Consider the following 55,014-nt stretch of genomic DNA (forward strand, 5'->3'; position numbering starts at 1 on the left):
CCGCGGGGTCGAGACCATCGACCGCATCGCCGCCGGCGACGAGGACGCGATCCCGGTGCTGACCGATCTGTGCAACACGATGAAATGGGGCAGCCTGTGCGCGCTGGGGGGCTTTGTCCCCTATCCGGTGCTGTCGGCGCTGGAACATTTCCCCGATGATTTCACCGGACCGCGCGTCCGGGTGGAGGCTGCGGAATGAAGGACTTTGTCATCCCCCCCGCTGACTGGACCCGCGACATGGGCACGCCCGAATCGCGGTCCGACATCGCGGTCACGCTGACCATCGACGGCATGGCCGTTACCGTTCCGGCCGGCACCAGCGTCATGCGCGCCGCGGCCGAGGCGGGCGTCACAGTGCCCAAGCTGTGCGCCACGGACAACATGGCGGCCTTCGGCTCGTGCCGCCTGTGCGTCGTCGCCATCGACGGGATGCGCGGCACGCCCGCGTCCTGCACCACCCCGGTCGCCGAGGGCATGGTCGTCCACACCCAGACCGACGAGATCGCCCGCATCCGCCGCGGGGTGATGGAGCTTTACATCTCGGACCACCCGCTCGACTGCCTGACCTGCGCGGCCAACGGCGATTGCGAGTTGCAGGACATGGCCGGCGCGGTCGGCCTGCGCGAGGTGCGGTTCGAGCCGGGCAAGAACCACTTCCAGCGGCGCGAGAACGGCGAGACGAACCCGGAATGGCGGGCCAAGGACCAGTCGAACCCGTATTTCACCTTTGATCCGGCGAAGTGCATCGTCTGTTCGCGCTGCGTGCGCGCCTGCGAAGAGGTGCAGGGCACATTCGCGCTGACCATCGAGGGGCGAGGATTTGACAGCCGGGTCAGCGCGGGCATCGCCTCTGACAGCTTCCTGTCGTCGGATTGCGTCAGCTGCGGGGCCTGCGTGCAGGCCTGCCCGACCGCCACGCTGATCGAGAACAGCGTGATCGAGATCGGCACGCCCGAGCGGATCGTGAAGACCACCTGCGCCTATTGCGGGGTCGGCTGTTCCTTTGACGCCCACATGCGCGGCGAGACGGTCGTGAAGATGGTGCCCAGCAAGGACGGCAAGGCCAACCGGGGCCACAGCTGCGTCAAGGGCCGCTTTGCCTGGGGCTATGCGACGCACGCCGAACGCATCCTGCACCCGATGGTGCGCGACCATTTCACCGACCCGTGGCGCGTGGTCAGCTGGGACGAGGCGATCGGCTTTGCCGCCCGCCGCCTGCGCGAGACGCAGGAAAAGCACGGGCGCGATTCGGTCGGCGTCATCACCTCGTCGCGCTGCACCAACGAAGAGACCTATCTGGTCCAGAAGCTGGCGCGGGCGGTGTTCGGCAACAACAACACCGACACCTGCGCCCGCGTGTGCCATTCGCCGACGGGCTATGGGCTGAAGACGACGTTCGGCACGTCGGCCGGCACCCATGATTTCGATTCCGTCGAGGAAACCGACCTTGCGCTGGTCATCGGCGCGAACCCGACCGAGGGGCACCCGGTCTTTGGCTCTCGCCTGCGGCGTCGGCTGCGGGAAGGGGCGGGGCTGATCGTGATCGACCCGCGCCACATCGACCTGCTGGACACGGCGCACCGCAACGACGCGCTGCACCTGCCGCTGCTGCCCGGGACCAACGTTGCCGTGCTGACCGCGATGGCGCATGTGATCGCGGCCGAGGGGCTTTATGACGAGGCGTTCATCCGCAAACGCTGCGACTGGGACGAGTTCCTGGCCTATCGCGAGTTCCTGCTGGACCCGCGCCATTCCCCCGAGGCGGTGGAGCGCGCGAGCCAGGTTCCGGCCGACCTGATCCGGCGGGCGGCGCGCGCCTATGCGGGCGCGCCGCGGGCCAGCATCTATTACGGGCTGGGCGTGACGGAACATTCGCAAGGGTCCACGACCGTCATGGCCATCGCCAACCTTGCGATGATGACCGGCAACATCGGCAAGCCCGGGACAGGCGTGAACCCGCTGCGCGGGCAGAACAACGTGCAGGGGTCGTGCGACATGGGGTCGTTCCCGCATGAATACCCCGGCTATCGTCACGTCACCGACCCCGAGACGCGCGCGATCTATGAACGCGCCTGGGGCGTGCCGCTGTCGGACGAACCCGGCCTGCGCATCCCCAACATGTTCGATGCGGCGACCGCTGGCACCTTCCGCGGCCTTTACTGCCAGGGCGAGGACGTGCTGCAGTCCGATCCCGACACCAGCCACGTGCAGAAGGCGCTGGCCAGCCTGGACATTCTGATCGTCCACGATCTGTTCCTGAACGAGACCTCGAACTATGCCCATGTCTTCCTGCCGGGGTCGTCGTTCCTGGAAAAGGACGGCACCTTCACCAACGCCGAACGCCGCATCAACATGGTGCGCCGCGCGATGGCGCCCCTGAACGGGCACGAGGACTGGCAGATCACCGTGATGCTGGCCAATGCCATGGGCGCGGGATGGGACTATGGCCACCCGTCGCAGATCATGGACGAGATCGCGATGACCACGCCCAGCTTTGCCGGCGTCAGCTATGACCTGCTGGACCGCGAAGGATCGGTCCAGTGGCCCTGCAACGAAAAAGCGCCGCTGGGCACGCCGGTCATGCACATCGACGGCTTCGTCCGCGGCAAGGGCAAGTTCGTGCATACGGAATATGTCGCCACTGACGAGCGCAGCGGCCCGCGTTTCCCGCTGCTGCTGACGACGGGCCGGACCCTGACGCAATACAACGTCGGCGCGCAGACCCGGCGGACCGACAACACCGTCTGGCACGCCGAGGATCTGCTGGAAATCCATCCCTCGGACGCGGAAAACCGGGGCATCGCCTCCGGCGATTACGTCCGCGTCGCCAGCCGGGCGGGCGACACGACGCTGCGCGCGCGGGTGACGGACCGGGTGGCGCCCGGGGTGGTCTATACGACCTTCCACCACCCCAACACGCAGGCCAACGTGGTCACCACCGACAATTCCGACTGGGCGACCAACTGCCCCGAGTTCAAGGTGACGGCGGTGCAGGTCAGCCCGTCGAACGGCCCGTCGGAATGGCAGGAACAGTATCGCGCCCATGCCGAGCTGTCGCGCCGCATCATGCCCGCTGCGGAATGAGGCTGCGGTGACGGCTGCGGCACGCACCGGCATCGCGCCGGCGGGGCAGGGCGATGGCCGTCCCGTCAGGCGCTGGCGCGATGGCGCGTGGCACGATGGACCCGTGCCCTCCAGCCCCGAGGAATCGGCCGTCGCCATCGTCATCGACGGCACCTCGCAGGCGGTGCTGATGGCGACCCCGCACGAGCTGGACGACTTTGCGCTGGGGTTCGCCCTGACCGAGGGGCTGATCGGCGGACCCGGCGACGTGACCGGCTGCGAGATCGTGGCGGTCCCCGCCGGTCCCCTGGGCCTGCCCGCGCACGAGGCGCGGCTGTGGCTGCGCCCCGGCCTTGCCGCGGGTCTGGCGGAACGGCGGCGCAGCATGGTCGGTCCGGTGGGCTGTGGGCTGTGTGGGGTGGACAGCATCGCCGCCGCCTTGCCCGCCATCCAGCGCGTCGATGCGCCGCTGCGCCTGCGGGCCGCCGAAGTCCTTGCCGCGATGGCCGCGCTGTCGGCGGGGCAGCGCCGCTGGCGCGACACGCCCGCGATCCACGCCGCCGCGCTGTGGACGCCCCATGCGGCGCTGGTGCGCGAGGATGTGGGCCGCCACAACGCGCTGGACAAGCTGGCCGGGGCCGCGGCGCGGGCGGGGCTGGACGCGCGCGGGGCCTGCGTCGCCATGACCTCGCGCCTGTCGGTGGACCTGGTGCAGAAGACCGCGCGCATGGGCGCGCCGGTGCTGGTCGGCGCGGGCGTGCCCACGCGGCTGGCCGTCGCCTGGGCCGAGGCGGCCGGCCTCACCCTGATCGGCCGCGCGCGCGGCGACGGCTTTGACATCTTCACCCACCCCGACCGCATCCAGGACTGACCGATGGCCGACAAGCTGATCCGCATGGCGACCCAGATCGCCGATTTCTTCCGCAGCCAGCCGGATGTCGTCCCGGAACAGGCGGTCGCGGGGCACATCAACGATTTCTGGACCTATCGGATGCGGATGGATTTCCTGGACCAGCTGCGCGCCGGGGCCGAGGCCGACCCGATCGTGCGCGCCACCGCCCCCTTTATCCGCCTGCCGGACGAGCCGTCCGAAGGGGTCAAGCCGGTCGATCCGCTGTCGCATCAGGAATGACGCGGAACCTCTGACGCGGCCGCGACTTTTGTCCCTGCCGCACCCGTCGCGGTCGTGATAGCGTGCCGCCATGACACCGATGCCCACCCGCCAGCAGATCCTTGAATGGATCGCAGACAATCCCGACGCGACCGCCAAGCGCGACATCGCCAAGGCCTTCGACATCAAGGGCAGCGCCCGGATCGAGCTGAAGCGCCTGCTGAAAGAGCTTGAGGACGGGGGGCTGCTGGAGCGCCGCCGGCGCAGCTATCGCGATGCCGAAAAGCTGCCGCCGGTCACCGTGGTCGAGATCCTGCCCCCCGACGCGCAGGGCGACCTGTTCGCCCGGCCGCTGGAATGGCAGGGCACGGCGCCGATGCCGCGCATCCTGTTTTCCCCGCTCAAGGCCGATCCGGCGGTCGCGCCGGGCGAACGGGTGCTGGTGCGCCTGATCCCGACCGAGGGCGAGGACCACCAGTATCAGGCGCGGCTGATGCGGCGCATCGGCACCGTCACCCACCGCGTCGTCGGCATCTTCCGCAAGGAAACCGAGGGCGGGCGCATCATGCCCATCGACAAGGGCCAGGACCGGGAATGGCGGGTGCGGGCCGACGCCACGCAAGGCGCGCAGGACGGCGAACTGGTCGAGGCGGAACAACTCGGCTCGCGCGCGCGGATCGGCTTGCCGCAGGCCCGCATCATCGAGCGTTTGGGCGATCCCTCGGCCCCGCGCGCGGTCAGCCTGATCGCCATCCACCAGCACGGCATTCCCGACGATTTCCCCGACGCCGTCATGGCCGAGGCCGACGCCCAGCAACCCGCGACGATGGCCGGGCGCGAGGATCTGCGGACCCTGCCGCTGGTCACCATCGACCCGGCGGATGCCCGCGACCACGACGACGCCGTGGCCGCCATGCCCGACGACGATCCCCGCAACCCGGACGGCATGGTTATCTGGGTCGCCATCGCCGATGTCGCCGCCTATGTCCGGCCGGGCAGCGCGCTGGACCGCGAGGCGCGGCTGCGCGGCAACTCCACCTATTTCCCCGACCGGGTGGTGCCGATGCTGCCCGACGTGCTGTCGGGCGACCTGTGTTCGCTGCATCAGGGCGTGGACCGCCCGGTGATCGCCGTCAGGATGCGGCTGGACGCGCAGGGCGACAAGATCGGCCATGATTTCCATCGCGGGATGATGAACAGCCTCGCCTCGCTGAGTTATGAGCAAGCGCAGGCGGCCGCCGACGGCAGCCCCGATGCGGACGCCGCGCCGCTGATCGACGACGTGATCCGCCCGCTGTTCGCCGCCTATGAGCTGTTGAAGAAAGCCCGCGCGCGCCGCCAGCCGCTGGAACTGGACCTGCCGGAACGCAAGATCGAGCTGACGCCGGACGGGCGCGTCAAGTCGGTGGCGTTCCGCGAGCGGTTTGACGCCCACCGGCTGATCGAGGAGTTCATGGTGCTGGCCAACGTGGCGGCGGCCGAGGAGCTGACCCGCCTGCGCCGCCCGCTGCTGTTCCGCGTCCACGAGGAACCCAGCCCCGAAAAGCTGAACGCGCTGCGCGACGTGGCCGAGGCGTCGGGGTTTTCGCTGGCCAAGGGGCAGGTGCTGCAGACCAGCCAGCTGAACCGGCTGCTGGCGCAGGCGCAGGACACCGACTTTGACGAGTTGATCAACGTCAGCACCCTGCGGTCGATGACGCAGGCCTATTATCACGCGGAAAACTTGGGGCATTTCGGGCTTGCGCTGAAATCATACGCGCATTTCACCTCGCCTATCCGGCGCTATTCCGACCTGATCGTGCATCGGGCGCTGATTTCGGGGCACGGCTGGGGGGGCAAGAAGGGCGACGGCCTGTCCGCGCACGACATCGAGACGCTTGAGGATACCGCCGTCCACATCAGCGAGACCGAGCGGCGCAGCATGGCGGCAGAGCGCGACACGACGGACCGTTACCTCGCGGCGTTTCTGGCCGACCGGGTCGGCAGCGAGTTCGCGGGGCGCGTCAGCGGCGTCCAGCGGTTCGGGGCGTTCGTCAAGCTGGACGAGACGGGCGCGGACGGGCTGATCCCGATCCGCGACATCGGGCAGGAATATTTCCACTTTGACCGCGACGCCCAGACGCTTGTCGGCGCCGATACCGGGCTGGAGATCGGCATCGGCCAGCGCGTGCTGGTGCGGCTGGCCGAGGCGGTGCCCACGACCGGCGGGCTGATGCTGCAACTGCTTGAGGTCGAGGGGAAATCCATCGCGCGCGGACCGTCCCAGCGGCGCGGCAAGCCGCCCCGGCGCCGCGACGCGCAATCGGCCAAGGCGGGCGAAGCCAAGGCCCGCAAGCTGCGCCGCATCCGCAAGTAAGGCGTCCCCGATACGGCAAACGCCCCGAGGCAACCGCGGGGCGTTCGTCATCGGAATGGCGGGCGGTTCAGATCGCGGCGGCCCTGACGTCCGCGTCCACCTTGCTTTCGTATTGGGTGAAGTTCTTGCGGAACATCCCGCGCAGCTTTTCGGCCTGCGCGTCATACGCCTTGCCATCGGCCCAGGTCTGGCGCGGGTCCAGCAGCCTGTCCTCGACGCCCGGAACGCTGACCGGCACCTCAAAGCCGAAGTTGGGGTCGGTGCGGAACGCGGCGTCGTTCAGCGACCCGTCCAGCGCCGCGGTCAGCAGGGCGCGGGTGGCCTTGATCGGCATCCGCTTGCCGGTGCCGAAGGCGCCGCCGGTCCAGCCGGTGTTGACCAGCCAGCAGACCGCGCCGGTCGCGGCGATGCGTTCCTGCAGCAGCTTGCCATAAACCTCGGGGCGGCGCGGCATGAACGGCGCGCCGAAGCAGGTCGAGAAGGTCGGCGACGGCTCGATCACGCCATCCTCGGTCCCCGGCGTCTTGGAGGTGAAGCCCGACAGGAAATGATACATCGCCTGCGCCGGCGTCAGCCGCGAGATCGGCGGCATGACGCCATAGGCGTCCGACGTCAGCATGATGATGTTGCGCGGGTGCCCGCCCACCGAGGAGGGCGAGGCGTTGCTGATCGCGTCCAGCGGATAGGCGCAGCGCATGTTTTCCGTGATCGAGCTGTCGTTGAAGTCCAGCTCCAGCGTGTCGGGATCAAAGACCATGTTCTCGACCACGGTGCCGAACCGGCTGGTGGTGGCGAAGATCTCGGGCTCGGCCTCGGCCGACAGGTTGATGGTCTTGGCATAGCATCCGCCTTCAAAGTTGAAGGTGCCGTTGTCCGACCAGCCGTGTTCGTCGTCGCCGATCAGCGTGCGCGACGGATCCTGCGACAGCGTCGTCTTGCCGGTGCCCGACAGGCCGAAGAAGATCGCGGCGTCGTCGGGGTTGCCGATCGCGTGGTTGGCCGAACAGTGCATCGGCATCACGCCCTTGCCGGGCAGGATATAGTTCAGCAGCGTGAACACGGCTTTCTTGTTCTCGCCCGCGTATTGCGTGTTGCCGATCAGGATCAGCTTGCGGTCAAAGTTCAGCGCGATCACCGTTTCGGTCCGCGTCCCGTGACGCGCCGGATCGGCCTTGAAGCCGGGGCAGTTGATGATCGTGAAATCGGGGGTGAAGCCCGCCAGCTCGTCCGCCGCCGGGCGGCGCAGCAGGTGGCGGATGAACAGCCCATGCCACGCCAGTTCAGTGACGACCCGCACATCCAGCCGGTGTTCGGAGTCCGCGCCGCCATACAGATCCTGGACGAAGTATTCCTTGCCCTTCATGTGGGCCAGCATGTCCCGATACAGCGTGTCGAAATGCTCGGGCGTCATGGGCGGGTTGTTTTCCCACCAGACGGAGTCCTCGACGTCGGGCGTGCGGACGACGAACTTGTCCTTGGGCGACCGCCCGGTCTTGGCGCCGGTTTCGACCAGAAACGCGCCGCCCTGGCCCAGATGGCCTTCGCCGCGACGGATTGCCGCCTCGATCAGCGCCGGTTCAAGCTGGTTATAGTGGACCGTGCCGACCCCCTCGATCCCCTGATCTTCAAGTTTGCAGTTGGGGTTGACGCGGGCGTTGGTCATGTCGGGTCTGCTCCTGAAAGGCGGTCTGCGGGCGCTGTCGCTGGCGACCTATATCATGGCAGAAAGATGAAGAAAGGCGGGGCGCATCGGGGTTAGCGCAACCACCCCGGGTTAGCGTTATCATCAATCGATGGTGCGGGGGGCGGGGACGATGACAGGGACCAGCGACACGGTTCATGGCAGCGCGGTGGCGCTGGACGGGCAGGGGTTGCTGATCCTGGGGCCGGCGGGGGTGGGCAAATCGGCGCTGGCGCTGGCGCTGATGGCGCTGGGCGCGGGGCTGGTGGCCGATGACCGGGTGCGGCTGACCCGGCGCGCGGGCGCGCTGGTCGCGTCCTGTCCGCCGGCGCTGTCCGGCCTGATCGAGGCGCGCGGCATAGGCATCCTGCGCGCCGATCCCGCCGGCGACACCGCCCTCGCGCTGGTGGTCGATCTTGGCCGCGCCGAGGATGCGCGCCTGCCACCCGAACGGCGCATAACCCTTCACGAAGTCGAGCTTTCCCTTGTATTGGGCCCGATGGGACCGCATCTTGGTGCTGCGCTGCGGCAAATGCTGATCGGCGGCCGTTTCGCCTGAAACGCATGGCGCGGGCGGGATGGCGGGGGCGCCATGATGGGCAGGCTGATGGGCGATACAAGCAGGATCAGGCAGGACACGCACGCGGGAATGATGGTCGATCCCGGCCCCGCGCCGCGCGCCGCCGACGTCCAGCGGATCGTGCTGGTGACGGGGCCGTCAGGCGCCGGGCGGTCCACCGCCATCAACGTGCTTGAGGATCTGGGATTCGAGGCGATCGACAACCTGCCCCTGTCGCTGATCCCGCGCCTGCTGGCCGGCGAGCCGCGGCCGGTGCCGCTGGCGCTGGGGCTGGACGTCCGCAACCGCGATTTTGCCGTCGCGCGCGTGATCGAGCTGATCGAGCGGTTGACCCGCGACCCGGCCTTTGCCCCCGAGGTGCTGTATCTGGACTGCGCCACCGACGCGCTGGTGCGCCGCTATGCCGAAACGCGCAGGCGCCATCCGCTGGCGACCGAGGGCACGCCCTCCGACGCGATCGGGGTCGAACGCGGACTGCTGGCCCCGATCCAGGCGCGGGCCGACGTGCTGGTGGACACCACCGACCTCAGCCCCCACGATCTGCGCGCCGAACTTGCGCGGGCGTTCGATACTCGGCCGGGCGGGGCGCTGTCGGTGTCGGTGCAAAGCTTCAGCTATAAACGCGGGGTGCCGCGGGGCCTGGACGTCATGTTCGACTGCCGCTTTCTGGCCAACCCGCATTGGGTCGCGCCGCTGAGGGCGCTGGACGGGCGCGACCCTGCCGTCCAGGCGCATGTGCGCGCCGACCCGCGCCACGACGAATTCTTCGCGCGCGTCCGCGACCTGCTGCTGTTCCTGCTGCCCGCGCAGGTGGCCGAGGGTAAGGCGCATCTGGCCATCGGCTTTGGCTGCACCGGCGGGCAACATCGTTCCGTCACTTTGGCCGAAGAAATGGCCGATGCCCTTGCTGTCGTGGGCTGGCAGGTGTCTAAACGTCACAGGGAACTGGAACGCCGACCGGACGCACCCCGCCCCGGCGATCCGCCGCAGGCCAGCGCCGACGGGGACGCGCGCGGGGATGCGCCAGCTTTCGCGAGTGGTGGGAAGACTTGATCGGGATTGTCATCGTTGCACATGGGGGGCTGGCGCGCGAATATCTCGCCGCGGTCGAGCATGTCGTCGGGCCGCAAAGCGGCATTCGTGCCGTGGCCATCGAAGAGGACCACGACCGCTGCGCCAAGCAGACGGAAATCTGCGACGCGGCCAACGCCGTGGACACGGGGCAGGGGGTCGTGCTGGTGACGGACCTGTTCGGCGGATCGCCCTCGAACCTGTCGCTGCCGGCCTGCATGCCGCGCCAGCGCCGCATCATCTATGGCGCCAACCTGCCGATGCTGGTCAAGTTGGCCAAGTCGCGCAACCTGGGCGTGGCCGAGGCGGCCGAGCTTGCCGCCGAGGCCGGGCGCAAATACATCGACTGCTATGCCCCCGCCGACCAGGATCTGCGCCGAGCCGTCTCATGACCCAGTCGATCACGCGCGAACTGCCCATCATCAATGAAAAGGGCCTGCACGCCCGCGCCTCGGCCAAGTTCGTCGAGACGGTCGAACAGTTCGACGCCCGCGCCTGGGTCGAAAAGGACGGCGAACGTGTGTCGGGCGATTCGATCATGGGGCTGCTGATGCTGACCGTGGCGCGCGGCAGTTCCATCACCGTCACGACCGAGGGGGCCGACGCCGCCGCGCTGGCCGATGCGCTGACCGCGCTGGTCGGCGATTATTTCGGCGAAGGCATGTAACGCGGTTGGCCCGAGACAGCTATCACCACGGCAACCTGAAACAGGCGCTGGTGGACGCGACGGTGCGTCTGGTCGAGGACAAGGGCCCGATGGCGTTCACCTTGGCCGAGGCCGCGCGCTTGGCGGGCGTCAGCGCCGCCGCGCCCTATCGCCATTTCGCCGGGCGCGACCAGCTGCTGGAGGAGGTGGCGCGGCAGGGCTATCAGGATTTCGCCGCGCGGCTGGAATCGGCGTTCGACGGCGGGCGGCCGACGGCGCTGTCGGCCTTTGTCCGCATGGGGCAGGCCTATCTGCAGTTCGCCCGCGAAAAGCCCGGCTTTTACATGGCGATGTTCGAGGCGGGGCTGTCCATCGCGGGCAACGCGGAACTGTCCGCCGCGTCCGAGCGCGCACAATCCGCGCTGGTCGAGGCCGCGCGCGCCCTGTTCGCCCGTCTGCCCGCGGACCGCCGCCCCCCGGCCACGATGGTCGCCAACCATATCTGGGCCATGTCGCATGGCGTGGTCGAACTGTTCGGCCGCGGCCGGCCCGGCGGGCGGTCGCCCGCGTCGGCCGACGAGATGCTGGAAAGCGGGGCGCTGATCTATCTGCGCGGGCTGGGCGTGATCCCCGACTGAAAAAATCTCGCGCCCCGGCATTGAAGCGTGACTGGCGATCTCCATCTGTGTTAATGTGATTAACATTCACATCAATACGGAGCCCCGCAGATGTACCCTGCCGTCTTTACCGCCACCCCCCGCGTCAACCCGCTGGTCCGCGCCCGCGACTGGCTGGACGAACGCGGCCGCCTTGCCTGGCTGGCCGCCATCGTCGCCGGTTTCGCCGTCTTCTGGCCCGTCGGACTGGCCATCCTTGGCTATATGATCTGGAGCAAGCGCATGTTCGCACGCTGTCACGCCACCCGCCCCGCGCAGTTCATCCGCGCAGCATCCACCGGCAACGTCGCCTTTGACGCTTACCGCGACGAAACGCTGAAGCGGCTGGAAGACGAGCACCGCGCCTTTGTCGACTTCCTCGCCAAGCTGCGCGAGGCCAAGGACAAAGCCGAGTTCGACCAGTTCATGGCCGAACGCCGCGACGCCTGATCCGGCGTCCGCGCGAGAGGTGGGGCCGGGCGACCGGCCCCGTTCTCAATAGGCGCGATCGGCATAGATGCGGGACAGATCGCCCGCCCATTCGCCGCGATACCGGTCCAGCAGCCGGTCGGCCGTGACCGCGCCCGCGGCAAGATGCGCGTCCAGCACGTCGAGATAGGGCGTCTCGTCCGCCATTCCGTCGCCCGCGCGCGCCCGCGCCGCCAGCCCGGCGCGTGCGATCTCGACCGTGCGGGCCGCCATCTCGCGCAGGCGGATGCCGTTCGCCTCGCCGGCCAGCCCGTCGCGGCCGGCGGCGCGGCGCAGCCCCTCGCGGGTGTCGTCGTCCCAGCCGCGGATCAGGTCGGACGCCGCATCCAGCGCCCCCTGATCATAGGTCAGTCCGACCCACAGCGCGGGCAGGGCCGCCAGATGCGCCCGGTCGCCTGCGTCGGCGCCGCGCATCTCGATGTATTTCTTGACGCGCGCCTCGGGGAAGACGGTTGTCATGTGATCGGCCCAGTCCGACAGCGTCGGCACCTCGCCGGGCAGGGCGGGCAGGCGGCCGTTCAGGAAATCCCGGAACGACATCCCCAGCGCGTCGATATAGCGGCCGTCGCGATAGACGAAATACATGGGCACATCAAGGACATAATCTACCCACGCCTCGTATCCGAAGCCGTCCCTGAACACGAACGGCAGCATCCCCGTGCGCGCGGCGTCCAGGTTCTGCCAGATATGGGCGCGCCAGGATTTCATCCCGTTCGGCCGCCCGTCCAGGAACGGGGACGAGGCGAAAAGCGCCGTCGCCACCGGCTGCAGCGCCAGCGCCACGCGCAGCTTTTGGACCATGTCGGCCTCGGACCCGAAGTCCAGGTTCACCTGCACCGTGCAGGTCCGATACATCATCTGCTTGCCCAGCGTGCCGACGCGGTCCATGTAGTCGGTCATCAACCGATAGCGGCCCTTGGGCATCATCGGCATCTGGTCCTGCGACCAGATCGGCGCCGCGCCCACGCCCATGAACCCCGCGCCGATGCCCTGCGCGATCTCTGCCACCTCGGCCAGATGGGTGTCCAGCTCGGCCCGGGTCTGGTGGATCGTCTCGACCGGGGCGCCCGACAGTTCCAGCTGCCCGCCCGGTTCCAGGCTGACGTTCGCGCCGTCGCGGCTCAGCCCGATGATCGCGCCCGCTTCCTCGACCGGGGTCCAGCCGAAGCGGTCGCGCAACCCTTCCAGCATGGCGCGGATCGAGCGGGGACCGTCATAGGGCAGCGGCGCGAGATCGTCCCAGGTAAAGCCGAACTTCTCGTGCTCGGTCCCGATCCGCCACGCGTCGCGTGGCTTTTCCCCCGACGCGATATATTCGGCCAACTGCTCGCGCCGCTCGATCGGGCCGCCGCCCTGCTGGGGAATGGACATCGGGGCCTCTCGGGGTCGTTGCCGGTGACACGTGGCGCGGCGGCGCGGCATAGTCAAGCGCGCCGCCGCGCGACCGCAACGTTAGGCCAAGCCTGCGCGCGGCCGGGGCTTACGCCCCCGGTCCGATCGCGCCCCGCACGCCTCCGGTCTGGGCGCGGTCCAGCATCAGGTGGTCCAGGATCACGCAGGCCGCCATCGCCTCGGCCACCGGGACGGCGCGGATGCCGACGCAGGGGTCGTGGCGGCCCTTGGTGACCAACTCGACCTCGTCGCCCGCGGCGGTGATGGTGCGGCGCGGCGTCAGGATCGAGCTGGTGGGCTTGACCGAGAACCGCACCACGATGTCCTGTCCGGTCGAGATCCCGCCCAGGATGCCACCGGCGTGGTTTGACAGATAGACCGGCCCCCTTGGCCCCATGCGGATTTCGTCGGCGTTTTCTGTGCCGCGCAGGGCCGCGGCGGCCATGCCTTCGCCGATTTCGACGCCCTTGACGGCGTTGATCGACATCATCGCGGCGGCAAGGTCCGTGTCCAGCTTGGCATAGACCGGCGCGCCCAGGCCGGGTGGGCAGTCCTGGACCAGCACCTCGACCGCCGCGCCGACGCTGTCCTGGGCCTTGCGGATGGCGGTCAGATACTCGGTCCAGTCCGCCACCGCGGCTGCGTCCGGCAGGAAGAAATCGTTCTGGTCGATCTGCGCCGCATCAAAGCGGCTGCGGTCGATGCGCCGGTCGCCCATCTGCACCATATAGCCGGTGATCCGCAGGTCGGGCGCCAGCCTCGCCAGCACCGCCCGCGCCACGCCCCCCGCCGCGACCCGCGCCGCGGTTTCCCGCGCGCTGGACCGTCCGCCGCCCCGGTAATCGCGCAGCCCGTATTTCTGGTGATAGGTGATGTCCGCGTGACCCGGCCGGAACGCCTGCGCGATCTCGCCATAATCGCGGCTGCGCTGGTCGGTGTTCTCGATCATCAGCTGGATCGGGGTGCCGGTCGTGAGCCCGTCGAACACGCCCGACAGGATGCGCACCGCGTCCGGTTCCTGCCGCTGCGTGGTCATCTTCGACTGGCCGGGGCGGCGGCGGTCGAGGAAGGGCTGGATCGCGGATTCGTCCAGCGGGATGCCGGGCGGGCAGCCGTCCACGGTTGCGCCAAGCGCGGGGCCGTGGCTTTCGCCCCAGGTGGTGACGGTGAAGATGCGGCCGAAGCTGTTGACGCTCATGCTGAACCCCTTTGCTGCGGCATACGTGGGGGCGGCGCAGGGCGCAACGGGGCGCGCTTTCGGAACGTCGCCTCCGCTCCCTCGGGGCGGGATTTCCCTGGAAAGACCGTGCATATCCGATGCACGGGGGATGCACGATCCATGCACAATGGTGCGAACGTTGAGGGGCGTTAACCCCGTTCCGCCAGGCTGCGGCCAAGAGGCAGGGGGCGCGCATGGGCGAGACGAAGGCCGAGACGGCGAGACAGATCAACTCTCACGACATGGCCGACGCGATGCGGCGGCTGGAATGGGACCTGCACCAGAAGGTGCTGACCGAGGGACGCATCTCTGAGGCCTGGCACGAGATCGCGCGCGAGCGCGGCGAGGCCAAGCGTATCCGGGTGACCATCGCGCTGGAGGAGGGCGGGCTCCGCTTCTTCCGCGGCATGGGCGAGGGCTATGGCCCCCGCATGAACGCGGTGCGAGCCGCGCCTTCATGCACGCGCGGCTGGCGGGGTTGCTGCGCGGGGGCGAGACGATGGACTACCTGTCCCGCCGCGCGGAGCAGGGGCTGGATGGCCGCAAGCCGGGCTGGGGCGAGGCGCAGAGGGACTACGAAGACCTCGGCCCCGACGCCGCCCGGCTGATGAGCGACGAGCCAGGGGTGCCGCTGGGCGAGGAGAAGCGTTCGGCGTGGGCGGATACGATGGCGTGGTTGAGGAGGAGGTAGGGGAAAAGATTTACCCTGCCGTTGATGAAGGGGGCGTAAAACCCCGCTACTTTTGCCGGTTTATCTGATAGTGAGCTTTTGGATCTCGGGCAAATTGTCCAGGATAGAACTCTAGAATCCCTTTCCTAACGAGACGTTCAAGATCCTTTTTAGATGTAGCCCACGTTCTGCCGGTAAGTCGCTGCGCCTCAGAAACCTGTATCGACTGGTTGCGAAAGGCGTACGCTGCAATTTTCATTTCGTGCTCTTGCAGCAGCTTCCAAGCGTCTGCGCCGAAGTAGTGAGCCACGTCGCTATCGCTGGAGCGTTTGCGTGAGGCATGATCATTTGTCAGTGTTACACGAACAACTAGGCCATGAATCATTTCCTGCGAAAACTTCGGTTCCGGCAGATTTTGATCGATCATGCTTTGACGGATGCGCCTAGTGCCCTCTCTAGCCATTTGCACATAACCTAGATATCTGAGCGCATCCATCGTGTGATGGTTTCGAGATGCCCGTACATCGTAGATGGTGCGTTCACTAACTGGCGGAACAAATCCCCCAGGGCTTTCGATGATCATTCTGTTGGTAAATATCTTTATCGAAATATCTGTTCCAGAGAAAGAGTATGATCTGTGAACACACGCATTAACGAGGGCTTCAAACCAAGCCCAGCGTGGATATTCAGGGCTAGTTACAAACTTACCTTCTCGGTTTAGCCAAGTAACATCATGAAGCGTATCTTGAATTACCTTGTCTGCTTCGATAATTATCTTAACAATATTGCCCTCGATAAACCTGTCCCGGATTGGCGAGTAGGTCTCTCCCGTCCCTTCGGTCAGGGAGTCGAATCGCTGTACGCGGACTCGGCAACCGGGAATGGATCTTCCAGGGTCCTTAGCTGCAAGGAGGACAAGAGAGTTCAGGGGAGTATAGTTGCCTTGCGAGTCTTGGGTAAGTAACCGGCGGTCAATCAGGACCTCCTCGCGCGTCCATTCATGTCGACCTTCTCGTTCTTTGAAGTTCTCGTAAAAAAGGTTGATGATTTCTTCGTTAAAGTCTCCCGGATAATTATAAGGTGCGGCTTCGAGTTCGAAAGATAGCTCATTGCGAGTGGCTCGATAGTCCCGCTTTTCGTCCTCGCTCATCTTATGGATAGATGAGCCGTATCTGGTAAATGCGTCGCTCTTGTTGGTCTCCACCAGCTTTCCAATATATGGTATATATATGGCTGTGATGAAGTCCGGCTTGCCCGAAATTGAAACTGGGACGCGTTTAAACTCTGGTTTGGCTCCGGGGCAAAGCGTTCGAAAGAAGGTCTCCAAGCGATCTAGATGACCTTCATCAAGGTTTAGGCAGCCGGTTGGCTTTCCATCGTCAGCTACGCCGATGCACAAAACTCCGCCTTCGGGAGTGTTGGAAAACGCACTTAAGTATGTAGCAAGCGTGTCGAAGTTTACCTTGGGAGTCGACTTAAACTCGATCCTGCGGTCCTCTCTAAGTGATGGAAGTAGTTCCTCAGAGAAGCGCGTCCACAACTCGCGCGGCGACCAAAGCGCGTGCAAGCTATGGAGCGGATCGGGACTAAACAACGGTAGGTTCAGTTGAGATGGCATATCTTGTATGTCGACACTCTCTCGACCCTCTAGATGTTGATTCTACATATGGTAGCTCGACACCTGTCGACATACCATATGTTGATCATTGAGGCGGTTCTCACCCCTGCAACGTCCTCACCCCAACGTCCCCTTCCTCGCGTGACCTGATCGCTGCCACGGCGGCGATCGCTCCCGCCGCCGTCGTGAAATAGGGGATCTTGTCGTAAAGCGCGACCGAGCGGATGTCGCGGGAATCGGCGATGGCCTGCGCGCCTTCCGTCGTGTTCAGGACCATCGCGATGTCGCCGTTCTTCAAGCGGTCCACGATGTTCGGGCGGCCTTCGTAGACCTTGTTGACCAGCTCGGCCCGGACCTCGGCGCCGCGCAGGAAATCGGCCGTGCCGCGGGTGGCGATCAGGGTGAAGCCCATGGCGGCAAGGTCGCGCATGGCGGCGGCCATCTCGGGCGTCTTGTCGGCGTCCTTGACCGAGACGAAGACGCGGCCGCCGTCCGGCAGATGCGTGCCCGCACCCAGCTGCGCCTTGAGGAAGGCGCGCGCGAAGTTGCGGTCCCAGCCCATGACCTCGCCGGTCGAGCGCATTTCCGGCCCCAGCAGCGTGTCGACGCCGGGGAAGCGGGCGAAGGGCAGCACGGCCTCTTTGACGGAAAACCAGGGCGTGACCGGGTCGGCCAGCGTCAGCGGGTCGGCATAGGGCAGGGGCGTGTCGGGGCCGACGCCCGCCGGGTAGGCGGGGCGCAGGGGGAAGTTCGCCATCGGCTCGCCCGCCATCAGGCGCGCGGCGATCGAGGCGATGGCGCTGTCGGTGGCCTTGGCGACGAAGGGCACGGTGCGCGAGGCGCGGGGGTTGACCTCGAGCACGAAGATCTCGCCGTTCTTGATCGCGAACTGCACGTTCATCAGGCCAACGACGTTCAGCGCGCGGGCCATGGCGACGGTCTGGCGCTTGAGTTCGTCGATGGTGGCGGCGTCCAGCGTGTGGGGCGGGAGTGAGCAGGCCGAGTCGCCCGAATGGACGCCGGCTTCCTCGATATGCTCCATGATGCCCGCGACATGGACGGTCTTGCCGTCCGAGAGCGCGTCCACGTCGACCTCGATGGCGCCGGAGAGATAGCTGTCGAGCAGCACGGGGTTCTTGCCCGAGACCTGCACGGCGGTCGTGATGTAGCGGTTGAGGTGGTCGGTGTCGCGCACGATCTCCATCGCGCGGCCGCCGAGGACGTAGGAGGGGCGGATCACCAGCGGGAAGCCCACGCGCTGCGCGATCTCGCGCGCCTCGTCGGCCGAATGGGCGATGCCGTTGACGGGCTGCTTGAGGCCGAGGTCGTTGAGCAGCTTCTGGAAGCGCTCGCGGTCCTCGGCCAGGTCGATGGCGTCGGGGGTGGTGCCGAGGATCGGGATGCCCTCGTCCTTCAGCGCCTGCGCCAGCTTCAAGGGCGTCTGGCCGCCGAACTGGACGATGACGCCGTGAAGGGTGCCGTTTTCCTGCTCGACCCGCAGGATTTCCAGCACATGTTCCAAGGTCAGCGGCTCGAAATACAGGCGGTCCGAGGTGTCGTAGTCGGTGCTGACGGTCTCGGGGTTGCAGTTGACCATGATGGTCTCGAACCCTGCCTCGGTCAGGGCGAAGCAGGCGTGGCAGCAGCAATAGTCGAACTCGATCCCCTGGCCGATGCGGTTGGGGCCGCCGCCGAGGATGACGACCTTCCGGCGATCAGACGGGCGCGCCTCGTCCTCGACCTCGCCCATCGCGGGGGTCTCGTAGGTCGAGTACATGTAGGGGGTCTGGGCCTCGAACTCGGCCGCGCAGGTGTCGATGCGCTTGAAGACGGGCAGGATGCCCGCGCCGCGGCGGGCGCGGCGGATGGCGGTCTCGGTCTGGCCGGTGAGATGCGCGAGGCGGGCGTCGGTGAAGCCCATCATCTTGACGCGGCGCAGCCCGGCCGCGTCCGAGGGCAGGCCGTGGTGGCGGATCTCGGCCTCGGCGTCCACGATCTCGCGGATGCGGGCGAGGAACCAGGGGTCGAAGCTGGTGACGCGCTGGATGTCGTCGTTGCTGAGCCCGGCGCGCATGGATTCGGCGATCACGCGGATGCGGTCGGGGGTCTGGCGCGACAGGGCCTTGATGAAGGCGGGCTTGCCTTCCTCGGCGGCGCCCTCGATGACGATCTCGTCGAGCCCGGTCAGGCCGTTCTCCATCGAGGCCAGCGCCTTTTGCAGCGATTCGTGGAAGGTGCGGCCGATGGCCATGACCTCGCCCACCGACTTCATGGCGGTCGTCAGGTCGGGCTTGGCGCCGGGGAATTTTTCAAAGGCGAAGCGCGGCATTTTCGTGACCACATAGTCGATGGACGGCTCGAACGACGCCGGCGTGACCTTGGTGATGTCGTTGTCCAGCTCATCCAGCGTATAGCCGACGGCGAGCTTGGCCGCGATCTTGGCGATGGGGAAGCCGGTGGCCTTGGAGGCCAGCGCCGAGGAGCGCGAGACGCGCGGGTTCATCTCGATCACGACCATGCGGCCGTCGGCGGGGTTCACGGCCCACTGGACGTTCGAGCCGCCGGTTTCGACGCCGATCTCGCGCAGCACCGCGATCGAGCCGTTCCTCATGCGCTGGTATTCGCGGTCGGTCAGCGTCAGCGCCGGGGCGACGGTGATCGAATCGCCGGTGTGGACGCCCATCGGGTCCACGTTCTCGATGGCGCACACGATGATGGCGTTGTCCGCGCGGTCGCGGACCACCTCCATCTCGAACTCCTTCCAGCCCAGCAGGCTTTCGTCGACCAGCACCTGCGCCACGGGCGAGGCGTCGAGGCCGGAACGCACGATGGCCTCGTAGTCGTCGCGGTTATAGGCGACGCCGCCGCCGGTGCCGCCCAGCGTGAAGGCGGGGCGGATGATGGCGGGCAGGCCGATGTCGTCCAGCGCCTCGACCGCCTGGGCGACACCCGCGCTGATGTCGCGGCGGCCGTCGGGGCGTTTGGGGGCCGTGATGATCGTGGCGCGGGGGTTTTCCAGCCCGATGCGGTCCATCGCCTCGCGGAACAGCTTGCGGTCCTCGGCCATCTCGATGGCGGCACGCTGCGCGCCGATCAGCTCGACGCCGTATTTCTCCAGCACGCCCATGTCGGCCAGCGCTAAGGCCGTGTTCAGCGCGGTCTGCCCGCCCATGGTGGGCAGCAGCGCGTCAGGGCGCTCGGCCGCGATGATCTTTTCCACGATCTCGGGGGTGATCGGCTCGATATAGGTGGCGTCCGCCATGCCGGGGTCGGTCATGATCGTGGCGGGGTTCGAGTTCACCAGGATGACGCGATAGCCCTCCTCGCGCAGGGCCTTGCAGGCCTGGGCGCCGGAATAGTCGAACTCGCAGGCCTGGCCGATGACGATGGGCCCCGCGCCGATGATCATGATCGAGGAAATATCGGTTCTTTTCGGCATGGCGGCCCCCTCGGACGATCATCGGTGCAAATCGCCCGGGGTTATACGCGGCGCGGCCCGGGGTGCAAGGCCGGGCAGCAGTGCCGGGGCGTGTCGCGGGCGCCCTTTCGGCAGGCCCCGCGGCGCGTGCGGTCGCACCCGCGGGCGGCATGGCGCGGGTCACGCCCCGGCGGCGGCTCAGCTGCTGCGTTCGCGCAGCGCCGTCACCTCGGATTCCAGCGTCGTCGCGCCACCCGGCAGGGTCAGCCGCGTGCCCTGTGCGGTCAGCTCGGCCCCGGTGACGGGGGCGAACACGCCCACGTTGCCGGTCGCGATCACCTCACCCTTGAGCGCGCTTTCCAGGCGAAAGCTGTATCGCCCCGATGGCAGCGCGGTGCCGTCGGCGCGCCGGCCCGCCCAGTCCACCTCGCCGCTGCCGGTGCCGATATCCTCGCGCAGGATCTCTTTGCCTGACGCGTCCAGCGTGACCAGCGTGACCTGGTCGGCGCCGCGCGCGGGGTCGATCTGCATGGTCAGCGGCTCGCCCTTGAACGCCACGGGGGCGGTGGTGCGCACCTCCTTGCCGATCCAGTGCGCCAGCGTTCCCAGCCCGCCCAGGCCCGCCCCGGCCATCCGGCCCAGCAGGTCGTTGGTGCGGACCTGCTGCTCGACGCCCGAGAAGGTGGCCAGTTGCACCGCGAAATCCGACCCCTCCATCGGGTTCAGCGGATCCTGGTTCTTGATCTGCGTGGTCAGCATCTTGAGAAACGTCTGGAAGTCGCCGCCCACCTGCCCGGCGGCCGGCGCGGCCGATGGGTCGGGCTGATCGGCACTGCCGAGCGGCGGCATGTTGTCCTGCGCGGCCCGGACGCGGTCCGGGGACGCGTTCAGCGCCATGCGGGCGGGGGCGGTCGGATTGGCAAAAGGCGGCGTCATGCTGTCTAGACCCTGATGTCGATGCGGCTGTGAAGGCTGGCGGCCGGACGCTGGTCCGCCGGCGGGTTGATCTGTTCGGCCCCGTCGCCCTGCCGGCCGGTGCCGGCGTGGCGACCGTCGCCGCCGCGCTGGCCGCCGGATGCGCCGTCGTGCCCGCCGGATGTGCCCGCGCCCGCCGTGCCCGCGCCGGCCGCGCCATCGGCGGGCCATCCCACCGGTGCGGCCTGCGCCTGGCGTCCGGGGCCGTCGCTGCGCTGAAAGCTCAGCTGCGCGTCCGGCATGCCGCTTTCGCGCAGGTCGCGCAGCAGCATGTCGCCGTGGCGTCGCATCAGTTCCAGCGTTTCCGGCCGTTCCGCAAGCAGGCTCAGCCGCGCCGGGTTGTCGTCGGCCCCGATGACCACGGTCAGCCGGCCCAGTTCGACGGGCGCAAGCGTGATCTCGACCACGCCGCCCGTGCTGCGCACCACCGCGTCGGCCACCTGGCGGTGCAGCGACACCGGGGGCGACCGCGCCGGGCCGGATGCCGTGGGCAGCGGATCGGCTTGCAGGGCCGGCTGCGGCGCGGGCTGCGCAGGGAACTGGGCGACCGCCGGCCCCGAGGATTCGCTGCGGGTTGCGGTGTCGGCGGGCAGACGGCTGGCGAGGGACGCCGCAGTCGGCGGCGCCTCATGCCCCGTCGGCGTCGCTGCGTGCAAGACGGGGCCCGGTGCCGTGGCGGCCGGGGCGGGAACGGCCGCGGCGGTGCGATTGGGGGAGGGGTCAGTCGCGGCGTGACCGGTGGGGAAAGCGGTTGCGCCGCCCGGCGGGGCAGGGGCTTCAGGGCCGCCGCTTGACAGCTGCACAAACGGCGTCGGTCGCGGCTGGAACGTGACCGGATCGTCCGGCGTCCGAAACGGGGACGGGCCGGCCGCCGGAGGGTGGGGCAGGGCTGGCGCGGGCAGACCGACATCTGCCGGCCTGCGGTCCCGTAGCGCCGCGTGGTGCGTCGGGATTTCGGCGTCCGCGGGTGCCGGGGCAGCCAAGGCGTCACGTCGCGAATGGGGCTGCGCCGCCGAGGCAGGGACCGCTCGTTGCGCGCCGGGGTCCGGCGCGCCTGCGCTGATCGGATTGGTTTGCGCGATCCTTGCAGGCTGCGCCGGCGGGGGTGGGACGGGTGCGTCGACAAGTCCGGCATCGCCGGAACCACCGGGAAAGACGTCCGGCAACGAACCGCCGGAGGAATCGATCGGCGGGCCGTCGTCCGATGTGGCCGGGATCTGGTCCTCGTGCCTTGGGGTCAGGCCGCCCTCAACTGCAACAGCCATGAAGGGGTCCGCGACAACAGCGCCCTCGGTCGGAACACAGGCCGCGGAGGCGAGCGTCGCGACCGGCAACGAGCAGGCCCGGCCAGCTTTGTCTTCCCTGCCCGGTTCGGCCGTGCCGTCGGAGTCGGCGTCACCGGCCTGCGCGATCGACGGGGGATCACCGCCGCCCGCCGCCGCCTGCAGGACCAGCGCAAAGGCCGCGCCCCCGGTCGCGGGGACAGGCCGGGCGGCCGCACCCGCCGGGGGCATCGATCGCACTGAGATCATCGGAATCATGACACACCGGGAATCGCTGTTTCCTATCCTCTACCCTGCGAAAGTTACCAATTATTTACCGCCGGATGATAGTCGACGGAAATCCCAGCACGGAGGCATCATGCAGGTTGAATTCCGCGATATTTCCCCGGCCGCCCGCACGGCCGCCCCGGTCGAAAAGCTGGAAACGGCATTTCTGGCCGAAATGCTGAAACACGCCACGCCGCAGGGGCTGCCCGGACCTTTCGGCGGCGGGCCGGGCGAATCGCAGTTCGCCTCGTTCCGCACCGAACAGCTCGCGCAGTCGTTGGCAGGGGCGATGGACCTTGGGCTTGGCCGCAGGCTGGGGGGCCGCGATGCATGATCGCGACCAGCTGATCGCGCGCGCGGCCGAGGCGCTGCGCGACGGCCTGCCCGACAGCTGCGATGCCCTGCTGCAGGAATTCGCGGCCGCGGTGGCCCGCAGGCCGCTGACGGCTGCCGAACGACCCGCGTGCGAGCGGCAGCTTTCGCGGCTGCGCGCGCTGGCGGTGGCCGCGATGGCCGGGCTGGACCAGGCCCGCGCGGCACTGCGCGACATCGCGGCCGCAGGCGGCGGGCTGGATGTCTATGACCGCAGCGGCCGCCAGCGGGTGGCAACCGGCCTTGCCCGGCGAACGCAAAGATTTTGAGGAAAATGCGAATGAAACGGAATGCGACAGGGCCGCCCCGCTTCACTATTCATTAGGGGGTCGCTGGTAATCAGGGACTCGCATCCAAGATGCACGGGATGACAATCCCGCGGGTCAGAAGGCCGCAATCGTTGCAAACCCGGGGCGCACAACGCGCCTTTTACAGGAGGACGTCATGTCCAGCATTCTGACCAACAATGGCGCGATGGTCGCGCTGCAGACCCTGAAGGGGATCAACTCGGGCCTGGCCAAGACCCAGGACGAGATCTCGACCGGCAAGACGGTCGCGACGGCCAAGGACAACGCCGCCGTCTGGGCGATCTCGAAGGTGATGGAGGCCGATGTAAGCGGCTTCAAGGCGATCTCGTCCAGCCTGGCGACGGGCGGCGCCGCTGTCGGCATGGCGCGCGAGGGGGCGGAAAAGATCACCACGCTGCTGACCAAGATGCGCGACACCATCATCAACGCGCAAAGCGCGACCGCCGATCGCGGCAAGCTGCAGAACGACCTGGTGGACCTGAGGGCGCAGGTTTCGGGCACCGTCAAGGCGGCCCAGGTCAACGGCCTGAACCTGCTGGACGGATCGACCGCCTCGGTCAACTTCCTGTCGTCGATCGACCGTTCGGCGGCGGGGACCACCGCGTCCAACATCGCCGTCAGCGGCCAGAACCTGTCCATCGGCGGCTATGTGGCAAAGGCCGCGCTGACCGGCTCGGCCGGGGCCTCGACCGTCGGCGATGCCGCGGCGTTCAGCCTGAACGCGGGCGCGGCGGCCAGCAACCTGGTGATCGACAACACGGCCCCGCTGGTCGCCGGCGACAGCATCTCGGTCAAGATCGGCGACAAGGTCGCCAGCTACACCGTCTCGGCCGAGGATGCTGCCGCGACCACGCCCGCCGACATCGTCGCGGTCGGGCTGAAATCGGCGATCGAGAACCTGGGCATCGCCGGGCTGACGGTCAACTATGACCAGGGCACGGCCGGCACGCTGGCGCTGACCAACGCCGCCGGCGGGCCCGACCTGACGGTGGCCGCGCAGTTCAACAACGCGGGCGCGGGCGGTCTGGGCGCGCTGGCGGGGCTGAACATCTCGACCGCGGCGGGGGCGACCACCGCTCTCGGCCGGATCGAATCGATGCTGCAGACGTCGATCAACGCCGCCGCGTCGTTCGGCGCGGCCGGAAGCCGGATCGAGGCGCAGGGCGAGTTCCTGTCCAAGCTGACCGACTCGCTCAAGTCCGGCATCGGATCGCTGGTCGATGCCAACATGGAGGAGGCCTCTGCCCGTCTGCAGGCGCTGCAGACCCAGCAGCAGCTGGGCATCCAGTCGCTGTCGATCGCCAACAAGGCGCCGCAGAACATCCTCTCGCTGTTCCGCGGCTGATAACCTTGGGGCGCGCGCGCTTGCGACAGCCCGCGCGCGTCCCGTCCCCCCAGCCCAACCAGGAGCCGATCCTTGACCGCCCACCCGACAGGCTTTTCCACCCGCCGCTTTGGGACCGAACAGATCCGGACCCCGCGCGACATCGAATATGACGCGTTCGCGCGTGCGACGCGACAGCTGCAGCAGGCCGCGCAGGGCCACGGCTCGCTTGCGGCGGCCGCGCATCTCAACACGCAGCTGTGGCAGATCCTGGCGTCGGACCTGGCCGAGGCCGACAACGGTCTGCCCGACCCGCTGCGCGCTGGCCTGCTGTCGCTGGCCATCTTTTCCATCCGCCACGGTCAGGCGGTCATGGCGCGCGGCATCAGCCCCGACGCCCTGATCGACGTGAACCTGACCATCATGAAGGGCCTTCGGGGCGAGGTCGCGCCATGAGCGGCCTGATCCTCAAGCTTGCCCCCGGCGAGCGGGTGCTGGTCAACGGCGCGGTGATCGAGAATGGCGAACGCCGGGCCCGGCTGTCGATCAAGTCGCCCAACGCCAACATCCTGCGACTGAAGGAGGCAATCCATCCCGATGCCGTCGCGACCCCCGTTGCGCGGGTGTGTTATCTTGCGCAGTTGATCCTGTCCGAGGACGTCGGCGCGGCCGAGGGCCGGCGTGACCTGCTGCGCGGGATCGAGCAGTTGTCGCAGGTGTTCGACGACCGCGACAGCCGGATGGCGCTGGATGGGGCGACGACCGACGCGATCGCGGGCAACTATTATCAGGCGCTGCGCCACCTGCGCAGCCTGCTGCCGCGAGAGGCGCGGTTGTTCGCGCAGGCGACATGAGCTTTCAGCCGTTCGTCGGAACGGGCGGCTATGCCGGCTGGCGCCTGCTGAACCGGACGGCCGACCAGCAAAAGGCGATGATCGCCCGCGATCCGGCCGTCGCGCAGGCCGGCCGCCACTATCGCGAGACGATCGGCACCGTGCAGTCCGCCGAACAGCTTGTCGGTGATTTCCGGCTCCTCAAGACGACATTGACGGCGTTCGGGCTCGAGAACGACCTCAACAGCCGTTTCTTCATCCGAAAGGTGCTTGAATCGGATCTGGACGACCCCAAAAGCTTGGTTAACAGGCTCAGCGACAAGCGATACAGAGCGCTGGCCGAGGTGTTTCGCTTTGACGGCAGCACGCCGAAGACGACGACCGCCGGCTTTGCCGACGCCATCATCGCCCGCCATGTCGATGCGGAACTTGAACGGCGGGTCGGAACGGTGGACGGCAATCTGCGCCTGGCGATGAACGCCCGGCGCGAGTTGCCCCCCTTGGCCGCCTCCGGGTCCACGGATGCCACGAAGTGGTACACGATCCTGGGCTCGACCCCGCTGCGCAAGGTTGTCGAGGGGGCGTTCAACCTGGGCAGCAGCTTCGCCAAGCTGCCTCTGGACCGCCAGCTTCTGGAGCTTCAGGGCAGGAGTGAGCGGCTGCTCGGCTCCGCGTCGCCCGGCGTCCTTGCCGATCCTGCAAAGGTGGAAAAGCTGATCCAAAGGTTTCTGCTGACGGCCGGGAACGTCACGCCTTCGCAGTCATCCTATAGCGCGGCGCTGACGTTGCTGACGAGTTGAGGGCAACACAATCGAAGGATACCGCGCGTGGCAACGGAACACTGAATGGCAGGGCTGGTCGACGGGACGAGACCGACCGGCGCGGTCCGCCCGCCCCATGCGACCGTCACTTTCCTGCGTGTTCGCGATTCCAGCGCAGCGAGGACAGGAAGGACAGCCCGATCACGCCCGCGCCGAACAGGCCGGTGACCGCCTCGGGGATGTGCCACATGGTCTGGGCGAACATCACCACGGACAGGATGAGGATCGACCAGAAGGCGCCGTGCTCGAGATAGCGGAACTCGGCCAGGGTGCCCTTTTCCACCAGCATCACCGTCATCGAACGCACATACATCGCGCCGATGCCCAGGCCGATCGCGATCAGGAACAGGTTCTGCGTCAGGGCAAAGGCCCCGATCACACCGTCAAAGCTGAAGGATGCGTCCAGCACCTCGAGATACAGGAACGCGCCGAAGCCGCCTTGCGCCGCCGCGCCACCAACCCCCGAGCCGCCCCAATGATCCAGCACCTGCCCCAGCGCATCCACCGCAAGATAGGTGACGATCCCCCACAGGGCGGCGAACATGAAGCGGGCTTTCTCGGCCTCGGGCAGCAGAATGGTGAAACTCAGCACGACGACCAGGACAAAGCCGATCTCCATCCCGCGGACCGACCCGACCGCACGCAGGCTGCGCTCCAGCCCGCCGATCCAGTCGACCTCCTTGGACTGGTCGAAGAAATAGTTCAGCCCGACCAGCATCAGGAACGACCCGCCGAACGCCGCGATCGGAAGATGCGCAGCGCCGATCAGTTCGGCATAGCGCGCCGGCTGGGTCGCGGCCAGGCTGATCGCGTCAAGCGGCCCGATCCGCGCCGCGATGACGACGACCAGCAGTGGAAAGATGACCCGCATGCCGAATACGGCGATGACGATCCCCCAGGTCAGAAACCGCCGCTGCCACACAGGGGCCATCGTCTTCAGCTTGTTGGCGTTGACGATGGCGTTGTCGAACGACAGCGAGATTTCCAGCACCGCCAGCACCGCCGCGATCAGGAAGAACGACGCCGCCCCGCCGGCCGTGCCCGTGAACTGGAACCCCAGCGCCGCTGCGGCCAGCAGCCCGACTGCGGTCACGACAAGCGGCCATGTCATGTATGAAAGGGTGCTTTTCACTGGTCATGCGCCTCGGGCAACCTGCGCCTTTGGCGTGATAGGCGGCCGCGCCCGTCGCGGCAAGGCGCGGCCTTGGCGCGGGGCAGAAACGTGCCCGCACCCCTGCGAACGCAGGGCACGGCCGGGCATCGGTCGCGGGCCAGAGCGGCACTGCGTGACCGCCCACAGGTTTCAGACGTCCAGCCCCGCCTCCTCGACGAAGCGGGCGTTCTCGCTGATGAACTGAAAGCGCAACTCGGGCTTTTTGCCCATCAGGCGCTCGACCAGGTCGCCGGTTTCGCCGCCGTCCTCGTCGTCGATGCTGACGCGGATCAGCTTGCGGGTGGCGGGGTTCATCGTGGTGTCCTTCAGATCCTTGGCGTCCATCTCGCCCAGGCCCTTGAACCGCTGCACGTCGATCTTGCCCTTGCCGCCAAGGCCCCGCGCCATCCACGCCTCTTTCTCGGCGTCGTCGGCGACATAGACCCGCGCCGCGCCCTGGGTCAGGCGGTAAAGCGGCGGGCAGGCCAGATACAGATGGCCCTTGTCGATCAGCGGCCGCATCTGGGTGAAGAAGAACGTCATCAGCAGCGACGCGATATGGGCGCCGTCCACGTCGGCGTCGGTCATGATGATGATCTTGTCGTAACGCAGATCGTCCACGTTGAACCGCGAGCCGAGGCCCACTCCCAGGGCCTGCGACAGGTCGGCGATCTCCTGGTTCTGGGTCAGCTTGGACGAGGCCGCGCCCAGCACGTTCAGGATCTTGCCGCGGATCGGCATGATCGCCTGCGTCGCGCGGTCGCGGGCCGACTTGGCCGAACCGCCCGCGCTGTCGCCTTCGACGATGAACAGCTCGGTCCCGTCGCGGTTGCTGGCGGAACAATCCACCAGCTTGCCGGGCAGGCGCAGCTTTTTCGTGGCCGACTTGCGGGCGGTTTCCTTTTCCTGGCGCCGGCGCAGCCGCTCTTCGGCGCGCAGGACCAGAAAGTCCAGGATCGCGCCCGCAGATTTGGTGTCGGCCGCCAGCCAGTTGTCGAAATGGTCGCGCACCGCGCCCTCGACCAGGCGCGCGGCCTCGGTCGTGGCCAAGCGGTCCTTGGTCTGGCCGACGAACTCGGGTTCGCTGATGAAGCAGGACACCAGCGCGCAGCCCCCGGTCAGCAGATCGTCGCGGGTGATGTTCTCGGCCTTGCGGTTCCTGGTCAGCTCGCCATAGCCGCGCACGCCCTTCAGGATCGCGGACCAGAAGCCTGACTCATGCGTGCCGCCCTCGGGCGTGGGCACGGTGTTGCAATAGGACTGGATGAAACCGTCGCGCGACGGCGTCCAGTTGATCGCCCAGTCGACCTTGCCCGGCACGCCGAAGCGTTCGCGGAACTCGACCGATCCGGCAAAGGGGCGGTCGGCATAGGTGGACGCCGTGCCCAGTTGCTCGCCCAGGTAATCGGCCAGCCCGCCGGGGAAATGGAACACCGCCTCGCGCGGGGTCTCGCCGTCGTCGATCTCGGACCGCCAGCGGATTTCCACGCCGGAGTGCAGATAGGCCTTGGACTTCGCCATCCGCATCATGCGCGCGGGCTTCAGCCGGTGATGGCCGAAGATCTGCTCGTCGGGGTGAAAGGTGACGGTCGTGCCGCGCCGGTTCGGGGCCGGGCCGACCTTTTCCACCGGACCCTGCGGGATGCCGCGGGAAAACCGCTGCCGCCACAGCTCGCGGTTGCGCGCCACCTCGACCACCATCACGTCGGACAGCGCGTTGACCACCGACGCGCCGACCCCGTGCAGTCCGCCCGAGGTCTGATAGGCCCCTTCGGTGAACTTGCCGCCCGCGTGCAGCGTGCACAGGATCACCTCCAGCGCGGATTTGCCGGGGAACTTGGGGTGCGGGTCGATGGGGATGCCGCGGCCGTTGTCGCGCACGGTGACGCTGCCGTCGGCCAGCAGCTCGACCTCGATCCGGCTGGCGTGACCCGCGACCGCCTCGTCCATCGAGTTGTCGAGGATTTCCGCCACCAGATGATGCAGCGCCCGTTCGTCGGTGCCGCCGATATACATGCCGGGGCGCTTGCGGACCGGCTCCAGCCCCTCCAGCACCTCGATCGAGGCGGCGGAATAGCTTTCGGCGGTGCGGTCGGCACCCGAGAGAAGATCGTCGGACATGGGTTGCTTTCGGTTCTGCGGTCAGCGCGGGTTATTCCACGCCGCGCCCCTGCGGGGCAAGGGCAGGGCCGCGCGGCTATTCCGGTTCGGCCAGCCGCGCCTGCCACATCCGCTGGAACGCGGGCCGGGCGTGGCAGTCGGCCAGCCACGCCTGCACGGCGGGAAACTGTTCCATCAGCGCGCCATACCCTTGGGCATAGCGGACGACCTCGGCCAGGTTCAGGTCGGCCACCGTGAAGCGCCCGCCAACCGGGTGGCCGTGGGCGGCCAGATGATCGTCGATCACCTTCATCGGGCGCACCAGCCGTTCGGCGGCGCCGGCGACCAGCGCGGCATCCTCGCCCGACTGCGCCTGCCCGCGCCCGTGCAGGACCATCAGCGTCAGCGCGTCAGGCTCGACCGCGGTCGCGCCATAGAACGACCACTGCATCATCAGCGCGTCCTCGGCCGCGTCGCGGGGCGCAAGATCGCCGCCGTGCTTGCGGGCAAGATACAGCGTGCAGGCCAGCGATTCCGACAGCACCAGCCCGTCATCCTCGATCACCGGGATGCCGCCTGCGGGCGACAGGGCCAGAAACGACGGCGAGGCCGTGTTCAGGGCCGCGTCCGGCGCGTCGGGAAAGGGCAGGCGATAGGCCTGGATCACCGGCACCTGCCGGAACGGCAGGTCCAGTTCGTGGCACAGCCAGATGATGCGCGAGGCGCGCGAACGGGCTACGCCGTGGATGGTCAGCATGATGGGCTCCGGTCAGGGTGGCGACAGGGAAGGCCGGATCGTGGCCGCGCGCAACGCAAAAAGCGGCGCGGGCGCGGGGTTCAGCCTGTTGCATGCGGGTCATGGTGCGCGCCCTGCTTGCGGGCGCGCGCTTTCCTTCGCGCCACGCTGCGCCTAAACCCGGGCAACCCGGCGGATGACCCGCCCCATCCGAAAGCCAGCACCCGCATGTCCGCAGCCCCCCGCATCCTGACCACCACCGGCGAACTGGCCGAGTTCTGCGCCCTGGCCAAGGCGCAACCCTATGTGACGCTGGACACGGAATTCCTGCGCGAGCGGACGTATTATTCCAAGCTGTGCCTGATCCAGATGGCGCTGCCGCCCGCGTCCGGCCCCAAGGCCCAGGGCGGACCGGCGGTGCTGGTCGATCCGCTGGCCGACGGGCTGTCGCTGGAGCCGCTGTATGACCTGTTCCGCCACACCGCGACGGTCAAGGTGTTCCACGCCGCGCGGCAGGATCTGGAGATCTTCTTTCACGACGCGGGCGTCTTTCCCGATCCGCTGTTCGACACCCAGGTCGCGGCGATGGTCTGCGGCTTTGGCGAGCAGGCGGGATACGAGACGCTGGTCAAGAAGATCGCGCGCCAGCCGCTGGACAAGTCGTCGCGGTTCACCGACTGGTCGCGCCGCCCGCTGACGCCCGCGCAGGCCGAATACGCGCTGGCCGACGTGACCCATCTGCGCGCCATCTATGAACATCTGTCGGCGCAGCTGCAAAAGACCGGGCGCGAGGCGTGGGTGGCCGAAGAGGCCGCCGTGCTGATCGACCCCGAAACCTATATCACCCGCCCGCATGAGGCGTGGGAGCGGATTCGCACCCGCTCGGGCTCGCCCCGGTTTCTGGCGGTCGTGCGCGAGCTGGCGCAGTTCCGCGAGATCTATGCCCAGACCCGCGACGTGCCGCGGTCGCGGGTGTTCAAGGACGACGCGCTGATCGAACTGGCGTCGGCCAAGCCCCTGACCGAGGAGGATCTGGGCAAGTCGCGGCTTTTGCTGCGCGAGGCGCGGCGGGGCGACATCGCGCAGGGCATCCTGACGGCGGTCAGGGCGGGGGTCGAGGCGACCGACCTGCCCAAGCCCGCGCCGGACGAACCGGGCAAGCCCGGCAACGCCGCGCTGTCGCAGTTGCTGCGGGTGCTGCTGCAGGCCAAGGCGGACGCGGCGGACGTGGCGCCGCGGCTGATCGCGTCGTCGGCCGATCTGGACGCGCTGGCGGCGGGCGGGCGCGACATGGCGGCGCTGACGGGATGGCGCGCGCAGGTGTTCGGCGACGACGCGCTGCGGCTGGTGCAGGGGCGCATCGCGCTGTCCGCGGTTGGGGGCGCGATCAGGGTCGTGCCGGTGGACTGAGGTGTCGGGGTTTCTGCTCGCCACCCCGCGCACGCTGATCCGCAGCGTCGAGGCGGCCGACCTTGCGCCGCTTTACGACATCGCCACCGACGCGCAGGTTGCGCCGATGCTGCTGCTGTTTCATGCGGGTATGGACCGGCAGGATTTTGCGCGCATCTTCCCCCTGGGTGCCGCGCGCCCGCCGTTCCGCGCGGTGGTCGAGGCGGGCGGACGGACCATCGGTTCGATCGGGGTCTCGGCCGGGGCGCGTCCCTCGATCGTCTATTTCCTTGCCCCCGCCTGCGCAGGGCAGGGTTTGGCCAGCGAGATCGTTCCGCCGTTCGTCGCCACTCTCGGCCGGGATTTCGGCCTGCATGCGTTGCGCGCCGAGGTGTTCGACGACAACCCGGCATCGCTGCGCGTGCTGGAAAAGGCGGGTTTCATCCGCACTGGCCGGACCATGCTGCGGTCCGCCGGGCGCGCGCAGTCCGCGCCGGGCTGGGTGCTGGAACGCGACGCGGGCTGACGGTCGCCGCGCCGTCAGCTGCGCCGTCAGCCGCCCCGGTCGCCCCGCCGGTCCCCGCCCGTGCCGTGATCGTCGGCCTGCTGGTCGCGCACCTGCTCGGCCACGGGGGTGACGAAACGCTGGATCAGCCACAGCACGACGATCGCCATCAGGGTGACCAGCCCCGCGAGCTTGACGTCGCCCACGCCGCAGCACAGGCCGATGGCCCCGCACAACCACATGGATGCGCCGGTCGTGACGCCCCGCACGCTGGCGCCGGTGATGACGATCGACCCGGCAGCCAGGAAGGCCACGCCCGATGTCACGGCCTCGATCAGGCGCAGCGGGTCGGTCTGGATCTCGGTGCCGGGGGCTGCTTGAAAGCTGGTCAGCTCCATCGCGACGATGGCAAAGGCGGCGGCCGCCAGCGAGATGAGCATATGCGTCCGCAGCCCCGCGGCGCGCGAGTTGACCTCGCGTTCCCAGCCGATGACGCCGCCCAGAAGGATCGCAGTCAACAGCCGCAGCACGGCGGTGGCCATCGATACCGAGTTCATCGGATTGGTGAAATCCTGCCAGATGTCCATGCGGTCCCCTGTCGTTCAGCGGACGGGCGGCTGCCCGTGCGGCGCGCGCGCCGCCTTTTCCGCCAGACCGGAAGTGCCGTCGCGCCGGTCCAGTTCCGCGACCACCTGCGCCAGCGTCACGTCGCGCGCGGCCAGCATGACCAGCAGGTGATAAAGCACGTCGGCGGCCTCGGCGGTCAGCCGGGCGCGGTCGCCCCTGACGGCCTCGATGATCGCCTCGACCGCCTCTTCGCCGAACTTTTCGGCGCATTTCTCGGGGCCTTTGGACAGCAGATGCGCGGTCCAGCTGGACGAAGGGTCCGCGCCGCGGCGCGATTCGATGGTCGCGGCCAGCCGCGACAGGGCGCCAAGATCGGCCGTGGGGACCGGGTCGGTCATGTCAGGCGCACCGGGATGCCGGCGGCGGCCATATGGGCCTTGGCCTGGGCGACGGTGAAGGTGCCGAAGTGAAAGATCGACGCGGCCAGCACGGCGCTGGCGTGGCCGTCGCGCACGCCCTCGACCAGATGATCCAGCGTGCCGACGCCGCCGGACGCGATGACGGGAATGTCCACCGCGTCCGCCACGGCGCGGGTCAGCGGGATGTTGAAGCCCGCGCGCGTGCCGTCGCGGTCCATGCTGGTCAGCAGGATCTCTCCGGCGCCCATGTCGGCGACGGTGCGGGCGAACTCGACCGCGTCGATGCCGGTCGGCTTGCGGCCGCCGTGGGTGAAGATTTCCCATCGGCCGGGCGCGACGGTCTTGGCGTCGATGGCGACGACGATGCACTGGCTGCCGAAGCGGTCGGCGGCCTCGGCCACCACATCGGGATCGGCCACGGCGGCCGAGTTGAACGAGACCTTGTCCGCCCCCGCCAGCAGCAGCGCGCGCACGTCGCGGTGCGACCGCACGCCGCCGCCGACCGTCAGCGGGATAAAGCACTGCTCGGCCGCGCGGGTCACCAGGTCATACATGGTGCCGCGGTTTTCATGCGTGGCGTGGATGTCGAGGAAACACAGCTCGTCCGCGCCCGCCGCGTCATAGGCCGCGGCGGCGGCCACGGGGTCGCCCGCATCCACCAGATCGACGAAGTTGACGCCCTTGACGACGCGCCCGTCGGCCACGTCAAGGCAGGGAATGATGCGGGTCTTGAGCATGGCGGGGTGATAGCGCGGCCGCTGCCGGGGGGAAAGGGGCTTCGCCCCTCGCCGCCGATGGCGGCTCACCCCAGAGTATTTTCGCCAAGAAGAAGCCCCCAGTGGGAGCTACCAGCGCAGGACGACGCTGCCCCAGGTCAGGCCGCCGCCGATCGCCTCGGTCACGATGACGTCGCCGCGCCGGAACTTGCCTTGCCCGTCGGCGACCGACAGCGCCAGCGGGATCGACGCGGCCGAGGTGTTGCCGTGGTCGGCCACGGTCAGCACGACCTTGTCCATCGGCAGCTGCAGCTTGTTCGCGGTGGCGCTGATGATACGCAGGTTGGCCTGGTGGGGCACCAGCCAGTCCACGTCGGCGGGGGCCAGCCCCGCCTTGTCCAGAACCCGGTGCGCGGTCTGGGCCAGCTTTTCGACGGCATGGCGGAACACAAGGTTGCCCTGCATCCGCAGGAACCCCCCGGTGCCGGTCGAGCCGACGCCGCCGTCCACATACAGGATGTCGCGCAGCGTGCCGTCGCTGTTCAGGTCGGTCGCCAGCACGCCGCGGTCGCCGCTGGTGCCGGTGCCCTCGGCCGCCTCGACGATGACGGCGCCGGCGCCGTCGCCGAACAGCACGCAGGTGCCGCGGTCGGTCCAGTCCATGATCCGGCTGAACGTCTCGGCACCGATGACCAGCACCCGCCCGGCCTGTTCCGACCGGATCAGCCCGTCGGCGTTCGCCAGCGCGAACACGAACCCCGCGCAGACCGCCTGCACGTCGAAGGCAAAGCCGCGCGTCATGCCAAGCCCCGCCTGCACCATCGTCGCCACCGACGGAAAGGTCAGGTCGGGGGTCGAGGTCGCGACCACGATCGCGTCGATGTCGCCGGCGCTCAGCCCGGCGCGGTCCAGCGCCGCCTGACCCGCCTTGATCGCCAGATGGCTGGTGCGTTCGTCAGCGGCCGCGAAATGCCGCCGCTCGATCCCGGTGCGGTTGCGGATCCATTCGTCGCTGGTGTCCAGCGTCTGTTCGAAGTGGCTGTTCTCGACGATGCGTTCGGGCAGGTAATGTCCGGTGGACCGGATGACGGAACGGCGGATCACGGCGTCTGCTCCTCGGCCGGGGCGGGCGGGGCGGCGGCGGCCTGCACGACGGCCTGCGCCACCCGCGCGGCCAGGCGGTCGTGGAACCCCGATTGCGCCAGCTGGAACGCCAGCTTGATCGCGGCGGACACGCCCGTCGCGTCGGCCGAGCCGTGCGATTTCACCACCGTGCCGTTCAGGCCCAGGAACACGCCGCCGTTCACCCGGCGGGGGTCAATGCGCTTTTGCAGGCGCTTCAGCGAGGTCATGGCCAGCACGGCCGCAAACTTGGACATGATGGAATTGGCGAACGCGTCCTTGAAAAAGTCGCCCACCAGCTTGGCCGTGCCCTCGCCGGTCTTCAACGCCACATTGCCGGTGAAGCCGTCCGTCACGATCACGTCCACGCGCGCGCCGGGCAGGTCGCTGCCCTCGACGAAGCCGGCGTATTCGAACCCCCCCTCGGGGGCGGCGGCGGCGATCAGCTCGTTGGCCTGCTTCAGCTCGGCGCGGCCCTTGTGTTCCTCGGTGCCGACGTTCAGCAGGCCGATGCGCGGGCGGGCAAGCCCCAGCCCGTTCCGGGCATAGGACGCGCCCATCATCGCGTATTGCAGCAGGTCCGGGGCGTCGGCCTTGATGTCGGCGCCCACGTCCAGCATCACGTTGAACCCCTGCGGGTTGCGCGACGGCCACAGGATGGCGATGGCGGGGCGGTTCACGCCGGGCAGCTTGCGCAGCCGGATCACCGACAGCGCCATCAGCGCCCCGGTGTTGCCGCAGCTGACCGCGACCGTCGCCTCGCCGGCGCGGACGGATTCGATCGCCGACCACATCGAGGTGTCCTGCGCGCTGCGGATCACCTGCGCGGGCTTGTCGTTCATCGTGACCACGCCTTGGGCGTGGCGGATGTCGCAGCGTTCGGCCAGTCCCTTGCGCTTGCCGATCAGGCGGCGCAGCTCGGGTTCGGGGCCGTGGACGATAAAGCGGATCGCATCGTTCTTTTCGGCGCTTTCGGCGATGCCCGCGATGACGGTCGCCGGCCCCCGGTCGCCGCCCATCGCGTCAACCGAGATCACGACGCTGCCGCCGGAACGGCGCGTGTCGGCAGGTTCGAATGCCGAGGACATGGGCGCGCCCGATCCGACGATCAGGCCGCGTCGTCGTCCAGGTCGATCCCGGCCGTCTGGGCCACGACTTCGCGGTCGGCGTAATGGCCGCAGGACGGGCAGACGTGGTGCGGGCGCTTCAGCTCGCCGCAGTTGGTGCATTCGTTCGGGTTGCCCGCGACCAGCGCATCATGCGAACGGCGCATGTTGCGGCGGGACCGGGTCACTCGGTTCTGGGGGACGGCCATGTGTCAACCTTCGGTGGCGGGGGCGCGGCGACAGGTCCGGCCCATAGTGTTTCGGATCGAACCGCGCCAATACGCCATCGCGCCGCGGCCTGCAAGGTCAAAGGGCCGGCGCGCGGCGTGCGCGGTCCCGGTGAACGCCCGTGTTAGCCGCGCGGCCGCCGCGCCGCAACCGGCCACGCGGCAGGTGGCGATGGGCGGGACGCTATTCGGTGTCGCGCCGCGCCAGCAGGTCGCCCAGCCCGGCAAACGGCTTGCGCGTGTCCTCGGCCTCAGGCTCTGGTGCCGCGCCGTCGTCCAGGCTGGCGTCGGGCGCGCGGGGGTAAAGCGGCAGGGCCAGCGACAGCGCCTCGACCAGCACGGCGCCAAGGTCGATGGCCTGACCCAGCGGCTCGGTCTCGTCGTCGGGCATCTCGATCTCTTCGCCGGTCGGATCGGTCGCATGGGGGGACCAGGCGCGGCGCACCTCTTCGTCCAGCGCGGTCGCGACGGGGGCCAGCGTCACCACGCAGGGCTGCACCACGCGGGCGGTCAGCCGCGCGGTCAGCGCCCAGCTGTCGGCGCCCGCGGCCTCGATCCGGCCGGTCATGCGGGCGGCGGGCAGATCGGTCAGGTCCAGCGCCTCGGCGATCCGGGCGCGGGCGTCGGCGTCGGGGGCCAGGTCGAATTGGTTGGCCTGCCGCGGGTTCAGCTGCGTGACCCGCAACCGGTGCGCATAGGGACCGCCGCCCGCCGCGTCGTCGGGCCGGCGGTCGCCGCGTGTCGGGTTGAAAGCTGTCATGGCGGGCCTTTCCGGCGGGTCGTGCCGCCAAGCGTCTGACATTCTTGAGCGTCAGCCCCGAGTTTGCTAAGCCGCGCTGACGGCGTCAACAACCGCGGCGGGGGAAGCCCCGTTCCGCAGGCCGGCGACACACGGCAGACCGCGCCCGCCGGGCGCCAAAGGGGCAAGGATCAACGCGCAGATGACCACCACGCGGCGGCAGATGATCCTTGCGGCCTTGGCGCTGCCGATGCTGGGCGTCGCGGGATGCACGCGCATGTATCGCAACCACGGCTATGTTCCCGTCGATGACGAGCTTGCGGCCGTCGTCGTGGGCCAGACCACCCGCGACGAACTGGAAAGCCTGATCGGCCGTCCCGGCTCGCAGGGGGTGCTGACCGGGTCCAGCTGGTATTACGTCGGGTCGCGCTGGGAACATTACGGCATGCGTCCCCCGCGCGAGATCGACCGGCAGGTCGTGGCCATCAGCTTTGCCGAATCGGGTGTGGTGACCAACGTCGAACGCTTTGGCCTGGAAAGCGGCCGCGTCGTCGTGCTGTCGCGGCGCGTCACCGACACCGGGGTCTCCGGCGTCGGCGTGATCCGCCAGATTTTCCGCAACGTCGGCAACGTCAACGCCGGGCAGTTGCTCGACTAGGCCGCGGGCTCCGCCTGCCCCTCGGGGACAAAGCGCAGCGCCACGCCGTTGATGCAGTAACGCAGGCCCGTCGGCGGCGGGCCGTCGGGGAACACGTGGCCAAGATGCGCGTCGCAACGGTGGCAGCGGACCTCGGTGCGGACCATGCCGTGGGTGACGTCGCGGTGTTCGTCGATCTTGCCGCCCGCGCGGGAAAAGCTGGGCCAGCCGCAGTGGCTCTCGAACTTCTGGTCGCCATCGAACAGCCGCGCCCCGCAGCAGACGCAGGCGTAATGCCCCGCGCCGCCGGGAAAGCCCGGGTGCGAGAATGGCCGTTCGGTGCCCGCGGTGCGGGTCACGCGATAGGCTTCCGGGTCCAGCATGGCGCGCCATTCGGCATCGGTGCGCGTGATCTTGTCGGTCATGTCGATTTCCTGTTGCCGCCTTGTCACAATCTAGGGCTAACCGGGCCGGGAACAAGCGCCGCGCCCCCTTCGTTCCCGGGGGTGACCGTTCGGGATGGCAAGCGATGCTGAACCTGCGCAAGGGACGCTACGGCGTCCGTCTGGCAGCGTCACACGACGATCTGCGCGCGGCGCAGCGATTGCGCTGGCGGTGCTTTGTGGGTCGGCGCGCGGGCGCCGACGACCCGGCGGCGCTGGACGCCGACGACCACGACGCGATCTGCCGGCATGTGCTGATCGAGGATCTGCGGTCCGGCGCACTGGTCGCGTGTTTCCGCATCCTGCCCTTGGCGAGGGGGGCCGAGATCGGGCGCAGCTATGCCGCCCGGCACTATGATTTGTCGCGGCTCGCGCGCTTTGACGGCCCGATGGTCGAGGTTGGGCGCTTCTGCATCCACCCCGCCCACGGCGATCCCGACATCCTGCGCCTCGCCTGGGGGGCGCTTGCCGCGCATGTGGATGCTCATGGCGTGCAGATGCTGTTCGGCTGCTCGTCATTCGCCGGCATCGACACGGCCCTGCACGCCGACGCCTTCGCCATGCTGCGCGACCGGCACCTTGCGCCGAACCGCTGGCTGCCCCGTGTCAAGGCGCCCGACGTGTTCCGCTTTGCCCGGCTGCTGCGCCGCCGTCCCGACGCGCGCGCCGCGATGGCCGCGATGCCGCCCTTGCTGCGGACCTATCTGCTGATGGGCGGCTGGGTCAGCGATCACGCGGTCGTGGACCGCCAGCTCGACACCCTGCATGTCTTCACCGGGCTCGAGATCCGGGCGATTCCGCCCGCCCGCGCGCGGCTGTTGCGCGCGCTGGCGGGCTGAACGCCGCGCGATTGCCAGCGCCGCCCGTCCGGCTTAGACACGGCGCTTTGCAGCGCGGGGCAAACATGGCCGGATTTTCATTCACCGTCAGCGCCACGCAGGGCAGGGCGCGCACCGGCGTCATCGACACGCCCCGCGGCCAGATCCGCACGCCCGCCTTCATGCCCGTGGGCACCGCCGGCACGGTCAAGGCGATGCTGCCCGGATCGGTGCGCGCGACCGGGGCCGACATCCTGCTGGGCAACACCTATCACCTGATGCTGCGCCCCGGTGCCGAACGCATCGCAGGGCTGGGGGGGCTGCACCGTTTCATGAACTGGGACCCGCCGATCCTGACCGATTCCGGCGGGTTCCAGGTGATGAGCCTTGCGGATCTGCGCAAGCTGACCGAGGACGGCGTGACCTTCGCCAGCCACATCGACGGCTCGCGCCATTTCCTGTCGCCCGAAACCAGCATGCAGATCCAGCGCCTGCTGGGGTCGGACATCGTCATGGCCTTCGACGAATGTCCCGCGCTGCCCGCGACCGAGGACCGGCAGGCCGAGGCGATGCGCCTGTCCATGCGCTGGGCGCAGCGGTCGCGCGACGCCTTCGGCGACCGCCCCGGCCACGCGCTGTTCGGGATCATGCAGGGCGGGGTGATCCGGCACCTGCGCGAGGAATCGGCGGCCGCCCTGCGCGCCATCGGCTTCGATGGCTATGCCATCGGCGGGCTGGCGGTGGGCGAGGGGCAGGGCGCGATGTTCGGCGTCCTCGACTACGCGACGGACCTGCTGCCCGCGGACCAGCCGCGCTATCTGATGGGGGTAGGCAAGCCCGACGACGTCGTGGGGGCCGTCCAGCGCGGCGTGGACATGATGGACTGCGTGCTGCCCTCGCGCTCTGGCCGCACGGGGCAGGCGTGGACGCGGCGCGGGCCGGTGGCGATCAAGAACGCCCGCCACGCCGACGACCCGCGCCCGCTGGACGAAACCTGCACCTGCCCCGCCTGCACCGGCTATTCCCGCGCCTATCTGCACCATGTCTTCCGCGCCGGAGAGATGATTTCCGGCATGCTGCTGACCTGGCACAACCTGCACTATTTCCAGCAGATCATGCAGGGGATGCGCGATGCCATCGCCGCGGGGACGCTGGACGGCTGGGTGGCGGATTTCCACGCTGTCCGCGCGCAGGGCGACATCGATCCGGTCTAGCGCCGGTCGCGCCGCGCGCGGGGGCGATAGGTCGGCAGGCGCCAGCCCAGCACCATGCTGCCCAGCCGCAGCACCAGCACGACCACGGCGCAGGTCAGCACCGCCGTCGTGCGCCCGCCGCCCGCCCAGATCAGCGCGACCGCCGTCGCCGCCCCGCCAAAGGCCGCGGTGATATACAACTCGCCCTGCTTCAGGATCAGCGGCAGTTCGTTGCCGACGACGTCGCGCATCAGCCCGCCGAAGGTGCCGGTGACGACGCCCATGATGACCACGACCACCGGCGACACGCCCGCCGCCAGCGCCACGCCGACCCCCGCCGCGACGGCCACGGCCAGCGCAAAGGCGTCCAGCCACAACAGCCAGCGATACCGGTTCTCAAGGAGATGCGCGCCCCAGAACACGACCAGCGCGGCGGCGGCCGCCAGCAGGATCAGCGACGGCCGGTCCACCCAGAACACCGAAGGGCGGTTCAGGATCAGGTCGCGCAGCGTGCCGCCCCCGACCGCCGTCATCGCCGCCATGAAGACAAAGCCGACGGGGTCCAGCTGCAGCCGGCTGGCCACCAGCGCGCCGGTCAGCGCAAAGATCAGCGCCGACGAATAATCCAGCATCCACACGATCGCCGGCAGCCCGGCCCCCAAGACGATGCCGTCGGTCACTTGAACGGCGCCATGCCGGCGCGCGCCAGCTCGTCGGCGCGCTCGTTCTCGGGGTGGCCCGCGTGGCCCTTGATCCAGGCCCAGGTCACGTCATGACGGGTCCGCGCCGTGTCCAGCCGCTGCCACAGATCGGCGTTCTTGACCGGCTTGCGGTCCGAGGTCTTCCAGCCGTTCCGTTTCCAGTTGTGGATCCAGGCCGTCACGCCGTTCTTCACATAGATGCTGTCGGTCGTGATCGTGATCGTCGTCGGGCGGGTCAGCGCCTCCAGCGCGGCGATGGCGGCCATCAGTTCCATGCGGTTGTTGGTGGTCGCCGCCTCGCCGCCCGACAGCTCGCGTTCCTTGACGACGGCGGCGCCGTCCATCGCCCGCATCAGCACGCCCCAGCCACCGGGGCCGGGATTGCCGCTGCAGGCGCCATCGGTCCAGGCGAACAGGTCAGACATCGCACCCGCCTTCGCCCATGATCGGGGCCGTGGCGCGGACAACGGGACTGGAAGGATCGAACTCTTTCATCGTGGCCAAATATCCTCGGGGGGTCCGGGGGGCGAAGCGCCCCCGGCGTGCCGCGGCCTCAGCGCGCGACCGGCTCGCGCAGGACGCGCGGCACCTTGAACTCCACCCGCTCCTGCGCGGTCTCGACGACCTCGACGGTCAGGTCGTGGCGTTCGGCGAACGCGGCCACGACCTCGTCCACCAGCACCTCGGGGGCGCTGGCCCCGGCGGTGACGCCGACCGCGCGGATGCCGGACAGCGCGCGCCAGTCGATGTCGGCCGCGCGCATCACCAGCTGGGCGTGGGCGCAGCCGGCCGACCGCCCCACCTCGACCAGGCGGCGCGAGTTCGAGCTGTTGGGCGCCCCGATCACCAGCAGCGCGTCGATCACCGGCGCGATGGCCTTGACCGCCGCCTGCCGGTTCGTCGTGGCATAGCAGATGTCGTCCTTGGCGGGGCCGACGATGGCGGGAAACCGCGCCTGCAGGGCGGCGACCACCGCGGCCGTGTCATCGACTGACAGCGTGGTCTGCGTGATCCACGCCAGCCGCTGCGGGTCGCGGGGCGCGACGGCGGTCACATCGGCCACCGTCTCGACCAGGATCACCTCGCCGGGCGGCAGCTGGCCCATCGTGCCCAGCACCTCGGGGTGGCCGGCGTGGCCGATCATGACCATCTGCAGGCCCTCGGCGTGGTGACGCTCGGCCTCGACATGGACCTTGCTGACCAGCGGGCAGGTCGCGTCGACATAGATCATGTTGCGCCGCTCGGCCTCGGCGGGGACGGACTTGGGCACGCCGTGGGCCGAAAAGATCACCGGCCGGTCGGGGGGGCATTCGTCCAGCTCGTCCACGAAGACCGCGCCCTTGTCGCGCAGCCCGTCCACCACAAAGCGGTTGTGCACGATCTCGTGACGGACATAGACCGGCGCCCCCCATTTCTGCAGCGCCAGTTCCACGATCTTGACGGCTCGGTCCACGCCCGCGCAGAATCCGCGCGGCGCGGCCAGGTAAAGCGTCAGGGGCGGCTTCTCGATCATGTTGGCGGGGTTACCGCGACGCGGCGGCAAGGTCCAGCCGTCAGCGCCGCAGGGGGGCGCAGTCAGCCATAGCCCTCAGCCGTCCGCGGCGGGCGCCGGCTGCGGGTCGCGCGGCTCGCGCGGTTCGCGGGGCGGGCGGCCGATGATCTCGCGCAGCGCGTCCAGTTCGATGAAATTGTCGGCCTGCCGGCGCAGCTCGTCCGAGATCATCGGCGGCTGGCTGCGCAGCGTGGACACGACCGACACACGCACGCCCTGGCGCTGCAACGCCTCGACCAGCGGGCGGAAATCGCCGTCGCCGGAAAACAGCACCGCATGGTCCAGCCGCGGCGCAAGCTCCATCGCGTCGACGGCCAGCTCGATGTCCATGTTGCCCTTGACCCGGCGGCGGCCCATCGAGTCGGTGTATTCCCGCGCCGGCTTGGTCACCATCGTGAAGCCGTTATAGTTCAGCCAGTCCACCAGCGGGCGGATGGGCGAGTATTCCTCGCTTTCCAGCAGGGCGGTATAGTAATAGGCCCGGATCAGCTTGCCCCGGCGTTCGAATTCCTGCCGAAGCAGCTTGTAATCAATGTCAAACCCCAGCGTCTTGGCCGCGGCGTGCAGGTTGGACCCGTCGATGAACAGCGCCAACCGATCGTCCTTGTAGAACAAGTCAATGACCTCTTGCGAAAAATGCGTGCCGTGTCGGACAGCCTAGCCCTGCTGGCCCTTGGGGCAAACCTGTCCAGTTCGGCAGGTTCGCCCGCGGACGCGCTGCGGGCGGCGCTGGCGCGGATTTCCGCCCTGCGCGGGGTGCGGCTGGTCGCGGTCAGCCGGTTCTGGCGCACGCCCGCGCATCCGGCGGGTTCTGGCCCCGATTATGTCAACGCCTGCGCCGCCGCCCGCGTCGGCCCGCCCGCCGCGGCGCTGCTGGCGCAGCTGCACGGGATCGAGGCGGCGATGGGCCGCGAACGCACCACCCGCTGGGCGGCGCGGGGGATCGACATCGACCTGCTGGCGATGGACGACGCGGTCGCGCCCGACGCGGCCGTGCAGGACCGCTGGCGCGCGCTGCCGCCCGCCGAACAGGCGCGGGCGGTGCCGGGCCAGCTGATCCTGCCGCACCCGCGCATCCAGGACCGGGCCTTCGTCCTTGCGCCGCTGGCCGAGATCGCGCCGCGCTGGACCCATCCGCGCACCGGGCGGGACGCCGCCGCCATGCTGGCCGCGCTGGGTCCGGCGGCGCTGGCCGGGATGCACCCTTTGCCTTGACATTCGGGCACTGGCGCGCCAGTCATGCGTCCTTGCCCTGAAGGTCCGATTCGCAGAGGTGTTGCATGGCCCGCGTAACCGTCGAAGATTGCGTTGACAAGGTTCCGAACCGCTTCGACCTGGTGATGCTCGCCGCCCATCGCGCGCGCGAGATTGCGGCCGGCTCGCCCCTGACCGTGGACCGCGACGACGACAAGAACGCCGTCGTTGCCCTGCGCGAGATCGCCGACGAGACCCAGCCGGTGGACGATCTGCGCGAGCGCATGATCGAGACGACCCAGACCCAGATCGAGGTGGACGAGCCCGAAGAGGACGCGATGGCGCTGCTGCTGGGGGCCGAGGTCGATCGTCCCAAGCCCGCCGATGAGGAATCCGAGGAGCGGATGCTGCGCATGATGATGCAGGCGCAGGATCGCGGCTGAGGACCGGACGGGGCGGCAGTTGGACCGGATCGACGTCGATGATCTGATTGCCCTTGTCCGCAACTATAACCCGCGGACCAATGTCGATCTGATCCGGCAGGCCTTCGATTACGGCCTGCGGATGCACGACGGGCAGATGCGCCACTCGGGCGAGCCGTATTTCACCCATCCCGTCGCCGTCGCGGCGATCCTGACGGAAATGCGGCTGGACGACGCCACCATTGTCACCGCGCTGCTGCACGACACGGTCGAGGACACGCGGTCCACCTGGGCCGACCTCGACCGCCTGTTCGGGCGCGAGATCGCGGACCTGGTGGACGGCGTCACCAAGCTGACCAACCTGCAGCTGTCGGGCGCCCATTCCAAGCAGGCTGAAAACTTTCGCAAGCTGTTCATGGCCATGTCCCGCGACCTGCGGGTGATCCTGGTCAAGCTGGCCGACCGGCTGCACAACATGCGCACCATCAAGTCGATGCGCCCCGAAAAGCAGATCCAGAAGGCGCGCGAGACGATGGACATCTTCGCCCCCTTGGCCGGGCGGATGGGGATGCAGTGGATGCGCGAGGAGCTGGAAGACCTCGCCTTCAAGGTCATCAACCCCGAGGCGCGCAATTCCATCATCCGCCGCTTTGTCACGCTGCAGAAGGAAACCGGCGACGTGATCCCCCAGATCACCGCCGACATCCGCACCGAGCTTGAGAAAGAGGGGATCGAGGCCGCCGTCTTCGGTCGCGCCAAGAAACCGTTCAGCGTCTGGCGCAAGATGCAGGAAAAGCAGCTGGCCTTCAGCCGGCTTTCCGACATCTATGGCTTTCGCATCATCACCCGGTCCGAGGCCGAGTGCTATCGCGCCCTGTGGATCATCCACCGCCGCTGGCGGGCGGTGCCGGGGCGGTTCAAGGACTACATCAGCCAGCCCAAGTCGAACGGCTATCGCTCGATCCACACGACCGTGTCGGGTCGCGACGGCAAGCGGGTCGAGGTCCAGATCCGCACCCGCGCCATGCACGAGGTGGCCGAGGCCGGGGTGGCCGCACACTGGGCCTATCGCGACGGGGTCAGGACGCGGAACCCCTTTGCGGTCGATCCGGGCGAATGGATCGCCAGCCTGACCGAACGCTTTGGCGAAGAGGACCACGACGAGTTCCTCGAACACGTCAAGCTGGAGATGTATCAGGACCAGGTGTTCTGCTTCAGCCCCAAGGGCGACGTGATCCAGCTGCCGAAAGGGGCGACGCCGATCGACTTCGCCTATGCGATCCACACGCGGCTGGGCAACGGCTGCGTGGGCGCCAAGGTGGACGGCATCCGCGTGCCGCTGTGGACGCGGCTGAAGAACGGCCAGTTGGTCGAGATCATCGCCGCGTCGGGCCAGCGCCCGCAGGCGACCTGGCTGGGCATCGTCGTGACCGGCCGCGCCAAGGCCGCGATCCGCAAGTCGCTGCGCGAAGAGGATCGCTCGCGCTTTATCCGGCTTGGGTCGGAACTGGTGCGCGTCGCGTTCGAGCATCTGAACCGCAAGGTCACCGACAAGGCGCTGCGGACCGCCGCCAAGGCGCTGGCGCTGCCCGACGCCGACGAGATGCTGGCCCGCATCGGCAGCGCCGAGATGTCGGCCCGCGAGGTGACGGCGGTGCTGTATCCCGACCTGGTCCGCGCCGAGGACGAGGTGGACGCCCGCCGCGCCGTCGCGGGCCTCGAGGCGGATCAGGAATCCACCCGCGCGCCCTGCTGCAACCCGCTGCCGGGGGAGCGCATCGTCGGCATCACCTATCGCGGCAAGGGCGTGGTCATCCACGCCATCGACTGCCCCGTGCTTGAGGATTACGAGGATCAGCCCGGCCGCTGGGTCGATCTGCACTGGCGCGAGGGGCGCCACCCGGCGGTCTATTCCACGCTGCTGTCGCTGACGATCCGCCATGACGCGGGCGTCCTGGGGCGCATCTGCACGCTGATCGGGGCGCAGGGGGCGAATATCGCCAATCTCGAGTTCAGCGACCGCAAGCCGGATTTCTATCGCCTGACAGTCGAGGTCGAGCTGCGCGACCGCGAACATCTGCACGCGCTGCTCACCACGCTCGAGGCGGAAAGCGACGTGGCGCAGGTCGCCCGCATCCGCGACCCGGCCGCGCGCAATCGACTGTGATGCGCGGGCGGGTTGCGGCCCGCCGCACCGCCTGATTGACTGGGCGCGCAGCCGAGACGACAGCCGGGGGACCGCGGTGTTCAAGCGCAAGCCGCGCAGCTATTCCCAGATCGCCACCGAGATGGTCTATCCGCGCGGGGGATGGTCGCGCGCGGTGCAGTATCTGGTGCATCGCATCCGCCGGCTGCCCGACCAGCCGCACCGGATCGGGCGCGGCTTTGCGGCGGGGACGTTCGTCAGCTTTACGCCGCTGTTCGGCATCCACCTGCTGGGCGGCATGGCGCTGGCCTGGGCGATACGCGGCAACGTGCTGGCGGGGGTGCTGGGCACGCTGGTCGGCAACCCGGTGACGATCCCCTTCATCGCGGTGATGTCGGTCAGCCTCGGTCGCTGGATGCTGGGGATCGAGGGCAGCGCGGCCCCCCGCGCCATCCTGGACGAATTCGGCGCGGCCGGGTCGCAGCTGGCGCACAACATGCTGTCGCTGTTCGACGGGCGCGCCGCGGAATGGGACCGGCTGGCGCATTTCGCGCAGACGATCCTGTGGCCCTATTTCGTGGGCGGGTTGATCCCCGGCCTGATCGCGGCGGTGGTCGGGCATTACCTGACCGTGCCGCTGGTGCGCGCCTATCACAAGCGCCGCGCCGCGCGCATGGCCCGCCGCATCGCCGCGCTGCGCGCCCGCCCGCCCGCCGCCGCCACGCCGGAGGCAGGGCCGGACGACCCGCGCTAGACCCCCAGCCGGTCGCGCAACCCATACCACGACATGCCCGCGACCAGCAGCGGCCAACGCATCGCCGCGCCGCCGGGGAACGGGGCGGGGCGCAGGGCCGCCATCGCGTCGAAGCCGTCCGACTGCCCCTGCACAGCCTGCGCCATCAGCTTTCCCGCCAGTGTCGCCAGCGCAACCCCGTGGCCCGAATAGCCGCTGGCCGACAGGCAGTTCGGCGCGGGCCGCGCGAACAGCGGCATGCGGTTCATGGTGATCGCCAGCGTGCCGCCCCAGGCGTGGGTGATCGGCACGCCTTTCAGTTGCGGATAGACCCGTTCCAGCGGGCGGCGCACCTTGGCCGCGATGTCGCGCGGGAACCGATACCCGACGTTCTCGCCGCCGCCAAAGATCAGCCGCCCGTCCGGTGACAGGCGCCAATAGTTCACGACGAACCGCGTGTCGTGGACGGCGATGTTCTCGGCCAGGATGTCGCCCGCGCGCGCGCCCAGCGGCTCGGTCGCCACGACGAAGTTGTTGATCGGCATGACTCGCGCGGCGACCTGGGTGTCCAGCCCGCCCAGATAGCCGTTGGCCGCAAGGATGACCTGATCGCAGATGACGCGCCCGGTGCCGGTCTGCACGACGGTCTTGTCCCCCGCGCGCGCGCCGTGGGCGATGTGGTGGACGTGGCTGTCCTCGTGGATGACCGTCCCGGCGCCCGCGGCCAGCCGCGCCATGCCTAGGGCCAGCGCTAGCGGGTCCAGATGCCCCGCGCCGCGGTCGATGTCGCCGCCGCGATACAGCGGCGATTTCACCAGCGCGCGCAGCCCGTCACGGTCCAGTGGCGTGATGCGGTCATAGTTATAGTCGCGGGCCAGCCGCTCGGCGTTGGCGCGGGCATGGGCGACCTCGGCCGCCGTCCGTGCCGCATGGGCGATGCCGGGATGAAAGGCCACGCCCGCGGCGTCGGCCAGCGCGCGGGTCAAGGCCTTCGCGGCCTCGGCCATGTCCCACAGCCGCCGGGTGGCGTCGCGGCCCGCGATGCGCTCAAGCGCGTCCACCTCCAGCCGCTGGCCCGACCCGACCTGCCCGCCGTTGCGCCCCGACGCCCCGAAACCGACGCGATGCGCCTCAAGCAGGACGACCCGCCGCCCCGCCCGCGCCAGATGCAGCGCCGCCGACAGCCCGGTATAGCCGCCGCCCACCACGACCACATCCGCGCGCGCCTCGCCCCTCAGGGCCGCAAAGGGGGGCAAGACCGGGTTCTGCGCGGCATACAGGCTGGGCGGATACGCGCCCCGGCGGTCGTTGGAGAACAGCAGGTTCATCGGGCCTCGATCACGCGGCTGGGGGCGACGGACGGCACCGTTCCATCACCGTGGTCCAAATATCCCGGGATCGTCGTAGACGACGACGGGGCAGCGCCCCAATCCGGCTTACACGTTCAGCAACAGATGCTCACGCTCCCAAGGGCTGATCACCTGCAGGAACTCCTTGTATTCGTTGCGCTTGACCGCTTCATAGACGGCGACGAACTCGGCCCCCAGCACCTCGCCCATCGGTTCGGACTCGGCCATCTCGTCCAGCGCGTCGCCCAGGTTCAGCGGCAGCCCGTCCTCGGCCATATAGGCGTCGCCCAGGCATTCGGCGCGCGGGTTCTCGCCCTGGATCAGCCCCAGATAGCCGGTCGCCAGCGATGCTGCGAGGCCCAGATACGGGTTGCAGTCCATCCCCGCCAGCCGGTTTTCCACCCGCCGCCCGGCCGGGTCGGAAATCGGGACGCGCAGCCCGGTCGTGCGGTTGTCGCGGCCCCATTCCAGGTTGATGGGCGCGGCAAAGTCCGGGACATAGCGGCGATAGCTGTTCACATAGGGCGCCAGCAGCGCGACCGCCGCGGGCAGGTGCCGCTGCATCCCCGCGATGAAATGCAGGAACGCGGGCGTCTCGCGCCCCTCGGGGTCTGAAAAGATGTTGTCCCCGGTCTGGGTGGACACGACCGAATGGTGGATGTGCATGGCGCTGCCCGGCTCGCCCTCGATGGGCTTGGCCATGAAGGTCGCGAAACAGTCGTGGCGCAGCGCCGCCTCGCGGATCAGCCGCTTGAAATAGAAGATCTGGTCGGCCAGATGCACCGGGTCGCCGTGCGCCAGGTTGATTTCCACCTGACCCGCGCCGCCTTCCTGCAGGATGCCGTCGATCTCGAACCCCTGCGCCTCGGCAAAGTCATAGATGTCGTCGATGACCTTGCCGTATTCGTCCACCGCCGACAGCGAATAGGCCTGTTTCGCCGCCGCCCGCCGCCCCGACCGGCCCATCGGCGGCTGGATCGGCTGGTTCGGGTCGATGTTGCGGGCGACCAGGAAGAACTCCATTTCCGGCGCCACGATGGGCCGCCAGCCGCGCTCGGCGTAAAGCTCGACCACCCGCTTCAGCACGTTGCGGGGCGCGACGGGCACGGCGCGGCCCTGCTGGTCGCAGACGTCGTGGATGACCTGCAGCGTCACGTCGGCGGTCCAGGGCGCGGCCGTCGTCGTCTCATAGTCGGGGATCAGCACCATGTCGGGTTCGGTGAACGCGCCCGACGGGTTGTCGGCCCATTCCCCGGTGATGGTCTGCAGGAAGATGCTGTTGGGCAGGTAAAAGCTTTGCTGCCGCGCGAACTTGGACGCGGGCATCGCCTTGCCGCGGGCGACGCCTGCGATATCGGGGACGATGCACTCGATCTCGTCCAGGCGGCGCCCTTCGATATAGTGGCGGGCGGCGGCAGGGATGTTCGTCAGCCAGTCCGACATGGGAAACTTTCCGCCGGCACCGGGCCGGCTGTTGTGAATGACAGGTCAGGGTGCCGGAACGATGCCGGCCAGCGGGTGGCCCTGTCCGTCCAGGGCCGCGATCACGCCCGCGCGGTCGCCGGGAGGGCGGTTCTGGCTGGCCTTCCACTTGCCCCGCATCGACGCGACGGGCAGTTCCAGACCCACGATGCCGCGCAGCTGGGCGGCGACAAAGGCGGCGGGCGCGTCGGTCACGGCCCAGGGCCGGGCGGCCCCGGCCTCGTGCGCGTCGGTCAGGGCGGATACCTGCGCCAGCAGCCAGTCGGCGTCGTCGATGACGCGGGGCGCGCCGCGCGCCTGCACCGTCAGATAGTTCCACGTCGGCACGACCCGGCCGTGTTCGGCCTTGGACGCATACCAGCCCGGCGAGACATAGGCCTGCGGCCCTTGGAACACCGCCAGCACCGGCGCGCCCGCCCGCAGGTCGTCAAGCTGCGGGTTGGCGCGGGCCAGATGGGCGCGCAGCACCTGCGCGGCCGGATCGAGCTGCATGGGGATCAGGTTCGCGGTCAGCCCGCCCGGCCCGTGGGTGATCAGCGTGGCCAGCGGGTGCGCGGCGATCAGCGCCGCCATGACGGCGGGCCGATCCTCGGCGAACGCGGGCGGGACATACATCAGGCGGCCCCCCGCCGATCCTTCCGTTGCTGCGCGGCCTTGAAGAACGCCTCGATCCGGTCGACCACGGGGCCGGCGTCGGCCTGCCCGCGCCGGGCGCGGGCGCGGTCGATCAGCGGCCCGGGCACCGATCCGGCGCGATGTTCCATCAGCCCGTCGATGACGTCGTCGCCGAACTCGGGGTGGGCCTGCACGGTGAACGCCCGGTCGCCATAGACCAGCGCCGCATTCTCGCAGAACGCATTGCTGCCCAGCGGCTCGGCCCCCGGCGGCAGGGCGGTGACCTGATCCTGATGCCAGGCGTTCAGCGTCACCACCTGGTCGCCGAAATCGTAATCCTGCGGCCCCACGGCCCAGCCGCCCGGATGCTTGTCCACGCGCCCGCCCAGGGCCTGCGCGATGATCTGGTGGCCAAAGCAGATGCCGACCAGCGGCACGCCCGCGTCATGGGCGGTGCGGATAAAGCCTTCCAGCGGCGGGATGAAGGTGTGATCCTCATACGCGCCGTGGCGCGACCCGGTGATCAGCCACCCGTCCGCGTCGTGGACGGTGGCAGGAAACTGCATCGCTTCGACGTGATAGCTGTCGAAGTCAAAGCCCCGCCCGGCCAGCAGCCGCACGAACATGTCGTCATAATCGCCGACCTCGCCGCGGATGACCTCGGGCGACTGGCCGCATTTCAGGATGCCGATCCGCATCGAAGACTCGCTGGTTTGTTCGGCGACACGTTAGGCGCGGGGCAGGGGGCGCCGCAAGGGGGGCGTCTGCGCCAAAGGGCCGGGTGGCTGTCGGCGCGTCCGCCGTGATAGCGTGCCGCCGAACGAACAGGAGAGATGCCCATGCCCGGACTGCGCCCCGACGTCGATCCCGACGGTCTGCTGGAGTTTTCGGTGGTGTTCACCGACCGCAGCCTGAACCACATGTCGCAGCGGTTCCAGCAGGTGATGCGCGACATCTCGGCCACCGCGACCGAGGTCTATGGCGCGGCGGCCGTGGCGCTGGTGCCCGGCGGCGGCACCTGCGCGATGGAATCGGTGGCGCGGCAGTTCGGGCGCGACGCCCATGCGCTGATCGTGCGCAACGGCTGGTTTTCCTATCGCTGGACGCAGATATTCGAGGCCGGCGGCTTCGCCCGCGACACCACGGTCGTGATGGCGCGCCCGGCCGGGAACGATCCCCGCCCCGCCTATGCCCCTCCGCCCATCGAGGAGGTGACGGCCCGCATCCGCGAGACCCGCCCCGACGCGGTGTTCGCGCCCCATGTCGAGACCTCGGCCGGGCTGATCCTGCCCGACGACTATATCGCGGCGCTGGCCGATGCCGCGCACGAGGTCGGCGCGCTGATGGTGCTGGACTGCATCGCCTCGGGCGCGATCTGGGTGGACATGGCCGCGACCGGCGTCGACGTGCTGATCTCGGCCCCGCAAAAGGGGTGGAGCGCGTCGCCCTCGGCCGGGATGGTGATGCTGTCGGACCGCGCGGTCCAGCGGCTTGACGCGACGGTCAGCGACAGCTTTGCGCTGGACCTGAAGAAATGGCGGTCGATCATGGCGGCCTATGAGGGCGGCGGGCACGCCTATCACGCGACGCTGCCGACCGACGCGCTGGTCGGGCTGCGCGACGCGATGGCCGAGACGCGCGACATGGGGCTGGACGCCGCGCGCGACGCGCAGCAGCGGCTGGGCCGCGCCGTCCGGGACGAGCTGGCGCGGCGCGGCATCCGGTCCGTCGCCGCGGACGGGTTCGGCGCGCCGGGCGTGGTGGTCAGCTATACAGACGACCCCGACATCCAGAACGGCCGCAAGTTCGCCGCCCAAGGCATGCAGATCGCCGCGGGCGTGCCCCTGCAGGTCGGCGAGGGCGCGGATTTCCGCACCTTCCGGCTGGGGTTGTTCGGGCTGGACAAGCTGCGCGACGTGGACGCCACGATGGCCCGCCTGACGGCGGTGCTGGACCGCGTGCTGTAAACCGGCGCCGGGCGCGCCGCTGCGGGGCGCCCGGCATCCCCGGCTCAGACCGTGTCCAGATACAGCTCGACCGTCTCCTCGTCCGACAGCTCGGCCATATAGTGCAGCTCCTGCCGCTTGGTCATCACCAGGTTCCCGATCAGGTGATCGGGAAAGATGCGGCGGATCTGGGGGCTTGTCTCGAACGCGTCGATGGCCGCGCCCCAGTCGGTGGGCAGCTGCGCCAGCCCTTGGTCATAGGCGTTGCCGGTGATCGGGGGTGGGCAGTCGGCCCGATCCTCGATCCCGTTCAGCGCCGCGCCCAGGATGGCGGCGACCGTCAGATAGGGGTTCACGTCGCCGCCCGGCGTGCGGTGTTCGATCCGCCGCGCCTTGGGGCCGGACGAGGGGATGCGGATCGCCGAGGTGCGGTTCTCATACGCCCAGCCGATCCCCGTCGGCGCGTGGGCGTTCGGCACCAGCCGGTCATAGCTGTTCTCGTGCGGCGCAAACAGCAGCGTCGAACCCGGCATCGCCTCCAGGCAGCCCGCGACCGCGTGGCGCAGCACATCCGACCCGGCGTTCGTTCCGTCGTCGAAAATGTTCCGGCCGCGCGCGTCCAGCACCGAGAAATGCATGTGCATCCCCGATCCGTTGAACAGCTCATAGGGCTTGGCCATGAACGACCCGGCAAAGCCGAAGCGGCGCGCCAGCCCCTTGACCAGCTGCTTGAACAGCCAGGCGTCGTCCGCCGCCTTCAGCGGGTCGGGCTGGTGCATCATGTTGATCTCGAACTGCCCCGGCGCGGCCTCGGAAATGGCGGTGTCGGCGGGGATGTCCATCGCCTCGCACGCTTCGTAAAGCGCGGTGAAAAAGCGGTCGAACGCGTCCAGCGCGCGCAGGGACAGGGTTTCCGCCCCGGTGCGGCGCTTGCCCGACCGGGGGCTGCGCGGCACCCGCAGGTCGCTGCCGGAATCGTCGATCAGGAAGAACTCAAGCTCGGTCGCCACCACGGCGGTCAGCCCGGCCGCCTTGTAGCGTTCGACCACCCGCGCCAGCGCCTGCCGGGGATCGCCGTCATAGGGGCGTCCGTCGGGGTGGAACATCCAGATCGGCAGCAGGCCGGACGGCGCATCAAGCCAGGGCATCGGCATGAAGCCGCGTTCCGTCGGCATCAGCAGCGCGTCGGGGTCGCCCGCCTTGAACACAAGGGGGCTGTTCTCGACGTCCTCGCCCCAGATGTCCATGTTCAGGACGGAATACGGGAACTTGGTTCCCTCGGTCAAAAGCTTGTCGGCAAAGCGGGCCGGGATGCGTTTGCCGCGCGCGACGCCGTTCAGATCGGCGGCCGCCACGCGGATCGTCTTTACCTCGGGATGTTCCCTCAGCCAGTCCATGTGTCACCTGATGATGTTCGGCCGATAGCGCAGCCGCTGGACGGCACCCGGCAAATGCCGGTTCAGCCGCCTGTTGACGACCCCGAAAAGGGCAATCAGCCCCAGGGTCAAAAGGATGAAATAGCCCGCCACGATGGGATAGGCGACAAAGGGGTTAAAGGTCTTGTCCGCGAAATAGCTGGCGTAATACAGGCTGTCGCCCTTTTGCTGGAACGCCGGAAAGCCCGAGAAATAGACCAGCGTCGTGGCGTGGAACAGGAAGATCGCCTCGTTGGTATAGGCGGGCCAGGCCAGCCGCATCATCGTCGGCCAGACGATGCGCCGGAACCGCGCCCAGCCGGTCAGGCCATAGGCGTCCGCGGCCTCGAGATCGCCCTTGGGCACGTTGCGCAGCGCGCCGTGAAAGATCTCGGCCGAATAGGCGGCGGTGTTCAGGGTCAGCACGATCAGCGCGCCCGCCCAGGCGCGCGCCAGCCAGCCGGTGGGCAGCGTCACACCCAGAAACGACAGCCCGTCGCGCGGCAGCAACACCAGCGCCGAATAGGCCAGGAAGAACTGGATGAACAGCGGGCTGCCGCGAAAGACAAAGATGAACGCCTCGGCCGGGCGGCGGACCCAGGGGTTGCGGCTGGCCTTTCCCAGCGCCAGCGCGTTGGCCAGCACGAACCCGGCCGCCAGCGCCAGCGCGCCGAAATAGATGTTCCAGATCAGCCCCGACCCGATCAGCGTGACTTGCTGGCACAGGGTGAAATCGCTGCGCGGCAGCAGCCGTTCGCCGATGCCGATCGCGCGCAACCCGTAATCGGCGATGGTCTGCAGGCACTGGTTCATGCGGGCGTCCCGGTCTTGCGCAGCGCCTCGCCGGCCAGGGTGGCCTGCCCGCGCGAAAGCCGCGCGGCCACCCGGTCGATCAGCCGCTGCGAGACCCAGGTCATCAGCAGATAGAAGACCAGCAGCGCCAGGAAATACCACACCCGCCAGTCGCCGTGGGGATAGGCATAGGTGGTGGTCTTGGACCCGCCCAGCTCGCGCGCCCAATAGACGATGTCCTCGACCCCCAGAAGGAACAGCAGCGGCGTCGCCTTGACCAGGATCATCCACAGGTTCGACAGGCCCGGCAGGGCATAGGTCCACATCTGCGGGATCAGGATGCGCCGGTCGATCTGGCGCGGGGTCATGCCATAGGCCTCGGCTGTTTCCAGCTGCGCGCGGGGCACCGCCCCCATCGCGCCATAAAGGACGTTGGCGGCGAACGCGCCGAAGACAAAGGCAAAGGCCGCCACCGCCAGCCCGACGCCATACAGGTCATGCACCCATTCCGGGCTGACCGATAGCGGCATCTTGGCGGGCGCGCAGACGACGAACTCGTTGCCCTGCCGGACCGGCACCGAGGGATCGCACAGGAACCGCGAACGCAGCCACTCGATCCCCTGATCCAGCGCGATGGGCACGAA

57 protein-coding genes and 1 pseudogene (2 of these 58 running past the window's edge) are annotated in these 55,014 nt (G+C 68.8%); 28 read left to right on the forward strand and 30 right to left on the reverse strand.

Features of this window, described 5'->3' with window-relative positions; translation table 11 throughout:
- The 5 genes from EPA64_RS02135 to rnr form a co-directional block, all read left to right on the forward strand.
- Positions 1 to 199 carry the 3' end of a formate dehydrogenase beta subunit gene (locus EPA64_RS02135; RefSeq protein ID WP_134724570.1) on the forward strand. 1,334 nt of this gene lie to the left of the window's left edge, so 199 of the gene's 1,533 nt are visible here — the last part of the coding sequence; the start codon falls outside the window, past its left edge; the stop codon is at positions 197 to 199.
- Positions 196 to 3,084, forward strand: a complete 2,889-nt coding sequence (fdhF, locus tag EPA64_RS02140; protein WP_134724571.1) for a formate dehydrogenase subunit alpha — start codon at positions 196 to 198, stop codon at positions 3,082 to 3,084. The genes EPA64_RS02135 and fdhF overlap by 4 nt, the downstream gene beginning before the upstream one ends.
- Before the next feature lie 7 nt (positions 3,085 to 3,091).
- On the forward strand, positions 3,092 to 3,934 hold the full coding sequence (gene fdhD, locus EPA64_RS02145; protein ID WP_246026567.1) for a formate dehydrogenase accessory sulfurtransferase FdhD: 843 nt from the start codon (positions 3,092 to 3,094) through the stop codon (positions 3,932 to 3,934).
- 3 nt (positions 3,935 to 3,937) lie between these two features.
- Positions 3,938 to 4,195, forward strand: a complete 258-nt coding sequence (locus tag EPA64_RS02150; protein WP_134724573.1) for a formate dehydrogenase subunit delta — start codon at positions 3,938 to 3,940, stop codon at positions 4,193 to 4,195.
- A gap of 70 nt (positions 4,196 to 4,265) precedes the next feature.
- Positions 4,266 to 6,530, forward strand: a complete 2,265-nt coding sequence (rnr, locus tag EPA64_RS02155) for a ribonuclease R (RefSeq protein ID WP_134724574.1) — start codon at positions 4,266 to 4,268, stop codon at positions 6,528 to 6,530.
- Between the two features lie 67 nt (positions 6,531 to 6,597).
- Here the strand turns inward: rnr and EPA64_RS02160 are convergent, their stop codons facing one another.
- On the reverse strand, positions 6,598 to 8,193 hold the full coding sequence (locus EPA64_RS02160) for a phosphoenolpyruvate carboxykinase (protein WP_134724575.1): 1,596 nt from the start codon (positions 8,191 to 8,193) through the stop codon (positions 6,598 to 6,600).
- A gap of 151 nt (positions 8,194 to 8,344) precedes the next feature.
- Here EPA64_RS02160 and EPA64_RS02165 point away from each other — a divergent pair, with 151 nt between their 5' ends.
- The 6 genes from EPA64_RS02165 (at position 8,345) to EPA64_RS02190 (ending at position 11,614) form a co-directional block, all read left to right on the forward strand.
- Positions 8,345 to 8,770, forward strand: coding sequence for an HPr kinase/phosphorylase (locus tag EPA64_RS02165; RefSeq protein ID WP_134724576.1), 426 nt, complete (start codon positions 8,345 to 8,347; stop codon positions 8,768 to 8,770).
- 93 nt (positions 8,771 to 8,863) lie between these two features.
- The gene (gene rapZ, locus EPA64_RS02170; protein ID WP_167626568.1) at positions 8,864 to 9,844 is read left to right on the forward strand and encodes an RNase adapter RapZ; all 981 of its coding nucleotides are present in this window, start codon (positions 8,864 to 8,866) and stop codon (positions 9,842 to 9,844) included.
- On the forward strand, positions 9,841 to 10,254 hold the full coding sequence (locus tag EPA64_RS02175; RefSeq protein ID WP_134724577.1) for a PTS sugar transporter subunit IIA: 414 nt from the start codon (positions 9,841 to 9,843) through the stop codon (positions 10,252 to 10,254). Before rapZ ends, EPA64_RS02175 begins: the two co-directional genes overlap by 4 nt.
- Complete coding sequence (locus EPA64_RS02180) at positions 10,251 to 10,529, forward strand: HPr family phosphocarrier protein (RefSeq protein WP_134724578.1); 279 nt, start codon at positions 10,251 to 10,253, stop codon at positions 10,527 to 10,529. The genes EPA64_RS02175 and EPA64_RS02180 overlap by 4 nt, the downstream gene beginning before the upstream one ends.
- Positions 10,530 to 10,534: 5 nt before the next feature.
- A complete protein-coding gene (locus EPA64_RS02185) occupies positions 10,535 to 11,146 on the forward strand; it encodes a TetR/AcrR family transcriptional regulator (RefSeq protein WP_134724579.1) in 612 nt (203 codons plus the stop codon).
- Positions 11,147 to 11,236: 90 nt separating this feature from the next.
- Complete coding sequence (locus tag EPA64_RS02190) at positions 11,237 to 11,614, forward strand: DUF2852 domain-containing protein (protein WP_134724580.1); 378 nt, start codon at positions 11,237 to 11,239, stop codon at positions 11,612 to 11,614.
- A gap of 45 nt (positions 11,615 to 11,659) precedes the next feature.
- On the opposite strand, the gene EPA64_RS02195 is transcribed toward EPA64_RS02190, so the two are convergent.
- On the reverse strand, positions 11,660 to 13,024 hold the full coding sequence (locus EPA64_RS02195; RefSeq protein ID WP_134724581.1) for a glutamate--cysteine ligase: 1,365 nt from the start codon (positions 13,022 to 13,024) through the stop codon (positions 11,660 to 11,662).
- A gap of 109 nt (positions 13,025 to 13,133) precedes the next feature.
- Entirely contained in the window at positions 13,134 to 14,243 is a 1,110-nt protein-coding gene (gene aroC / locus EPA64_RS02200; protein WP_134724582.1) for a chorismate synthase, read from the reverse strand.
- A 478-nt stretch (positions 14,244 to 14,721) separates the two neighbouring features.
- On the opposite strand from aroC, the gene EPA64_RS02205 reads away from it, so the two are divergent.
- Positions 14,722 to 14,955, forward strand: coding sequence for a hypothetical protein (locus tag EPA64_RS02205; protein WP_134724583.1), 234 nt, complete (start codon positions 14,722 to 14,724; stop codon positions 14,953 to 14,955).
- A gap of 46 nt (positions 14,956 to 15,001) precedes the next feature.
- On the opposite strand, the gene EPA64_RS02210 is transcribed toward EPA64_RS02205, so the two are convergent.
- The 5 genes and pseudogenes from EPA64_RS02210 to fliK all read right to left on the reverse strand — a co-directional run bounded on the left by EPA64_RS02210 (position 15,002) and on the right by fliK (position 21,601).
- Entirely contained in the window at positions 15,002 to 16,084 is a 1,083-nt protein-coding gene (locus EPA64_RS02210; RefSeq protein WP_246026568.1) for an ATP-binding protein, read from the reverse strand.
- A 9-nt stretch (positions 16,085 to 16,093) separates the two neighbouring features.
- Positions 16,094 to 16,552 (reverse strand): annotated as a pseudogene (locus EPA64_RS17035) (AlbA family DNA-binding domain-containing protein); the annotation flags it as partial.
- Between the two features lie 100 nt (positions 16,553 to 16,652).
- Positions 16,653 to 19,991, reverse strand: coding sequence for a carbamoyl-phosphate synthase large subunit (gene carB, locus EPA64_RS02215; protein ID WP_134724585.1), 3,339 nt, complete (start codon positions 19,989 to 19,991; stop codon positions 16,653 to 16,655).
- A 177-nt stretch (positions 19,992 to 20,168) separates the two neighbouring features.
- Complete coding sequence (locus EPA64_RS02220; protein ID WP_246026569.1) at positions 20,169 to 20,906, reverse strand: flagellar hook capping FlgD N-terminal domain-containing protein; 738 nt, start codon at positions 20,904 to 20,906, stop codon at positions 20,169 to 20,171.
- A gap of 5 nt (positions 20,907 to 20,911) precedes the next feature.
- Positions 20,912 to 21,601 carry a flagellar hook-length control protein FliK gene (gene fliK, locus EPA64_RS16210; RefSeq protein ID WP_167626559.1) on the reverse strand — a complete coding sequence of 230 codons (690 nt, stop codon included), beginning with the start codon at positions 21,599 to 21,601 and terminating at the stop codon, positions 20,912 to 20,914.
- A gap of 985 nt (positions 21,602 to 22,586) precedes the next feature.
- Here fliK and EPA64_RS02230 point away from each other — a divergent pair.
- The 6 genes from EPA64_RS02230 (at position 22,587) to EPA64_RS02255 (ending at position 26,132) form a co-directional block, all read left to right on the forward strand.
- Positions 22,587 to 22,829 (forward strand): rod-binding protein, encoded by a 243-nt coding sequence (locus EPA64_RS02230; RefSeq protein ID WP_134724587.1) that lies wholly within the window; start codon positions 22,587 to 22,589, stop codon positions 22,827 to 22,829.
- Positions 22,822 to 23,136 (forward strand): hypothetical protein, encoded by a 315-nt coding sequence (locus tag EPA64_RS02235; protein ID WP_134724588.1) that lies wholly within the window; start codon positions 22,822 to 22,824, stop codon positions 23,134 to 23,136. Before EPA64_RS02230 ends, EPA64_RS02235 begins: the two co-directional genes overlap by 8 nt.
- 175 nt (positions 23,137 to 23,311) lie before the next feature.
- A complete protein-coding gene (locus EPA64_RS02240) occupies positions 23,312 to 24,520 on the forward strand; it encodes a flagellin (protein WP_134724589.1) in 1,209 nt (402 codons plus the stop codon).
- Positions 24,521 to 24,592: 72 nt separating this feature from the next.
- Complete coding sequence (flaF, locus tag EPA64_RS02245; RefSeq protein WP_134724590.1) at positions 24,593 to 24,955, forward strand: flagellar biosynthesis regulator FlaF; 363 nt, start codon at positions 24,593 to 24,595, stop codon at positions 24,953 to 24,955.
- Positions 24,952 to 25,353, forward strand: coding sequence for a flagellar biosynthesis repressor FlbT (gene flbT / locus EPA64_RS02250; protein ID WP_134724591.1), 402 nt, complete (start codon positions 24,952 to 24,954; stop codon positions 25,351 to 25,353). Before flaF ends, flbT begins: the two co-directional genes overlap by 4 nt.
- Complete coding sequence (locus EPA64_RS02255; protein WP_134724592.1) at positions 25,350 to 26,132, forward strand: DUF1217 domain-containing protein; 783 nt, start codon at positions 25,350 to 25,352, stop codon at positions 26,130 to 26,132. Before flbT ends, EPA64_RS02255 begins: the two co-directional genes overlap by 4 nt.
- A 106-nt stretch (positions 26,133 to 26,238) precedes the next feature.
- Here EPA64_RS02255 and EPA64_RS02260 read toward each other — a convergent pair whose 3' ends face one another.
- The 3 genes from EPA64_RS02260 to EPA64_RS02270 all read right to left on the reverse strand — a co-directional run bounded on the left by EPA64_RS02260 (position 26,239) and on the right by EPA64_RS02270 (position 30,163).
- Complete coding sequence (locus EPA64_RS02260) at positions 26,239 to 27,285, reverse strand: DUF475 domain-containing protein (protein ID WP_134724593.1); 1,047 nt, start codon at positions 27,283 to 27,285, stop codon at positions 26,239 to 26,241.
- A 171-nt stretch (positions 27,286 to 27,456) separates the two neighbouring features.
- The gene (parE, locus tag EPA64_RS02265; protein ID WP_134724594.1) at positions 27,457 to 29,427 is read right to left on the reverse strand and encodes a DNA topoisomerase IV subunit B; all 1,971 of its coding nucleotides are present in this window, start codon (positions 29,425 to 29,427) and stop codon (positions 27,457 to 27,459) included.
- Between the two features lie 76 nt (positions 29,428 to 29,503).
- Complete coding sequence (locus EPA64_RS02270; protein ID WP_134724595.1) at positions 29,504 to 30,163, reverse strand: glutathione S-transferase family protein; 660 nt, start codon at positions 30,161 to 30,163, stop codon at positions 29,504 to 29,506.
- Positions 30,164 to 30,370: 207 nt separating this feature from the next.
- On the opposite strand from EPA64_RS02270, the gene rnd reads away from it, so the two are divergent.
- Together rnd and EPA64_RS02280 are read left to right on the forward strand one after the other, a co-directional pair.
- Positions 30,371 to 31,552, forward strand: coding sequence for a ribonuclease D (gene rnd, locus EPA64_RS02275; protein WP_134724596.1), 1,182 nt, complete (start codon positions 30,371 to 30,373; stop codon positions 31,550 to 31,552).
- Position 31,553: 1 nt separating this feature from the next.
- Positions 31,554 to 32,057: a GNAT family N-acetyltransferase gene (locus EPA64_RS02280; RefSeq protein WP_167626560.1), complete on the forward strand. Its 504-nt coding sequence runs from the start codon at positions 31,554 to 31,556 to the stop codon at positions 32,055 to 32,057.
- A gap of 26 nt (positions 32,058 to 32,083) precedes the next feature.
- Here the strand turns inward: EPA64_RS02280 and EPA64_RS02285 are convergent, their stop codons facing one another.
- The 7 genes from EPA64_RS02285 to EPA64_RS02315 all read right to left on the reverse strand — a co-directional run bounded on the left by EPA64_RS02285 (position 32,084) and on the right by EPA64_RS02315 (position 36,953).
- Positions 32,084 to 32,623 carry an MgtC/SapB family protein gene (locus EPA64_RS02285; protein ID WP_134724598.1) on the reverse strand — a complete coding sequence of 180 codons (540 nt, stop codon included), beginning with the start codon at positions 32,621 to 32,623 and terminating at the stop codon, positions 32,084 to 32,086.
- 15 nt (positions 32,624 to 32,638) lie between these two features.
- On the reverse strand, positions 32,639 to 33,001 hold the full coding sequence (locus EPA64_RS02290) for a phosphoribosyl-ATP diphosphatase (protein WP_134724599.1): 363 nt from the start codon (positions 32,999 to 33,001) through the stop codon (positions 32,639 to 32,641).
- The gene (gene hisF / locus EPA64_RS02295) at positions 32,998 to 33,759 is read right to left on the reverse strand and encodes an imidazole glycerol phosphate synthase subunit HisF (protein WP_134724600.1); all 762 of its coding nucleotides are present in this window, start codon (positions 33,757 to 33,759) and stop codon (positions 32,998 to 33,000) included. The genes EPA64_RS02290 and hisF overlap by 4 nt, the downstream gene beginning before the upstream one ends.
- A gap of 108 nt (positions 33,760 to 33,867) precedes the next feature.
- The gene (locus tag EPA64_RS02300) at positions 33,868 to 34,842 is read right to left on the reverse strand and encodes a beta-ketoacyl-ACP synthase III (protein WP_167626561.1); all 975 of its coding nucleotides are present in this window, start codon (positions 34,840 to 34,842) and stop codon (positions 33,868 to 33,870) included.
- On the reverse strand, positions 34,839 to 35,948 hold the full coding sequence (plsX, locus tag EPA64_RS02305) for a phosphate acyltransferase PlsX (protein WP_134724601.1): 1,110 nt from the start codon (positions 35,946 to 35,948) through the stop codon (positions 34,839 to 34,841). The genes EPA64_RS02300 and plsX overlap by 4 nt, the downstream gene beginning before the upstream one ends.
- 20 nt (positions 35,949 to 35,968) lie before the next feature.
- Positions 35,969 to 36,175, reverse strand: coding sequence for a 50S ribosomal protein L32 (rpmF, locus tag EPA64_RS02310; RefSeq protein WP_134724602.1), 207 nt, complete (start codon positions 36,173 to 36,175; stop codon positions 35,969 to 35,971).
- 202 nt (positions 36,176 to 36,377) lie between these two features.
- Entirely contained in the window at positions 36,378 to 36,953 is a 576-nt protein-coding gene (locus EPA64_RS02315) for a YceD family protein (RefSeq protein WP_134724603.1), read from the reverse strand.
- Between the two features lie 181 nt (positions 36,954 to 37,134).
- On the opposite strand from EPA64_RS02315, the gene EPA64_RS02320 reads away from it, so the two are divergent.
- Positions 37,135 to 37,590: an outer membrane protein assembly factor BamE gene (locus tag EPA64_RS02320; protein WP_134724604.1), complete on the forward strand. Its 456-nt coding sequence runs from the start codon at positions 37,135 to 37,137 to the stop codon at positions 37,588 to 37,590.
- Here EPA64_RS02320 and msrB read toward each other — a convergent pair.
- Entirely contained in the window at positions 37,587 to 37,994 is a 408-nt protein-coding gene (gene msrB, locus EPA64_RS02325; protein ID WP_134724605.1) for a peptide-methionine (R)-S-oxide reductase MsrB, read from the reverse strand. The genes EPA64_RS02320 and msrB overlap by 4 nt on opposite strands.
- Positions 37,995 to 38,098: 104 nt before the next feature.
- On the opposite strand from msrB, the gene EPA64_RS02330 reads away from it, so the two are divergent.
- Together EPA64_RS02330 and tgt are read left to right on the forward strand one after the other, a co-directional pair.
- On the forward strand, positions 38,099 to 38,851 hold the full coding sequence (locus EPA64_RS02330; RefSeq protein WP_134724606.1) for a GNAT family N-acetyltransferase: 753 nt from the start codon (positions 38,099 to 38,101) through the stop codon (positions 38,849 to 38,851).
- 65 nt (positions 38,852 to 38,916) lie between these two features.
- Positions 38,917 to 40,044 (forward strand): tRNA guanosine(34) transglycosylase Tgt, encoded by a 1,128-nt coding sequence (tgt, locus tag EPA64_RS02335; RefSeq protein WP_134724607.1) that lies wholly within the window; start codon positions 38,917 to 38,919, stop codon positions 40,042 to 40,044.
- On the opposite strand, the gene EPA64_RS02340 is transcribed toward tgt, so the two are convergent.
- From EPA64_RS02340 to EPA64_RS02355, 4 genes are all read right to left on the reverse strand, one after another.
- Positions 40,041 to 40,655 carry a trimeric intracellular cation channel family protein gene (locus EPA64_RS02340; protein ID WP_134724760.1) on the reverse strand — a complete coding sequence of 205 codons (615 nt, stop codon included), beginning with the start codon at positions 40,653 to 40,655 and terminating at the stop codon, positions 40,041 to 40,043. The genes tgt and EPA64_RS02340 overlap by 4 nt on opposite strands.
- 44 nt (positions 40,656 to 40,699) lie before the next feature.
- Positions 40,700 to 41,149, reverse strand: coding sequence for a ribonuclease HI (gene rnhA / locus EPA64_RS02345; protein ID WP_134724608.1), 450 nt, complete (start codon positions 41,147 to 41,149; stop codon positions 40,700 to 40,702).
- A gap of 128 nt (positions 41,150 to 41,277) precedes the next feature.
- Positions 41,278 to 42,237 (reverse strand): 4-hydroxy-3-methylbut-2-enyl diphosphate reductase, encoded by a 960-nt coding sequence (ispH, locus tag EPA64_RS02350; RefSeq protein WP_134724609.1) that lies wholly within the window; start codon positions 42,235 to 42,237, stop codon positions 41,278 to 41,280.
- 75 nt (positions 42,238 to 42,312) lie between these two features.
- Positions 42,313 to 42,891 carry a LabA-like NYN domain-containing protein gene (locus tag EPA64_RS02355; protein WP_134724610.1) on the reverse strand — a complete coding sequence of 193 codons (579 nt, stop codon included), beginning with the start codon at positions 42,889 to 42,891 and terminating at the stop codon, positions 42,313 to 42,315.
- A 21-nt stretch (positions 42,892 to 42,912) separates the two neighbouring features.
- Here EPA64_RS02355 and folK point away from each other — a divergent pair, with 21 nt between their 5' ends.
- The 4 genes from folK (at position 42,913) to EPA64_RS02375 (ending at position 46,792) form a co-directional block, all read left to right on the forward strand.
- Positions 42,913 to 43,491 (forward strand): 2-amino-4-hydroxy-6-hydroxymethyldihydropteridine diphosphokinase, encoded by a 579-nt coding sequence (gene folK / locus EPA64_RS02360; protein ID WP_134724611.1) that lies wholly within the window; start codon positions 42,913 to 42,915, stop codon positions 43,489 to 43,491.
- 65 nt (positions 43,492 to 43,556) lie between these two features.
- Positions 43,557 to 43,913, forward strand: coding sequence for a DNA-directed RNA polymerase subunit omega (rpoZ, locus tag EPA64_RS02365; protein WP_134724612.1), 357 nt, complete (start codon positions 43,557 to 43,559; stop codon positions 43,911 to 43,913).
- A gap of 19 nt (positions 43,914 to 43,932) precedes the next feature.
- On the forward strand, positions 43,933 to 46,059 hold the full coding sequence (locus tag EPA64_RS02370) for a RelA/SpoT family protein (RefSeq protein WP_246026571.1): 2,127 nt from the start codon (positions 43,933 to 43,935) through the stop codon (positions 46,057 to 46,059).
- A 76-nt stretch (positions 46,060 to 46,135) separates the two neighbouring features.
- Positions 46,136 to 46,792, forward strand: a complete 657-nt coding sequence (locus tag EPA64_RS02375) for a DUF2062 domain-containing protein (protein ID WP_134724613.1) — start codon at positions 46,136 to 46,138, stop codon at positions 46,790 to 46,792.
- On the opposite strand, the gene EPA64_RS02380 is transcribed toward EPA64_RS02375, so the two are convergent.
- The 4 genes from EPA64_RS02380 to EPA64_RS02395 form a co-directional block, all read right to left on the reverse strand.
- Positions 46,789 to 48,099, reverse strand: a complete 1,311-nt coding sequence (locus tag EPA64_RS02380; protein ID WP_134724614.1) for an NAD(P)/FAD-dependent oxidoreductase — start codon at positions 48,097 to 48,099, stop codon at positions 46,789 to 46,791. The two genes, EPA64_RS02375 and EPA64_RS02380, sit on opposite strands and share 4 nt — an antisense overlap.
- 108 nt (positions 48,100 to 48,207) lie before the next feature.
- A complete protein-coding gene (locus EPA64_RS02385) occupies positions 48,208 to 49,563 on the reverse strand; it encodes a glutamine synthetase family protein (RefSeq protein WP_134724615.1) in 1,356 nt (451 codons plus the stop codon).
- A gap of 45 nt (positions 49,564 to 49,608) precedes the next feature.
- On the reverse strand, positions 49,609 to 50,217 hold the full coding sequence (locus EPA64_RS02390) for an FMN-binding negative transcriptional regulator (RefSeq protein ID WP_134724616.1): 609 nt from the start codon (positions 50,215 to 50,217) through the stop codon (positions 49,609 to 49,611).
- Positions 50,217 to 50,915 carry a type 1 glutamine amidotransferase gene (locus EPA64_RS02395; RefSeq protein WP_134724617.1) on the reverse strand — a complete coding sequence of 233 codons (699 nt, stop codon included), beginning with the start codon at positions 50,913 to 50,915 and terminating at the stop codon, positions 50,217 to 50,219. Before EPA64_RS02395 ends, EPA64_RS02390 begins: the two co-directional genes overlap by 1 nt.
- A 141-nt stretch (positions 50,916 to 51,056) precedes the next feature.
- On the opposite strand from EPA64_RS02395, the gene EPA64_RS02400 reads away from it, so the two are divergent.
- Positions 51,057 to 52,184 (forward strand): aminotransferase class V-fold PLP-dependent enzyme, encoded by a 1,128-nt coding sequence (locus EPA64_RS02400; protein ID WP_134724618.1) that lies wholly within the window; start codon positions 51,057 to 51,059, stop codon positions 52,182 to 52,184.
- A 44-nt stretch (positions 52,185 to 52,228) separates the two neighbouring features.
- Here EPA64_RS02400 and EPA64_RS02405 read toward each other — a convergent pair whose 3' ends face one another.
- The 3 genes in view from EPA64_RS02405 to EPA64_RS02415 are tightly spaced (at most 3 nt apart) and all read right to left on the reverse strand, a layout consistent with a single transcriptional unit that may run on beyond the window.
- Positions 52,229 to 53,560 carry a glutamine synthetase family protein gene (locus EPA64_RS02405; protein WP_134724619.1) on the reverse strand — a complete coding sequence of 444 codons (1,332 nt, stop codon included), beginning with the start codon at positions 53,558 to 53,560 and terminating at the stop codon, positions 52,229 to 52,231.
- A gap of 3 nt (positions 53,561 to 53,563) precedes the next feature.
- The gene (locus EPA64_RS02410; RefSeq protein WP_134724620.1) at positions 53,564 to 54,391 is read right to left on the reverse strand and encodes an ABC transporter permease; all 828 of its coding nucleotides are present in this window, start codon (positions 54,389 to 54,391) and stop codon (positions 53,564 to 53,566) included.
- Positions 54,388 to 55,014: the 3' portion of an ABC transporter permease subunit gene (locus EPA64_RS02415; RefSeq protein WP_134724621.1), read on the reverse strand. 258 nt of this gene lie beyond the right edge of the window; the window shows 627 of its 885 coding nt (coding positions 259-885); its start codon lies beyond the right edge, outside the window; its stop codon occupies positions 54,388 to 54,390. Before EPA64_RS02415 ends, EPA64_RS02410 begins: the two co-directional genes overlap by 4 nt.

Origin of the sequence: Paracoccus luteus (assembly GCF_004522155.1) — a bacterium.
GTDB classification, from domain to species: domain Bacteria; phylum Pseudomonadota; class Alphaproteobacteria; order Rhodobacterales; family Rhodobacteraceae; genus Paracoccus; species Paracoccus luteus.

Coding starts and splice junctions, on each gene's coding strand:
- EPA64_RS02340 (WP_134724760.1), bottom strand. CDS start 40,655: ATGCTGGATTATTCGTCGGCGCTGATCTTTGCGCTGACCGGCGCGCTG.
- EPA64_RS02235 (WP_134724588.1), top strand. CDS start 22,822: ATGCATGATCGCGACCAGCTGATCGCGCGCGCGGCCGAGGCGCTGCGC.
- rpoZ (WP_134724612.1), top strand. CDS start 43,557: ATGGCCCGCGTAACCGTCGAAGATTGCGTTGACAAGGTTCCGAACCGC.
- EPA64_RS02285 (WP_134724598.1), bottom strand. CDS start 32,623: ATGGACATCTGGCAGGATTTCACCAATCCGATGAACTCGGTATCGATG.
- EPA64_RS02330 (WP_134724606.1), top strand. CDS start 38,099: ATGCTGAACCTGCGCAAGGGACGCTACGGCGTCCGTCTGGCAGCGTCA.
- rnd (WP_134724596.1), top strand. CDS start 30,371: ATGTCCGCAGCCCCCCGCATCCTGACCACCACCGGCGAACTGGCCGAG.
- EPA64_RS02150 (WP_134724573.1), top strand. CDS start 3,938: ATGGCCGACAAGCTGATCCGCATGGCGACCCAGATCGCCGATTTCTTC.
- EPA64_RS02320 (WP_134724604.1), top strand. CDS start 37,135: ATGACCACCACGCGGCGGCAGATGATCCTTGCGGCCTTGGCGCTGCCG.
- EPA64_RS02400 (WP_134724618.1), top strand. CDS start 51,057: ATGCCCGGACTGCGCCCCGACGTCGATCCCGACGGTCTGCTGGAGTTT.
- ispH (WP_134724609.1), bottom strand. CDS start 42,237: ATGATCGAGAAGCCGCCCCTGACGCTTTACCTGGCCGCGCCGCGCGGA.
- EPA64_RS02205 (WP_134724583.1), top strand. CDS start 14,722: ATGCACGCGCGGCTGGCGGGGTTGCTGCGCGGGGGCGAGACGATGGAC.
- EPA64_RS02230 (WP_134724587.1), top strand. CDS start 22,587: ATGCAGGTTGAATTCCGCGATATTTCCCCGGCCGCCCGCACGGCCGCC.
- msrB (WP_134724605.1), bottom strand. CDS start 37,994: ATGACCGACAAGATCACGCGCACCGATGCCGAATGGCGCGCCATGCTG.
- EPA64_RS02160 (WP_134724575.1), bottom strand. CDS start 8,193: ATGACCAACGCCCGCGTCAACCCCAACTGCAAACTTGAAGATCAGGGG.
- folK (WP_134724611.1), top strand. CDS start 42,913: ATGCGTGCCGTGTCGGACAGCCTAGCCCTGCTGGCCCTTGGGGCAAAC.
- EPA64_RS02405 (WP_134724619.1), bottom strand. CDS start 53,560: ATGGACTGGCTGAGGGAACATCCCGAGGTAAAGACGATCCGCGTGGCG.
- EPA64_RS02290 (WP_134724599.1), bottom strand. CDS start 33,001: ATGACCGACCCGGTCCCCACGGCCGATCTTGGCGCCCTGTCGCGGCTG.
- rnr (WP_134724574.1), top strand. CDS start 4,266: ATGACACCGATGCCCACCCGCCAGCAGATCCTTGAATGGATCGCAGAC.
- carB (WP_134724585.1), bottom strand. CDS start 19,991: ATGCCGAAAAGAACCGATATTTCCTCGATCATGATCATCGGCGCGGGG.
- EPA64_RS02165 (WP_134724576.1), top strand. CDS start 8,345: ATGACAGGGACCAGCGACACGGTTCATGGCAGCGCGGTGGCGCTGGAC.
- EPA64_RS02210 (WP_246026568.1), bottom strand. CDS start 16,084: ATGAGCGAGGACGAAAAGCGGGACTATCGAGCCACTCGCAATGAGCTA.
- EPA64_RS02195 (WP_134724581.1), bottom strand. CDS start 13,024: ATGTCCATTCCCCAGCAGGGCGGCGGCCCGATCGAGCGGCGCGAGCAG.
- fdhF (WP_134724571.1), top strand. CDS start 196: ATGAAGGACTTTGTCATCCCCCCCGCTGACTGGACCCGCGACATGGGC.
- EPA64_RS02315 (WP_134724603.1), bottom strand. CDS start 36,953: ATGACAGCTTTCAACCCGACACGCGGCGACCGCCGGCCCGACGACGCG.
- hisF (WP_134724600.1), bottom strand. CDS start 33,759: ATGCTCAAGACCCGCATCATTCCCTGCCTTGACGTGGCCGACGGGCGC.
- EPA64_RS02270 (WP_134724595.1), bottom strand. CDS start 30,163: ATGCTGACCATCCACGGCGTAGCCCGTTCGCGCGCCTCGCGCATCATC.
- EPA64_RS02180 (WP_134724578.1), top strand. CDS start 10,251: ATGACCCAGTCGATCACGCGCGAACTGCCCATCATCAATGAAAAGGGC.
- parE (WP_134724594.1), bottom strand. CDS start 29,427: ATGTCCGACGATCTTCTCTCGGGTGCCGACCGCACCGCCGAAAGCTAT.
- EPA64_RS02190 (WP_134724580.1), top strand. CDS start 11,237: ATGTACCCTGCCGTCTTTACCGCCACCCCCCGCGTCAACCCGCTGGTC.
- EPA64_RS02385 (WP_134724615.1), bottom strand. CDS start 49,563: ATGTCGGACTGGCTGACGAACATCCCTGCCGCCGCCCGCCACTATATC.
- EPA64_RS02255 (WP_134724592.1), top strand. CDS start 25,350: ATGAGCTTTCAGCCGTTCGTCGGAACGGGCGGCTATGCCGGCTGGCGC.
- aroC (WP_134724582.1), bottom strand. CDS start 14,243: ATGAGCGTCAACAGCTTCGGCCGCATCTTCACCGTCACCACCTGGGGC.
- tgt (WP_134724607.1), top strand. CDS start 38,917: ATGGCCGGATTTTCATTCACCGTCAGCGCCACGCAGGGCAGGGCGCGC.
- EPA64_RS02240 (WP_134724589.1), top strand. CDS start 23,312: ATGTCCAGCATTCTGACCAACAATGGCGCGATGGTCGCGCTGCAGACC.
- rnhA (WP_134724608.1), bottom strand. CDS start 41,149: ATGTCTGACCTGTTCGCCTGGACCGATGGCGCCTGCAGCGGCAATCCC.
- EPA64_RS02380 (WP_134724614.1), bottom strand. CDS start 48,099: ATGAACCTGCTGTTCTCCAACGACCGCCGGGGCGCGTATCCGCCCAGC.
- flbT (WP_134724591.1), top strand. CDS start 24,952: ATGAGCGGCCTGATCCTCAAGCTTGCCCCCGGCGAGCGGGTGCTGGTC.
- rpmF (WP_134724602.1), bottom strand. CDS start 36,175: ATGGCCGTCCCCCAGAACCGAGTGACCCGGTCCCGCCGCAACATGCGC.
- rapZ (WP_167626568.1), top strand. CDS start 8,864: ATGGTCGATCCCGGCCCCGCGCCGCGCGCCGCCGACGTCCAGCGGATC.
- EPA64_RS02390 (WP_134724616.1), bottom strand. CDS start 50,217: ATGTATGTCCCGCCCGCGTTCGCCGAGGATCGGCCCGCCGTCATGGCG.
- EPA64_RS02395 (WP_134724617.1), bottom strand. CDS start 50,915: ATGCGGATCGGCATCCTGAAATGCGGCCAGTCGCCCGAGGTCATCCGC.
- plsX (WP_134724601.1), bottom strand. CDS start 35,948: ATGTCCTCGGCATTCGAACCTGCCGACACGCGCCGTTCCGGCGGCAGC.
- EPA64_RS02220 (WP_246026569.1), bottom strand. CDS start 20,906: ATGACGCCGCCTTTTGCCAATCCGACCGCCCCCGCCCGCATGGCGCTG.
- EPA64_RS02410 (WP_134724620.1), bottom strand. CDS start 54,391: ATGAACCAGTGCCTGCAGACCATCGCCGATTACGGGTTGCGCGCGATC.